Raw genomic sequence first — 52,115 nt, 5'->3', positions numbered from 1 at the left:
GGAGGCGTTAGGTTATTAGGAATACCTACCATTGGAAAATTTATTGGACAAATCACATCTTCAATTCGACCTAGCTATCCGCTCTATTAACAGAGTCTCTACGCTCTTCCTGCCCAACGTGTGTGTAAATCATAGTTGTGTTCATGTCAGCATGGCCGAGTTGGTCTTTCAATGAAGCAAGATTTTTATTTTCCTTATGATACTTGGTCGCAAATGTGTGTCTTAGCTTATGGATAGTGAGAGCGGGCTTCCCAAAAGAATCCACATAACGTTCAAACATTTTCTGTGAAGCCCTGACTGTTAAACGGCTTACTTTTCCATTAGGTCCAGTAGGTAGAGAAAGGAAGACAGCCGGTTGTTTGTCATCAACGCTATATCGTGTTTTTCGAATAGCCAAATAAGACTGAAGATCCTCCAGAGCAATGTTGCTAATAGGAACGGTATCCTTCTTGTTGCCTTTCCTCGTAACATCTACTTTTCCCTTTATCCAATCAATGTCAACAAGATCAATTGATAAGGCTTCAGAGATACGGAGGCCTGAACCGAGTATGAGACTGACTAAAGCCAAGTCACGATCCTTGTTTTTTATATGAGAGTTCAATATACGTTTATTGTCTGCATATACTACTTGGAATCCTTCAGCAATAAACATGCGAAAGTCAAAGATTTCTTCATCACGCAGAATTTTATTTTCAATCCGAGATGCTTTTGCCTCAACGGTGAGTTTTTCTTTCTCTGTCTCAATTTTAACCATCACATTCCGTTTTAGATAAGGATAACCGTAATCATCCTCCGAAATTAATGATAGGAAATGAAAAAGTGATTTGAGAGATGCAATTTTTCTAGCGATAGTATCTATTGAATTGCGTTGTTCGATTGACAAGAAATCCTTAAACCGTTCAACATCAGTAGCACGTAAAGATTCTAAAATATCGAGGGGAAACTCCCCCCGAGAACCACTAAAGAATCCTTCTGCTATCAACCAATCAAAAAACGTTATAAAATCAAAGCAGTAATTCAAGAGAGTATTAGGTGATTTTTTTCTCTTATTACGTTCAATGTATTCCTTAGCATACCAAGGAAGCTCAATTAATTTATTTTCAGTTTTCTCATAAAGACGTTTGCGTTCATCAATGTGCATAATAACCCTCCGGTAGTGGAACCAATTTAATTACGTATAATGAGATGACTGTGTAATTATTTAACGAGGTTAAATATATGATAACACTATCAACATTATACCAAACATAAGTTCTCTTTACTATGATTTCGTCTAACTAGAGTTATACGTAATTAAGATGAATACTTCTTCCTGCTTAATATTTATTTCTATATGTACGTTGAAGCAAATCCGGTTGCATTGTTACAGCTGTGTGAAGCTAATGTGGTTGCATTCCTATATATGACTTTCAAACACCGGCTGCTTTCGAACCCGGTACTATTATTGCATTTTGCCTCATGATTCCTTCATGAAGAATAGTTAATGTCGGTGCTTTGAGTTTCTACGGCATACAGGACGCGCTGCGCCTGATTCCTCTCTGGTGCTGCTTTATTTTGTCCCACATCTGAAGCACGCAGCTGGCTGCATGATCGGCAAAGTAGATGACCTATATGCTGCAGGTCTGATTAGCGTCAAAGCAGTAATAGATCATAGCTAGTAGCATGTCATGCTGAAATCCTTAACGAACGCATCATCATCGAACTACCACCTAAATACAAAGACACCCACTACATCTATATCCATCACCTAGTTCCTCACACCCCGCCTGCATGTTGGCAGGGGGATTTTGCCGAACATTATGTCACTTTATATAAAATTCTTAACAAATACGGCTCTTAAAAGAGATCTCGTATACTTCATATGTAAGCGTCAAACAGCCCACACCTTGACACCAAGATGAGGGCTCGATTTTAGAATGAGGTTAGGATTTCAATACCCGACAGATCGGTGGCAAAGCGGCTGACCAAGGCAAGAACGGGTCCAGCGCTTCTGGATCTTTCAGATCAGGGAGTTGTGGAAGCTGTTCAAATAGAAACTTCAAGTACTGGAACGGATTCAGTCCGTTTTCTTTTGCCGTTTCCATCACGCTATAGATGACTGCACTAGCCTTGGCTCCGCGTGGGGTGTTGGCAAAAAGCCAGTTTTTGCGTCCAATCACAAACGGTTTAATCGCCCGTTCGCTGCGGTTATTGTCGATCTCCAGGCGTCCGTCCTTCAGGAAAGCGGACAACTTCTCCCATTGATTCAGGCAATAAGTGATCGCTTGGCCCAGGGCACTCTTGGGCAGGACGCGAGACTTTTGCTGACGCAGCCATACTGAAAAAGCATCCAGAATCGGGCGGCTGCGCTCCATTCGGACGTTCTCTCGTTCTTCCGGCGTCGCATCCTTCAGTTCTCGCTCCACCGCGAACAACTGATTGCAGAAGGTGAGTCCCTGCTGCGCAGCCGTTCCAATCCTGGCTTCGGAGGCGGGCAAGGCCTTCAGCGCTTCGTCAAACTTGCGGCGCGCATGGGCCCAGCACCCGACCAGAGTCACCCCGGCTACCTTATGGTAGCCAGGGTATCCATCCACGTGCAGGTATCCCCTGAATCCGGCCAGGAAATTTCGGGGATGCTCCCCGCCACGCGCCTTGCAGTATTCGTACAACACGATGGGCGGTCCACTGCGTCCGGTCCGATACAACCACAGGTACGACTGCGACTCGGCGGACTTTCCAGGCTCCCGCAGCACCTGCAGCGTCGTTTCGTCCGCATGCAAAATCTCCTGCCCTAGCAAATGTTCTTTCATTCGCTCAAACAGCGGCGTCAGCCATTGATCTGCCCCATACATCATCCAATTTGCCAGGGTCTGCCGCGAGAGCGTCAGCCCGAGCCGGGCAAACTGTTGCTCCTGGCGGTAGAGAGGCTGACTCTCCACATATTTCTGGTTCATGACATGCGCCAGAATGGACGGTGAAGCCAGACTGCCGGGATAGACCGATTTCGGCATAGGAGCTGTGACAATTGGAGTCTGAATCGCTTCGCGTTCACACCGGCGGCAGGCATACACCTGCCGAATGTGACGCAAGACTCTGACTTCTGCTGGAATCACGGTGATTTCGTTGCGGGTCTCCGTGCTCATAGGATGAAGGTCTCCGCCACAGCACGCACAAACCTGCTCCTCTTCAGGCAGTTCATAGTGAAGGGTATCGATAGGTAATTTCTCCAGTTTGGCCTCGCGAGTGTCCGTCCATTTCTTGCGGCTGTAGGTAAGGGTCTCGGTTTGCGGCTCTTCGGAAGCCGGGGTCGCTAACACCTCGGCTTCATTGAACAGGTTCATCTCGAGCTGATCCGGATGGGTCTTCTCGCTGGAGGTGCCGAAGCGCTTATGCTGGGCCAGACGGAACTGTTCCTCGTACCACTGAAGTTTAGCGGTCAATTCGGCATTTTGCTGTTCCAGCTTGGCCTTTTGTTGTTGGAGTTCTTCTATTGTAGATGAGGGGTTCGCTTGATTTTCCATACCCTAAAATTTCGACAACACGGATGATTTCCCTGCTACCAGGCCTGCAAAAATGAAAAATCCGTTAAACGACGGTCTGAGCCTTGACCTGTTTATGGGCCTGCCGCTGGTGAAGGGAAAGCCCATCCAAGAGCCAGCGAAGTTCGCGAAAGGAAAGGGCAACCGGCGAGTCGCCAGGGCCCGGCCACTGGAAGGTTCCTCGTTCCAGGCGGCGGTACAGCAGCCAGAAGCCATTATGTTCCCAGTAGAGCATTTTGAGTTTGTCGCGCTGACGGTTACAAAAGACAAACAGACAAGGCGCGAACGGATCGAGCTGAAATCGCTCCTGAACCAGGGCGGCCAAGCCGTCGATGGACTTGCGTAAATCTGTGCTGCCGCCGGCTAAATAGACCTTTTCCGGCAGCGTCAGCATAAGGCCTCCAGCGCTTGAACCACTTGACGAAGCAGTTCAGGAGAAAAACCTGTCTGTACGTCAAGAGAGGCCGGACCGATACGAAGCGTCAAGGAGGAAGACGAGGAACGCGGAGAAACGGTCACCGGAATAAAGGAAGGGGAGGAAGAGCAAGGCTGGCTGGAATCGATTTTGCGGAGCCAATATTTCAATTGATGTAAGGTCAAGCCCTGTGCTTCGCACCAGGCAGACATGGAAAGGCCACTGGTCCGATAGTCCCTGATGCGTTCTGTCCACTCATACTGGCGTTGTTCGGCATTGGTCATCTGGCAGATCTCCTTGATTTAAGATATGCCTATGATCTCATGGCTGGCGTTGGGTTTACAGGTGGGCTAGGTTTGACGCTTACCTTCATATTACAATGTATTTTGTGCACGTGTCTAAGTCAAACATATTAGTATGACCCTCTCATACAAATTTTATACTCCCTCAGAGCTGATTCGTACGGATCTCCCTCTTAATGTGACCTACAAACATATATAAAAAGTCCTCACTTATGTGAGAACTTTTAGCTAAAAATATAGTTATTCAGGTAACGGAACTCTAGTGATAAGCTCTTCTAATATATCCCTATAGTAGAAGATAGCTTCGTGAAATTCTTTAAAGGCAGCTAGATCTCGATTATTGAACGCATGGATTCCATTACGGCGTTGCTGTATTGTCTGGATGGCATTATTCCGTTCTTTTTTGTTATTGTCATCCCATATCTTCTTATAATAGAAAATCCGAAGAGCTTCGAAACTTGCGTCTCCCGGCTTTAAAATCTTTTGACGCAGCTTAATAGCATCTTGATCTGTCATATAATCATCAAAATAAACGCTCAAGAAAAATTTCAGTGTGTTTTCCGTTAGTGCTCCAAGGTTTGCCCAGGCTAAGATGAGGGCACCATCGTATTCAGGATCATCCGCATCAGGCACCTCTAGCCATCGTTTTAATGTGTATGATAAGGATACCTGCCAGTCTAAACGAGCTTCATTTAACACGTCTGCTGCAGCCGTAGAAGCCCATTCATGTGAACTTGACCAGAAGGCTTGTATACCCTTATTCCGATGAATAATTATATCAATTACTTCTGGTAAAGTCAGCTCACGTTTCGCACTACCTATGAGTAGCTCAAATATCATAATTAATTCCACCTTCCATTTTATTCGTAATTCAAGCTATGAGAAGTTCTGTAGCGCTTACTAATACTGTCTGTAAGAAAATAAGACGTTTTTCTAAACTACAATAGTTCTATTGTGCGGCCGAACCATCCTCAATGTAAAGCAGAAAAGTATATATAAAGATACAAAAGTCATTTATCATGTTTTAGACAAAAAGAAGCCGAGATTTCTCTCGGCTTTTTTGAAGCAGCAGCTTTTATCTAAAACTATAATAGTAGTATAAGCATGTATTTTTAATAATATTCCTATTTTATCCAACAAGTTAGAGCACAGCACTATATTTTAGGATCTCGACTATCTTAACTGGCTACCCAGTCACAAGTCTGCTAAATGTGTAAACACCAAAAACGGTGGTGCGCTTGCTCTACGACTTCGTCACTCTACTATCACGCAACTTTTGATTTAGGCGCTCTAATACACCTGCAACCCTTATCACTAAGCATCAGGATTAACCGTTATTTCATAAAAAAACCTTATATATCACTGGATTTCTTTCTTATCCCTCATTAGTGAAGAGAAAGAAATGAAATGATATAATATAATTCGTATATAGATTTTTTTGATTTACACGTTATCGTATATAAATTCGATTGAAATGTTTCTTACACTACAGCTTTCTTAACTAAGCGGAGACAAGTCGCCTCTATTTACTACAAAACACAGTATTCCACTCAATATTTCGAGTGGATTTTCCTTTTCATCGCCTAAAAGTATCTTTTTGTTTGTGTATTAAGTAGAAATTCAGCGGTTATTTTGAAGAAATTTATTACTATGAATAAATTACAACATAATGTTATCTTACTGGAGAAAATCGTGCTTAATTCTTCAAAACCCCTTATATATCAAGCTATTTCTTTCTTCCTCTCAATGAGTAATGAAAGAGAAACGAATAAAGATATTTTAATTCGTGTATGATTATTTCTAATTTACACGAATTGGAGTATAATTATTCTAGTGAAAAATACGGTTTACGCATATTTGTGTTTTCATGGATAATAGAAACACGATTTCGAGTTTCGAAAGGAGATAATCATCATAATGGATCTCATTGGTGACTATAAAACTAAAATCGAAGAATATAAAAGGCTAAGAGAAATTGCAGAAACAATTCCAACAGAAATGCCCTACCGGTTAGAAATCATTATTGACTTGAATTCAAAAATTAAAGATACTGAAGCTCGCCTTTACAAGATGCAATCCTTTCGAACAACTATACGGTGTAATCAATGTAAAAAATATCTAGACGGAGATCAAACTTACCGTCAGGTCGGTCCATCTTATATCATATGTGAAGCCTGCATTCAAACCATTTATCAGAATCAGTTATCCAGTGAATGGGAACGTATCTACCAGTTACCTAAAGGGTGTATCAAACAGGATATTTTGGACCATAAGTTGGATGAGTACAAAGCTGCCGGCCTCATATATAGATCTGGACGTTATCATATGGTTTCCCAATATGTCGTAATAGATTATTACGGGAAAAAACGTAAGTTGCCTGATGTTCCTTACCCTTTTATCGAGACTATATCATAAAAAAAGCTCCATTAGGAACGACCTTTCATATTAAGCAGGTCAACGCTTGAAGCAGCTACTCAATCTTAACAAGCTTGATGTGCCTATCCGGCTTTAAATGTTGTGTCATCCGATGTAGATTGGGATTAAAAAAATATACATGATCTGCAGGATAACCTTGAATACCCAAGATAATATGGCCAAGCTGGTCGAATATGATGCTTTTTAAGTTTAGCCCCATACTTCCTCCAGGAGGTCTACCTCTTCCCCTCGTCCTTTTGTGTCTCTATTCCTATCGACAAGTCAGCTAAGAAAGATAGCTTTTCACAGGTCATTATTCGTCCTCCAATACGAAAAAAGAGAAGAACCCATTGGAATAGGTTCTTCTCTTCATTACAGATGTGTATTTCATTCTATCGAATTTTTAAAAACTCTGAATGCCTATAAACTAAAGGCCATTTGATTATCTTCGCAATAAACTTCATCCGGATTATCACTTGTAGTCAAACATTTCTTCAGTTCCAGAGAACTACAGCAGTTAGGCAATATCAAGCCGGTAAAACGTTCAAATAATAGCTTGAAATATGGAAATTCTTCTGCTCGCTTCATCCAAGCAAAACGATTATCGTTCAATAAGCGTTCAACTTGACCATTAAGAAAAAAGTACAAAGGATTGAAGTGATAATCAGACCAGTTGTTAAACCACTCTATTTGGCTTTTTGCTTCCGGGAATGGGTATAGCATTAAATAGATTCCTAGGTCTTTATGTGAGACTTCTTTTGGTTCCGGAATATCTGCTGATACGAGTTCTAAATCTGTAGATTTATGATCTGTTATAGAGAGGTCATCCTCGTTTCGAACGAATACATTATCAAGATAAATATTAATAACTCTGGCATGCATTATGACGTTACTCAATTTACAAAGATAGCTTACGCGTTTTCCAATAGTTATTAATCGTTTTACCTCACTCAAACCAAGAAGATCAGGAATAAGTTTCGGTCAATTCTACTTTATAGGTCATTTGCTCATTCACTATTATCATCCTTTCAAATTTAAAGTCCATCCTAGGCTTATAGCTACATAGAGGACTTGATTTTAGAATTCAAATGTCAGTTGATTTATTTCGTTACTGATCAATTGATATTGAAATTGTTGCCGTTCGATCGTTCTTTCAGTGATAATGAGTAACTCGTGAATGTAAGCCAGCGGTATTTCATAGCTGTCTTCATTAACTTTCCACTCACTAAGGTTGATATCTTTTCGATAGGCAAACCTCCGGATCGATAAACAATGGAGACGTTGATGAACATCTCTCAATAAGCCATCAAACTCTCCCTCAATTGTATAGCCATTTAAACGAATAAATACCAATTGACCTTTTACTAGTGATCTTACCTCGTCGCATACTCGGTTATGCCTGGCAATCCAGTCCCGATCTTCTTGTGTATAACGGTCGATACCTACTGTATCCTGAAAGACCTTGCCCCCCTTTGCATCAAGCAAATATGCAGGTTCCCAGAGAGGATCAAACATCGCACCGGAATACGGACCAGGGTGTACCGGAAGGAGCGCGTAGAGAGCTTTCCAGAAGCGTTCTGATATGGGATTACCTTCAGAGACTTCCCTCTCTTTAACCATTCTGGAGATTGCCAAAATTTCTTCTTCCAGCATAGGCAGATCAAGCCTTTTCCAATGTTCTAATAGGAGTGCACGGTGATCCACCGTAAGATCTCCAAATCCAGGTTCAAAAGTTGCAAAACGTCGCTTGCGTTGGTAACCTGTAAATCCGCCATAGCGAAGATCTTGAGTAGCTTTTAAGTATCCTCTCATTTGATAAAATCCTCCCAACTCATCCGGGTAGACATTTACCAAGTTTTTAAGAGAATTATCCTCTTTTACCACAGAGCAAAATACACAACCGAACCTTGCAGAGCTACCTCCACAGCCTTTGATAGCATCATTTTCGTTCGTTATCATTGCGCCGATAGGACATTCCATAGCACCTGAAGCGAAACCATAAATATCAATTAATCGGCGGTTAGAATATTCCTCACTCCAGGGAGATGAATAACGCACCAGATAGGTAGCAATATCAGTAGCTGACCATGCTCTGATCGGAGCGGCAGTCCGTATATTTTGAACTACATGCTCACCGTAAAAATCTACTCCAAAATGAGATTCTACTGATCGCGATCGAGCAGAGGATTCCATACTCCGTACACCAAGTAACTGGCATATGATTTTTTCTTTCGAAAAACGAAGTAAGTCCTTCCTAGCCGGCATGATCTTTAACCGGGAAATGCACCATTTGTAAAAAACGGAAGGGGGTTGATAGGATTTCCCAAAGATACAGACTAGAAAACGCTCATCAATATCTGGTTCCACTATCACAAAGCGATCTTCTGAAAATCCATTTACAAATCGCTTATTAAGAGTCTTGATTATTGCATTGCGAACGCTACGCAAATGGGTCTCAATGATGGGATTTTCAATACCTGTCGATGCACTTACAATAAACAGTTTATCCTGGTATTCCGGATTTTTAAGTACGAATTCAACACTCAACTGTAGCAGCACTGATGAGTCTTTCCCCCCGCTAAATGCAATGACAACGATAGGATTGTCTTCAAATACTTGTTTAATTGAGGATATAGTATCCTGCAGAAGACTTTCGGGTACATCTTCTTCTATCCCCATGAATTCACCTTTACTGTCGCTTTTAATTGCACTCTCATTGATAAATGGTTCGATTTCAAACAAGTTAAGCTTCTCGTATTTAGTAACCGGGTTAAGATTAGGCCACTCCATCGGTTTATAGATGCCATAAGGCGGATATGGTTGCTTTCCAAAATAGATTTCAACAAGAAGGCTGAAATCATCATTTTGAAACCACAGTTTTAATTTGTGCTTCGGAGATATTAGTCGTTCACTGATCCTGCCAATGCATGCTTCCTGCTTATATGCATCAGTGAATGATTGGACTGGAATCATGCAATTCATCTTAAAGACTTCTTCAAGTCCGTATGCTAAAGCTGCCACTGGTAGTTGTTCCTCATAGAGAAGTAAATCTTGCCACCTAAGTGATAACTCCGGACTCCCCATTAGGTCATTAATCGGCTTATCTGTTATAAAATGATGAATTACAAGGTAATGGGTTTGGCAGCCAAATACTGCTGTCCAATCACGTACACTACCAAAATAATCCCAGCCCTTATTTTTTAAATAGCTCCATATTTTTCTGGTCTGATTGTTATGCCTAGAGATGTTACCTTCTGGGGTGATTTTGTTTTTTGCTATACGAAAGACGTATTTTTGAGTATGTGCGCCTTTAATTACGTGAGCTGATTCTTGTTGAACCATCGACTCTCCATTGGACATTTGAACCTCTCCTTTCGATGGAACAAATAAAAGAGAACCGCACATGAGCGATTCTCTTTATTTGTTGATGTCGTAATCTATTAAAATAGGGCGATTTGTTCTTTTTGGGGAGGGGAATAATTCATAAATACGTACTCTACATCGTCCCTTCGCGTCTGACCATATTCTGCTTTGGCCACTCTCCCAACTTTGGATTCAAAGGTTACGCAATTCCAATCTTTGTATAATTCTAAAATTGTCGGGTCTCCATAATATGAAACCATGCATTTCCCCTGGATATTATTCAACATTTCAGCTAGTACAACATGCTGACTTTTCTGAGTTTCTTTATTTTCGAGGTCTTGCTCCATTTTTCCTTTATAAAAGTGTTCCTTTCCGAAATATGGAGGATCGATATAATAAAAAGTTTCTTTTCCATCATAGCGTCTGATTATATCTTTATAGTCTAGGCATTCAATCATAACAGTACGAAACCGCTCTTCGAAAGATTCTAACTTAGATACTGCACTTTGATAATCCAGTGCTGTGTTTTTAACCTTACCTGAGCGCCAACCACTTTTGATCCCACTTGCTGGAATAATTGAATTTCTCAAGATGTAAAACCACCTGATTGCTCTTTCAATGGGATCCTGTGGGAGCTCATCGTGCTGCCATTGCTCGAAAATGAAACGGCTCGTTGGTAGAGATCGGAGTGCTTCTATCAATGCGCCTCTGTTCTCTCGCAGTGTTAATAAAAAATGAATCAAGTCCTGATCAATGTCATTAAAGACTTCTACACGGCTCCGTTTTTTAGAGAGCGTCATATGTCCGCCACCACCGAAAACTTCTACCCAGCAATGATGCTCTGGAACAAGCGGTAGAAGGTGTGGAGCCAGTATACTCTTGCCGCCAAACCAACGTAGGCAATTCTTTGGATGATTCACTTCATAATAGTTAATAGCCATATCAATCTCTCCCGTTTTCCATATGAATTAATATCCGATATGGAAAAGGCAGGACTCTGTTTGTCCTCTTATACAGCCTCGACTTCGCTGTAATAAGTGCTACTTATCCCCAGTAGGGGGCTTCGCCTGAAGGGGGCTACAATGAACCTCTAAACAGACGCCTCATAAAGACGAACTGTTCCTTCTTGCACCTTATGTTAGAGAGTGTGATGATAGGCTTTTAGGGAACCTTCTTTCATACAATTCCTCCAGATTTTCACTATCAACAACGACAGTTTTTATTAAAATTGCTTCCTTCTCACTTCAATAAGGCTATCTGGGTTCTTAACATGGACGCGCTGATTTTACTTTCCGCGATCATCACATAGGATTTTTTGAGTAAGAATACTGTGAATTTTGCAATTGTTCGACCAAATGCATTTTTGAAATGTTCAAGTTTCTCATCTCTATAAAGGTCGGCAAGAGATTGCTTTGTTTGCAGAAATGCACGCAATGTTCCTTCGAGATCTTCTTGCTGCAGCGTGCTTTCGAAGTCCCTCTCAGCCTTATTCTCATCTTTCTGTTTTTGACGATAAGAACTCAACAACAGTTTTAATTCCTCTATGTTACTTTCAATCCCGAGCTGCTGTGCCTGCTTTCCATATGCAGAAACCAGGAAGCTGGCTTCCATGGGATTCAAGTAATCAATACAAGAGATTAAGTTCCGTTTATCACGCTGAATGTCCTTTTGTTTCTGCATTCTTCTTTCCTGTTCAATTAAATCAAGATAAGCGTTAGGCTTACTTCCTAAAGGTACTCCATCTGCATAAATGCGATAGGAAATACCGTTTTCTTCAAATAGTTTTTTTAGCGGATCAGCCAATGTCCTGCCTGTATGAATTTCTACCATAGGTAGATCATTCATTGAGAGAACAAGATCTACGACTTTTCTGGCTAGACATTCTGCTTCGCTTTTCCTTGCATGATAACGCTGCAACGGATAAGGCTCTACAATTTCTTCAAAACCAATGATCCTTTGCCCATAAAAGCTCACAAAGAAAATATTTTCTCTTGGAAAACTACGTTCGAGCATATACTGAATAACCGTGTTGACCCATCGACTTTGTTTTCCTTGGAAAAATTGAAAGGCCGGCATTGGTTCTTCTGGGCGAGCAGTGGACTCGGTTATAATTGCAATTCTATTCACAACTCCACCTCATTAGATTGAAGTACAGGAGTTTTGCTCACCGTGTCCCCATTACGAACCCACCGTACAGCGGTCTTATTATATACGAGTTTTCCAGCCTCTTTTCGAAGCCATTCCTCAGCAGCATCGATTGCCTGATCTTTCAAAAAAAGCTTATCGTTGAATAGTCCTTCTTCAGTTGAAAAATCATTTAACATATAGAGCCGAAATAAAGGACCTTCGTCGTAACCAAGAGCGTAAATATCTGTTCCTTCAGGATATAACTCTGGCTCTTCTGCAAATTCAGCGAAAATTGATAGTTTATGCAGATCTAAACCAAGCCAGCTGATTTTCATATCGATGGAATCCATAGGTCCAAATTCAAGCTCAGCTACGATACCATCTCCACCTTCTAAAAGCCTCTTACTGATTTCATATGGTGAATTTGTCCAAGAATTCATAGTAAGACGCGTAGAATGTTCTTCGTTAGTTATCTTGTAATTTCTTTTCCAATGATCCATACAACGGTTACAGTACTGGCCTAAACCCTTCCATACTATATCAGCTGGCTCGCGGCAAAAATCACAAATCATCTGAACGGAATCTTGAACCCCTATTCCAAGTATTTCTGAACTACTTTCCGTTTTAATACAGTTTGACATTGTGGTCACTAGTCTTCCTCCTTGTTTGATCGCTGAACGCGAAAAAAAGCCCTATCCAATTGGATAAGGCTGTTGTAATCGTTAGCGATATTTTTGTTTTTAAATTAGTGATAAGACCTTACTTCCGGCGAATCTTATCAAATTGAGGTCAATTATTACGAATGACTACAATTCGGTGTCGCCTGTGTCATCATCATGAAATCTAATAGGTTTAGCTCATGTCCATGACTGTACTTCATTCTCCTTCCGATTTGAAACAAGGAAGTCCTTTGTTTGGCTTGTTATTCTATCGTCGCAAAGGCGTACATAGATTAACCAAACTAAAAGAAGTACAAAAGTTTGTATCTGTTTATATTGTATCTTTTTTCTTAGTAAAAGGAAATAGTCTTATTGTACACTTCGACGAACATCATCGATTCGTCACCTTGTTCTTCAAGGAGAGATAGTACACTAAGTGAATCTGGTAAGGCTCCGTGATCTGTGAGGGTGCCTGCAGCTTCTGAGAGCTTCAGGCACCGATCTCAGCCAACTATCAGACTATTCTTACCCACCTTCTCACCGCATTTGCTGCAACTGCGCTGCTGTAAAAAAAGCCACTTACAGACATTGTGTGTCTGCAAGTGGCTTTAATGTGAATTTTAGATAATTATTCATCTGCCGATCCTCTAAAATCCATTTAAAATTGCAACTGAAGTTGAATTCTTGTTTACTAGGGCTATTAATTTTCTAAAGCAATTCTAATCGTCTCTAGTCTAATGGCTTTTCGTAAACTAATTTGTTCCTCAACCCTTTCAGCTGCTTTTACTACTTCGCTGTAAAAGGCAGGCCGTTGCTTAACTTGCTCGTGATTAACGGGGATTGTCAGCAATAGTTCGATTATTTCTATATTCTCGATATCTTCTTGCTGGTTTAAGATAAACTCCTGAATCCCGTCATAATCCAATGTATCAAGCATATTTTGTAAGTACTCGGTTATCGATAAGTTCACTGTAGGTGCTCCCTTCACTACGTCCTTAAGTATACTCCATAGTTTTTCACGCGGGTGAGTTTCAAGACCGTAAAACCAGTTGACTGCTCCCCAAACAACTACTGAGCGTATTTCATGAAAGTCATCCATATTTAGTATATTCTGATTGACAAGAATGCCAACTTTTTCAGCAATTATTAGTTTATCGTTCGGAGTTAAACTTTTCAGTAGAGATTGCACGTCATGCCGCTGATGCTTACACACCATCTCATTCATATTAGATCGCTCCTTTAATCTTAATTAAAGACTGTGGCTACAGCTGTAGACAAAAAAGAAGTTTACGCAACATAAACTGTTTCAGCTGTATTTTCTATCCAGTTGATGACTTTTGACAATAGGGTTTCATCAAATGTTTTTACCTCTATTACCTGACCAGAGTCCATGATTAGCGTAAGGTAATATCCTTCGATGCTTCCTTCAATAAATTTAATTTCCCCAAGGGTACCTTGAGTTTCAGTCGATAACTGTAAAATATCCTTTTTAGAATAACTAAGATTTCCAAACTGAATGAGTTCGACTGTAGTTGATTTGAATTGCTGCATCATACACGAGAAATTAATGTTTTCTTTTAAAAAGGGCATATTTACCCATTCGATATTATTTTGTTGTAAAAAGGAGCAAGCATCTTGATAAACAATGGTTTGTGAAAAAAGCGTCATTATAAAACCATCCTTCTAATTAAATGTTTGTATTAAGTACACGTTTTTAGGAATTTAAATGTATTTGAACAAAAAAGAGAACACTTCCTTGTTATGAGGAATGTTCTCTTTTCTCACGTTTTAAATGTGCTTTCTTTTATTTTCTCCCTCATTTGTCATAAAACATAGGTTAATTACCACCTAAAAATGGCAGCAGCATAAGTTAGTGCCATTTCATGAATAACAGAAATTCCTATTCCACAGGCTTATTTAACCTGTTTCTTTTTTACTAAAAGTCTTTAAAATGAAAAAGCAAGTTGACCTTCAGAGATATTTCGCCCTGGTTCCGCTAAGACTAGCTGGATGGATTGACTAATAAGATCATACCCCTCAACATTTCCCGGTCGAGCGTACCAAGGGGCATAAAAGTAAAACTGAATGGTACATAGTTTCACGGCAATCCCCGATATATCCTGACCGTAGCCCCGTAAAAAATAATTAGAAGCCGGTAGCAATGTTGCCCCGCAGCCTACACATGAATCTAGTACTGACTGTCTTTTCATATGCTCTGGGTCCCCATCGCCGTGACTTATCTCAACCATCATCCGAGTTATATTAAACGGTGTTGGATAATATCCAAGGCCTGATTTATATCCTTTGCCCGTCTCATCACAGAGAACATGGGATAAATAATCAGTGGGATTATCGAGAACCAGGAATAAATCAAATTCCTTGTAATAATGCTCGTTTAAGCTTTCTGAGATCCGCGGTGCTTCTATGCTTCCTGCCATCCCCCACAGTAGCCAATCTGCAAAAGTATCGATATTAGAGTCAAAATGCTGAAGACACTTAGCAAACATTTTTTTAGTTGCCTCTGCTTGATGGGAGGACGTATCTTTCCACTCTATTTGAGGGATCGGACCACTACCTTCAATCGTTCCTTTTTGTAAAATGTCTGTCCAGTATCTCCATCTGCCCCAAAGAAGGTCATCGTAGGCGAATAAAAATGGCAATAGCCATCCTCTCTTCTCAAACACTTCGGAATGATGCTGTGGTAGCCCTCCAATCGCTTGTGCATATCCAGCTATTTCATGGGGTAAACGAGCGAGCTGCTCAACTGAAAAGCGATCGATACGATATAAATGGTTTTTATCTTGTGGTTTAGACATGGTATCTTTTCTCCTTAAAATCCTCCCCTTCTGCACAGGAGGAAGTGTTGATCCCTGTGCAGAGGGTAGAACATATAAGGTTGAAAATAAATCAACCCACGTTTCTAAGCTGGACCCCATTTTTCGCTAAGATATCCTTGCTAGTTGAGTATGGCAGACTATTTTTCATCAATCCAATGAGCTTTTCAATGACTGCTTGCATAACAAATCTCTCCTTTTAGATAAGCAAAACGGACAGACTATGGCTGCCCGTAGCAACTTTATTTAGTTACACGCTTTTTGCATGTTCATCCAATGTGGTGCCGTATACATGTTGAATGCATACCGGATTACGAGTAGCTAAAAAAGGTCTCATTAGATTTTTTCTGACCCGCTTTCTCTCCTCTTCCAGGCGTTTCTCTCTAGCTTCATTCTCCAATTTTTCTTTTGTTCTTTTATCTGCTCGCTCAGCACTTCGTCTCAAAATTTCTTTTAAAAAGATTCGTGTTATACCGCTTGCCTGCTGCTTCTCATTTCTTTTGAATTGATCAATGGGATGAATGGAGGAACGATCAATTTCTCCCACCACTTGAACCCATGCACGATCTATATCCTCTAAAGTCCAGTTCAATTTACTGTACCAAATTGAATCACTTTCATATTTAAAGACATATATATTCTCGTTACTGTCCGGGTGAACTGGATAGCCAAGATTATGTAGACCATGGAGTTCAATTACAGATTGGTCACAGAAATACAAATCGAATTGTAGGTTAGACATACTAAGCCTCGCTTTCTATCAGATGGTTGAACCATATGACCGTGTATTTGATTACAGCAGCTACACAATTAAATTGGAATGAGCTGTCTGATTAGTAGAAGAAATAAAATCACCAAACTCTTTCTCCTTCAACCATTGAAATTTCCGAAAAAATGCATGGTTCGTCACTTTGTATACTTCTACTCTTTGAATATACTCAGAATTCAGCACTAGATCCTTTACCAATTCCATAACTCGGTTACCTAGCCCAATCCCTTTTTCTTTCACCTTAATTTGAGAAATGTATAAACACTTATTTTCAACTTCAGCGTCCATGTACACACGATTCCCATCTGGAAGGAGCAAGTCAAAACCGCGTCCTCCAAATAAAGAGTTGTCCTCATTAAACCAAGTTGATTCAGTAAATTCACTGATACGGCGATAGCCTATAGATCCAATTCGAATGGCTAGATCAGATTCAAATTGGCGCATTCCAATTGCATGATTATCTTGTATGGAGTGGTAGTAAGCAAATGGACCTAATTCCTTGTATTGAGAATAAGCTTCATTCCAAAGAGCCAGATTCTTATTAGTGGAACCCAATTGCGATAACATTCTGCTCTCTTTGAACAGCTGCTGATTCCGTCTCAACTCTTCGAGATTTCCCGCCACTTGATTTGCGAAATCATGAGCTGTAGCATTTAAGATAAGACGTTCCTTCGTGCTCATACAGCATTCACCAGGATTGTTTTTTGAAATCTCGGCTAATTTACCACAAAGGCAATTAGCGTTAATACAGGCACAGTTTTTCGTCATTTTCATCCCATCTTTCTCGACTTTTTTGTATATAAAAAAAGAAACGCTCATTTGCTGGACTCAGCAAAAAAAGCGTTTCTTGTATTCTAAAGTAGAATTTTTTTATTTTTCTTGAATAATCCCAGTCGTAACAGTTTGAACAGAACATAGTAAAGTGAAGTAATAAAAAATACTGGCACCTGACTGCATTCATTTTCCGTGTCTTCTTGAAACCTAATCAAGGTCAAGTTCACACGTGCTCTTTCCCTTCCATCAATCGTCCGCCAAATAAGTCCTTATGGTCCACATCATGAGTTCATGTACTAGACACTGACTTATTCCAAGGAAAGAAGCAAATAAAGAATATACTTATATATTAGCCTATATTATTGAAACGCTCAACATATAAAAAAAACCCGGAAGGTCCGGGCTCTTATATGAGGATTTTCTAGGCTTTTTATCATGCTAATGCCAATTGCTCTCGACTTTCTGTATCTAAATCGTCTTCTAATTCTGTTTCCTCATGCTGCTCTCGTTGTAGCCGGTAGCTCTTTTCAACCTTAAACCATTCATCTTCCTTTAGTGCGAATAATTGCAGATTACCAGGAACCCAGCGATAAAAATACACATCATATTCACTGTTTTTCTCCTGATCAGTACGTACTAAAGAAACATACGAATTCTCCTCGACTTGAAAACGATCAAGCAGACGATAAGGATTTTGGTTCCCATCTTCATCTTGCAGAATGATTACGTCTCCCAATTCCAACTTTTCTTTGAGTTCTTCACCACTGATCTCAGCTGGCTGAGGAAGGGTAATTGCTTCCAATGTCAGATACTCATTAATAGCCAAGATGAGTTCTATCGGTTTCTTCTCTAAAATATCTACATTATACTTTTCAGCATATATTAGTGCCTCTTCATAGCTATCCACTAAACCTACCATTTTCATTATTTATTCCTCCAATTGTTTTTTTATTTTATTCAACATTTATCGTTGTCTTCCGCAAGGATACCGAAATTATGAATACTTTTGAAATTTAACTCTTCGGATCTGGTTAGCACGCTTACTATTAAAGAACCGTCGTTACTCCACAAATCGTCTTCAATGTTATAGCATCTGCGTAATGCCGATAGTAGATCTGGAACGTCAATTATTTTCTTGGCTCCGAAATCCTCTATATTGTGCATTTCATTCGTTTAATCTCTCTCCTATTTGGGTCTCGTTGATTTCTGGTAAGGGAAGGGTCGACTCTACAAACTCCGCTACTGTTAATTCTCCATCGAATGAATACGACCAGAATTTTTCTATACGATTATCTTTTATAATCCAAGCTACTACATAGCCGTCTTCAGTAAACCGTTCTTTAACTCCGTCATTCCAGAGGCCATTTTCGGCAAGATAACTATCGATGATTGAAACAACCGAGTTACGGAAGAATTGATAGTTCTCGAAGTACGAAGCTTCATCGCAAATCATACCGTCATTTACGAATTGCAAAAGAAATTGTTCATTGTCATGTTCTTTGGTAGTCATAGTTTTACTCCCCTTTATAGATTTAGTTAGAAGACAAGTTCGAGTTGTCCATGCTGATTTAAAGAAATGGGAATAGAGTATCTCATCTTTTGATAATCTTTTTCTTTATAAGATGAATTTTCAATCTTATTTCTTCGCACCTTGTAGAACATTGCGGCTAACCGGTTAGCTATCGAAGCTATGACTCTACAATCAACGGATTGGCCTAACATCTCATACTGGCGTATCTTCCCGATATAGTCAGGAATCTCAAACCATGCTGGTACGGATAGGATGCGTAGAATCTCATTTATAGAGAAAAATCGAAAGTAATTTCTATCTTCTGATAGCAGGTAGCTAGAGGAAGCAGATTGAGCTGTATACCGTTTTGGAATACACTGAATTTCCGTTGCCATTTCATCTACAAACGTCTTAGCTAAACCTCTTTCACTCCAACTGTTTCCTTTTTCTGCTTTGCTGGTGAAGCTCTGCATCCACTTTTCAAGAGGCTTCCATTCATGTGGGGTTCCTTTACGATCGAGGTATTCACGTACTTTTTTTCTAATAGTACGTTTTGGGGGACTAGGGAATTGAAAATGAAGAAAATCTTCTTCACTCTTTACAGCTAAAGCATAAACTCGTTTACGCCGAGCAAGGGAACCAAAATCAGCTGCTTCAATTCGCTGCTCCTGCCAGAATGGATAATCGTTCATAAGAAGATTTTTAATATCTTGATATTCCTCCGATTCATAAAACTGAGGAACATTTTCGAAGAAAACTGCCCTACATTCTGTTGCTCTTATAAGCTCCGATGTCGCAAAGGCCAAATTTCTAAAAACTGCACCTTCACCATCACCTATAAGACTATGCTTGTCACATGGCAGCGTTACAATTGCTACATCTGCCTTTGCGACTGTCGAACAGTCCCTTAAGTCACCGTTAAAAACAAAACTGGACTTAAAGTTATGCCTATATACAGATGAGCTGTCTTCTTCAAGCTCAATTGCCCCAACGGATGTGAAATAGCCCGTCTCCTGAAAGGCAGCTGTTACAACTCCCATTCCGCTACAGATCGTAAAAGTGGTAATCCGTTCATCATCCGGTTTTACTAATACTTCTTTATCAAAAGAGTTATATCTTAGAGGTCGAATAATGACTTTGCTCATCTCACCTTCACGGTAAACACAAATTTCTGCTTTTTGGCTTACATCAATAATCGAACGATAACTATCTTTAGCAGTGTCTACGATCGGACGTAACTTACCTGACGTTTCGTTCTTTTTTCCGGTCACATGAACTACATGATCATCGTCAGAAATAGGAGCATTCTGAATAATGATTTGTTGTTGTTCGACGTCCAAACTGATGTAAAGTGGTTGGCCAATCTGAAAGCCGGCTGCCTCCGATACGGTTTCATATAGCCATATTCGCGGCCGGTTCCTTCCCTTTTTTGAAACAGTGTATACTTTTTTGAATGTTAGTGACATATTGTCCCAACTCCCTTCGACAAATAAAAAGCCCATAAGCACTCCGTAGAGTTACTTATGGGCTCTATATAAAAAAAGGCAAACCATTGGTTTGCGTTTTTTCTATAACGTATTTAATTTTATGTTCTCTCTTGAAAATAGACTGTAATTCAGATCAATAGTCTGGGGCCAGATAGATTACTTCCTTGCCATTGACTTACTGAAATACACTAGCAATTTCGACTACTGTAAATAATATCTTTACGGTCGTATAAGCTCTTCCTTAACCATACCCGTTTTCACGGTCCGCTGTCTGATTAATTGCCTGCCATCATCATATTTAAATGTACATGGCTTTTTATCTGACTAGGTTAGGATAAATAATGGATATAGTATTATTGTACTCGATTATATACAAAACTTCAAAAGTTTTTCAGAATATTGAAGTACCTTACCAAGCTTAAAGTCGTCTTGTTATTCTGACTGAGAGTGTTTATTTATAGCTTTTAAACGGAGTGAATTTTCTCTCGCTCTATTCGTTTTACTGCTCTGTCCTACACCGATATAACTTACTTCATTTTCAGAAAGTATAAATTGGTCTGAATCACCTAACCGGATCTCTTTTTCGGTTTCGACAATCAAATTCTTTTTTTCTGCATCCAATTCAACATCAGCTATTAAATTTGTAGTACTCATAATCCTTCTCAGATTAGAAAATGTGATTTCTTTCTTCTCCACAATAATGATCTTGTTTTCGTGAGGATGCAGATAAACATCAACTAGGGCATTATTTGACCCCACCTCCTTCAAAAGATCTGCAGCTGGGATAGTTACTTTTTTTCTCACTATTTAGCCTCCAATTTGTATGCCAATAAAAACCTACTTTATGTATCGACATAGCCTGTTCTAATCTTTAGATAGATGTTTATATAGAATATCGCCGGGCGAGCTTAAAGATCTCCGGATACTGGTAAAGTTCCGTGATGAGAGGATCATCATCATATGTCAGTACAATATCAGCTCCAGGCATTCCGTGATAAAGAGATTCTAATAACACATTTAACCGGATATGGTCTCTTTTATCGTAGTAATGCAAATACAGATCTTTACCTGCCTTTACATAGGGCGGATCAATATAAAGTGTCGTTCGATTTTCCCAATAGGCTTCTTCAATGACTTCACAGGCATCGTCATTAGTAATCGTGATGTTTTTGCTCATTTGGTGAATAAACTTAATTCTTTCGATTAAGTTAAGTGGATTCCAGCGAGATAACAAAGAATTCTGATCCCCGTTACGCCCACCAAGTGGATTAGCCTTATATATACCTGAAAAGGCAAGCCGGTTCACTACCAATAAAGAAAGAGCAGCTCCGAACAAATCTTGGTCTTTGTATTTATCCTTAATTATTTTTCGGGCTTCAAAAAATTTATCATGAGTGGGTGTGAAATTTGCTATCCAATGAATTAATGGATGAGGATTGTTTTTAATCAGATAAAACAAAGAATATACACCGAAATCATAGTCATTCAGGTGTAATTCTTTCACCATTCCGGCAGCTAGCAAAGCTAATTCTACACTTCCTCCACCTGTATAAGGGGATACTAAACGCTTCGTATGCTTTTGTACAATTAATTCTGAAAGTGATGCTATTACCTTTCCTTTAGAACCGGGGTACCGAAGCAAGCTTAGTTGAGATCTGAATTTATGTTTAAGTGGTGGCGGCCGATGAGTTTGCGTCTTTTTTTCCTCCATTACTAATATAAAACGATGAACATTATCTGTATTATTTAGGTAAGTATATCCGTCGCAATAAACGCACCAATAACCCTTATGTTGAGCATCCATCTCCAACTCAGATTCGTCTTGTTCAGCGGAGCAAAACCTACAAAGATACATTAGAGTCACCTACTTGATTTATTTTCTTATACGTGAAATCTTAACACGCGATTTATAAAAGAAAACGAGCACAGTTAATGTTTAGTTAACTGTGCCCTTAGTTATTTTTAGTTTGCAAAAGCCCTGCCGTAATTATTTGTTATCATATGTGCCGGTTTTTAATTGTTCATAGCAAGGGATACAAACTTGTCCATCAAAATCTTCTCCATTTACGATTCCTTCAAATTCTTCAGTTTCATTTATATGAAACCGATGCCCGCAGGCATCACATTTACAAGTAACATGTATTACTACTGATCCTAAACCTAATTTATCAGTCATTGTATTGAAGATGGAACGAGCTGTTTCCTCCGGATAATAGTTTGAATACACCCGAAAAAAACCACTCCATAGAAGCTGAAGATTATTTTTTATATTTTTCGTACCAATCGCTCTTATGATATGTTTTAAGGTTCTTTCATCAGTACTAACCATCAGTACTCCTAGTCCCTCAAATAAAAAATCCTTATGATTTACATCAAAGATTCCAGATTCATCGATACTGATTTCATTCATAAGATCATATGACTCTGAACCAGGTTCCCCCTCACTTACTAAACTCGTGCCTGCACAGAGATCACATTGTTCTCCGTCTACTTGGCCGTCTACACAGCCCTCTGCCTGACAAGTAACCAAAGAAGGCACAATATTAGAATCACTATCGCAGTCAACAAATATCTGAAGACCAGAAATTGTAGTATAGACCCTGTCTTCTCTTTCCTTAGAACAATCTTCACAGATATCTTCTAATAAAGTTCTAATCTCCAGCTCGCCTTGTTCGCCAGCTGCACAAGTGATAAAACCAACAACTAAAGATTGATTTCGATCAACTTGAAATGATATCAACTCTTCATCTTCAGGTAGCCACTCTAATGTTTTGAGTATTTGAGCTTTAGTAACACCACATTTGCTGCTAACCTTCCAACCAGCTGCATCAAAATTTTCATTTTTATATTCCATAAACCTCTCTCCTTTAACCTTCAGTCGGATTTGTTAAAAAAGCATAAATCGAATGAAGCAATAGTGCCTCAATAACTTAAATATCGATGAAATTTCGGCTACGAGCTTCCTTTAATAAATTTCGAATTCCTGTTTTTCGTGTCTCTTTTTCTAAACAATACCTAAGATCATCATCACTTAGTCGTTTAATAGCACTTCTAGCATTTTCGTCGTTACAGCTACAATGAAGGACCCATTTTATATTTTCGGACTCAGGAGCGGGTTCTGTCTGGCTTAAATTAGGTTTTGGCTGCACGCCTTGCTTTATTAATGGTTCTTGGGGAATAAGCAAGCATCTATCACCTACCCAATAGGGTATATCAGCCAAAATTGAGTAAAAGGCAGGTAATGATGATAGTTTTCTTGAAACCTTCTGGAGAAGAAGAACTCCTATTTCTGATGTTGGCACTACAATCACAGTGTATTTATCTCCGAACACATTAGTATGACAATCCAGTATATGAACTAACGAGTTTTTCCACATGAATGCATCAAAAAGAGTTCCATCGTTTCCTACTCGTATTTCATGATCGTAAGCAAGTTCATCTTGTAACAGGAAAGGAGTCAAAATTTGATGATTGAACCATTCCTGAAAGAAGTCATCATGACTCTCATTTCCTTTTTTATTTTTCTTAACAAACCAGCCTTGATCGATGATAAATGTTTGAGTATTACGATGAAAATACATATCCCAAAAGACCTTTTTCATCACGTTTCCAGATTCCTTAGTTCTAGGCAGCTGTGAAAGAAGACCATATAAATGAGTCTTTTGATCATAATGATTAGAGCGGTCTATCTCTTCACAAATAAGAGTAATTTGCTCGTCATTATAGCTTCTTGCAACTTCCGTTAAGTAGTTAATCATTCATTATCGACTCCTTAGATAAAATTCTTAGAATCATGAGAATCGTTTACGTATATAAGCGCCAATAAAAACAGCGGACTGATTTATTACTCAGTCCGCTGTTTGATGAAAATTTATTGATTCATAAATTTTGACTATCAGATTTGCGTAAATTGTTGATAATTTAAAATCTCATCACAAATTCCGATTAAAAATATTTAATTAAATTGGAAGTGTCACATCAGCACTAGCCTGAATGGTTCGTACTTTCACTTTGCTCTGAAGTGTAATATAGGACATATGATTGCTGATCCTATTTTCACTGAAGATTTCATTAAAAAAGGACACAACTTCAAGCGCTGCGAATTTGTTAGTAAGAAGGCGCTGAGGCTCGCTCACAACAATCTCTGAACATGCAGTTGCTGATGGCGCAATAGGATCATCGTCTTCCAGTACATCAGGAAAGACTTCAGCAACTGGAGGTAGTAAGGTCTCACCTTTCCATCTTACTCCACAGACAACCTGTCCTACCCATCCGGATTTCCGATAATTCTCTTCTTCTTGAGCAGTCCAATTCTCGCGACTACGTCCGTCTTGTGGCACTTTAGCTCCCTCGATTCCAACATCTAGATAGATGAGGTTATCTTCTGATTCGAAATAACGGTGCATCATTTGACGTGTGAAATTATTATCTACCGCGGAAATCAAGATCGGAATAAAGCTTCTTCGTCCGAGAGCAAGATAATCCCGATAAGAAAAGAGTTGACGTAACATCGTTTCATCTTGTACAAATTCTCTCGTATATGAACGAATAGGAATTTGATAGTGCCCAGAATAACGCTTAGCCAGCACTTCTGCCTTTTTGAACCCCACGTCTTTGGGAATAAATAATTGGTTGCCAAGATTCTTGGATTCTACCGTATCTGGATCAGCTATCGTGTAACATCCGGCCACATTAAAAATATTCATCATCTGGACGACCTGCTGCAGGATGTACGAACCATTTCCTCCAGACCCAAGCTGAACGATGTAGAAAAATGGGGGATACTCTGTAGGAAGTGAGATCACAGGACCTCCTCCTTTTGCGGAGTGTCCTGGATCGTTACTTTATTAAGAAGCCAAGAAAAGTCCTCGGAATATTTATTATCATAAGGCGATTCGAAAATCTCAGCTGGATTTACTCCAAAAAATTTCCCATCTACATGTATTCTACATGTGATATCTGGCATCAGGTTATTTACCGTCCCAACGATGACGTATAGGCAGCTGGCTGTCTCACTCTCATCGTCTTGTTTGGAGGGGTTAGCTTCCCAGTAATGATGTGAATGAATCTCCACTACTTTAACCCATTCCTCAATAGCTGGGATGATACTATCATCTTCAAGCGGAGTTACATTCTCTAAAGATGCTACTTGTTGTGGAAACACTAACAAGTATTCACGAGAATTATAATTCCAATAAATCTCCCCATATAGCTCGACGTGATATGTTTCAGCAAAGAATTTTGATGCGCTGATAAATCGGCAAAGGAAAGACCAGTCAATTTTTCTGGGAAGGGTGATTTTCACACCTTCTACAATTTGCCTTGTGTCAGGTACAATTTTTGCTTTTTGGCTAACAGAGAAAAACTCACTTTGACGAATATGATATACACATCCATCAGCGGACGGAATGTACATATTACGGCGGCCGTCCTTACTGGCCTCCTCCAAAGAAGCATAGATACCAGTGAATCTGGTTAATACAGCTCCCCGCTTTTTGGCATGGATAGTAGGTACCACAAGGTTGGGCCCTTTAAATAAGACCATCGTACAGTATTCCTCTTCGCTCATTTCACCACATTCATCCATCATTCGAAGTCGTAAATCATTGCCAGTAATTTTGCGCAACTTTCCCTCTTCTCCATCTTTGTCAACAATCCCCTCAGAAATTTCAGTAGCGCTAAAATATTCTGTAATGGGGGTCAGTGTGCCGTCATATTTAATGCGGGTTTCAGCATTAACTTCAAACGATTCTGATTTGTCCTGCTGTACAGCTTTTGCTGTCTTGATTGGTTTAGTAGTAGTTTTTGCTGGAACTTGTGGTTTTTCCAATCCTACTGGTTTTATTTCAGGAGCAAAGTCGAAAATATCCATCTGTGTTCTTTGATCTTGTGTCATTGTATTGTCCTCCTTGAATTTTTAAATCTATCATTTCGTAGTGTTCAGCATTTTTTTAGAAGCGCTTTAGAAATTTTTCGAATGTCATCCCTTCAGAGATAAGCCAGTCTTCAGGGAATTCTGAATGTTGCATTTTCGTGTACAACTCTCTCAGTTCCGTAATTCCGGAATCATTTCTTCCATCTCCAAAATAGCAATCCGAACTCGGTGAGCCGAAAAACATATTATGCAGCGTAGAACATTGACTGAGATTCTTGATATTAGGAAGGTTATTGTTACCCATACAAACACTTCCTCCGATCGTGACATTGGCATAGGGATACTTATAGAGCATTGTATCGCCTTTGATTTGCCGAGTGCCTTTAATCGAGAAAATGTTAATTTTATCAATATATCCTCCATTAGAGATTCTATAGGCGAAAATCATCCGTGGATGCCCTACTGCCTCCAAGAAGGTTTGATGATAGTACATATCCCAATTTTTCTTGGAGAGCTCACATACCACTAAGTGTTCGTCTTTGTCTTTTTTGTAAATATGCTTTATCCAGTTATTGTTCATAATCGGTGTCTCCACCCGAAGCTGGCTGTTTCTCTCTCGTCTAAATCCGACGATCTTCTTCGTTTCTTTTCTCATACCTATGACGGTTTGATCTCTTGCTTCATAAACTTCGGCATCCATCATAGTTTCAAAGAAATGACCAAAAGTCATTTCACTATTGAGTAATTCAGTCCCTTCGTTTGAAGAGACAAGGACATGTACATGAGTATCAGCTTTTTGGGCCTCATCCGACCAGGAGATTTGATAGTTGCTCATCTTCGATTTGCTCCTTTTTTTCTTTCTTTTTGGATATAGAAATCAGTTTTTCCGTCAATTCGGAAGCTGGCACCAATAATTCCAGGTAAAAGCTCATGTAATCCGGCCAGTCATCAAATCGAATGACCAGCACCTCTTCTTCTCTCCATAGAACAGAACATGCAGCTGCTGAATAATCATCGCCCATTTCTATGAAGCGGGAATATCTCTTTTCCACTTGTTCAAAGTTGAGTTGTTGTTTTATCCGGCAAAAATCTGGATTTTCAATAACAAAGTCAAAATTGTACATTCCACTTTCGTTTTGATTCTCAGAGTATTCAATCTCACTTCCTGGGAATAACAGATGAAGACACTCCTCAAAAATTGAAAAGGTCATTGTTTCCTCATGTTCATTGAATATTCCCCATTGTCCTAATTGACTGCCTGAGTACCCAAGATCATCCATGAGTTTCATCATTCGAAGATTATCAAAGGATGTTTTCAGGAGACGAATTCCCGAATCGTAGAACGTAGGCATAAGACACTTCCTTCCTTACTAATTGGTTAAATAAAATCATCAGTGGGACTGAATATTTTATTTTCTAACTTGAGAAGAACACCGCTTTTTTCAATTACATCTAAGAATTGATAAATGGGGTTGACCCAGTTCCTTTTAAATTTTCCAAGCTTATCTTGAATAAAATCATTTTCAGTCCCGTATGAATAATAATCATCATCTTCTTCTGAGAATAATGAATCAGCGATTTCAAAACAGTTTTGAACGTCTTGTAATGTAAAACTTTCAAAATTGATTTCAGCGGCGTCAGTATCACCATTAAAAAAAGCCTCAATAATGTAATAAACCCCTGCAGTCTGCAACATTGGAGGAGGTTGCTGTGCTTTTTCCATTAAGTTTTTTAGAAACCGTTGATGATTAAACTTTGGTCTATTGTCCATTAGAAAAATAGCCTCCTAACACTTTTTATTAAATGAAAAAGAGAAGGCTATGCCTTCTCCTTTACTTGAATCTTCATCACACCGTACGTCGGTACGGTAAAATTAATTGAAGATCTAATTTGTTGTTCTCAGGGTAAATGACAAATGGACTCATTTCCCCTGTTAAATGAATCTCAATCATTGTAGTATTGATCGCTTTTAGAGCTTTGAGAACGTAATCGGTGTTTAGTGACATCTTTAGTGCTTCACCTTCCTGATCCGCAATAAATATTTCTTCATGGACCTTTCCAATACCACTACTATCAGTTTCCAGAACAAGACTTCCACTTTCCTGAAGAGAAAGTAGCATGGTTGGGGTTTTTTCTTTCATGATGTTTACACGTTCCAGTGCATTTATCAATTCAACACGATGCGCTTTAAAGGTGGCCTTAGAATTTTCAATTGGCGGAACAATCCGTGATAAATCGGGATATACACCCTCAATCAAAGTTGCCTTATATTTCAACTGCTTACTCGTAACCATAAAAAAGTTATCCTGAAGGAACAACGAGTACTCTTCATCTTCATGAATAATCTTCGATAAAGCGTCGAATGCCTTGGCTGGAACATTACGGCCGTTGCCCAACTCTTCCTTGGTATCAACAGCTATAGCAGATCGTGCAAGTCGATGGCGATCCGTTGCATTAAACGTTAGGACTCCTTCAACGATATTCATATTAATGCCGTTCAAAACAGGAGTAGCTTCCGCTGTAGAGGCTGCAAATTTCGTATTGTTGATTAAAGCTACGAGTTCATTTCCCTTGATTGTAAGAATAGGCTTTCCCTTAAGCTTTGGCGTCTGGGGATACTCATCAGTTTCCATACCCATTAATTCGAATACTGATTTGATTTTTGTATCAACCGATGTAATTTTAATTTGGTTTCCGTTGTTTACACTAATTTTTACACCGGTACCAAGTTTCTTCACCATTTCTATTAAAATTGCTGGAATAAGCACAGAACCATTCTTCTCGATAGTAAGGACGCTTCCGCTTTCGTCGCTAATACTGTACTCCGTCATGAATTCACCGTTACAGGTGGTCAAAACGACGCTACTATCGGTTGTACAGACTTTGATCAAGTCAAGGACTGGTCTGGAGCTGTTGGACGGTAAGGTTTTTGATACTTTACTCAAAGCTTCGTTCAATTCTTTTGTTGCAATTGTAATTTGCATGGTTCATCGACCCCTTTGGATTTTTGTTTTTTTGAAAACTTAAAGGCATGCCAGCGATCACTCGCGTAATGCCTCTTTCGTTGTAACTTTGTTTTTACAGCTTCAATGTACTTCTTAAAGGTGTGCTGGATGCCAAGGAATTGAATGATTTCGGAGAAAGTAATGAAATAATACGTACGCCTTCTCCAATTCAAATCCAATCGAATCTGGGTCACATAGACCAATCTGCCACGATCCATGGACACTCCTTCATAACTAAGTTTATTCTTTGGGATGTCGTATTTGGCCGCACAAACGCTCATCATACAGTCGATTAAATACCAGTCGGTTCCAACCAGTTTATAAATCGCTTGAGCTTTCCGCTGAATGATCCAACTGGTTATTGTCTTCCACCAGATAACTAGGATTTCAAATCTTTTTTGTAACATAAGTGAGGACCATCCTTTCGACGGCTTTTGACTTTTTTGTTATATAAAAAAACCCCGTGCATCGCTTTTTTGCGAATGAACGGGGTTGAATTTTTCCCTAAAGGAATCTTTTGAAATTAAAAAAAGCACCTGAAGGATCGCTAAATGCGATTATCAGATGCTTTAGACTTCCATATGGAATTTATCATTTTTTTCAATATAAGGTCGACAATACGATACAGGTGAGCATTTCAATGTTCGTAATGAAACGATCCATTTTAAATCCTAACCTAGATCAATACGTTGTCCTCACTGTGCCACTGGCAAGTGTTCACAACTAAATCTCTTCATCCTGTGTATCACAGTCCGTCGTCAAGTATTATTTCAGTTATCGTCACAGTGGTGTACATAACGAAATACAAGACTTGAAGAAAAATCATTTATTAATTCATACTTTTATTTTATCGGTTTTAGAGATAAAAAGAAAGTATCAAATTAATTTTTTTCCTCTGTAGCATCCTTCCTTTTAGCAAGCTTCGCTTTTTCAATAATTTCATGAATTTCTTGTTGCATTCTATTCATGTCGTTTATGCTCGTGCTATTAAGAATGTCTGTTTGCAGCTGAAGAATCTGGTGCCGTTCTTGTGGGCTCAATACCATGAGCACAGGCTTTACAGTCGGAGCCTGATGATAGCGTTTAATAATTAGTAATACCTCCTGCAACAGATATTCCATTGTATTCGGATCTTCAGCTTCTAATATCTGTTCCTGCAGCCAGTGTATCCGTTCCTTGTCCTCTTTGCTAATTGCACGGGATACCATAATATCACTCCTTATTCATTGACTATATCCTTTAACCATCACGTTATACCAGGTTAGGAAAATGTCAAGTGAATAAGCGGAGAAAAACGCCGCGGATAAATCCGCAGCGTTTTCCTGATAAGCCGGTTTAAGGGTACCGATCCCTCATAAAATAGTTGTCTGGTATTCAATCAAAGATATACGTTCCATACCCACTTGATTGATGTTCATAGGTGCCTCTACTTTCGACGGCTTTAAATGTGAAACAAAAGTAACTGTTCGTTGGATAATATTTTGAATTTGTTCACTATATCCCTTTACTTGATGTGTGTCCCCTGATTCGATGATCTGTGTTTGTAAATTCAGAATAAGCTCTCGTTCAGATTTGGATAGTAAATCCAACACTGTTCTTCCTTTTTCTCCTGGCATTTTTCTCACCTCCAGAGGTTATGTAATATATAGAACTTGTCCCCCGAATTGAGGAACAAGGCTACATATTTTTTTAGACACATCCTTAGGATATGCAAGTTTACTAACCGTCTTGAGACTGCTCGGTTTCCTTTGTAGGTTCTTCAATAGGTTGTAGTAGAGCAGCATTGAGTTCACTGACAATTTTTGCTTTTGCTTCGCTTTTGGCTGCTGAATCCTTGTGTTTCATCATGGCATTCTGCACCAAAAAGCTAATACCGCTAATACCCGTAAGTGCACTCGTGATCAGTACCTTAGAAAAGGTAAAGGCCTCGATGGGAAGTATCAAGTGAACCCCGATTACTCCAACAAAACCTCCAGTAATTAGGGCCTTCCAGTAGCCTAATGAGTAGTATGTTTTTCCATCACGCTTAACTCTGGAAAAGCCCGTAAAACAGTCATCTTTTAGCACATGCAGGTATTGTAACCAACACGCAATAGCGCCCGATACAAAAGGGAGTATAAGTTGCATAAAGCATTTTGTGATAATCGCCATCGAAATCATGGTTTTTCACCTCCTTTTAAAGTTTTTTTATATCAAAAAAAACATGACTTTAGATAAAGTCATGCTTTTTGATAATTGATTTCCCTCACTTAGAGGTAATCTTTTTATTTATTTTGTATACTGCTTACGCTCTTTTTAGAGTAGCAAGCGCGGTGTAATGGGATTTATGGGCAACAAAAAAACACATTCCGCCATAGGCATTAAATGTGTTTGGTCTCGGTCTTATACCGTATTTTAAATTTTAAACTTACGAAATAACGAAAAATCAAACCAATACTTCAATGATATCTCGGGGCTTAGCCTGCTCGAGGACCAAATGAATAATCATGCTGTCTTCACCTAATCAAATAAAAATTGGTGTACACAGCATTCTCCTTTTTTCCAATTGATTTACAATTGTCCACTGCTTACCCTTACCCTATCATCACAAATGTGTACATAGATTAGGTGAGCTTAAAAGAAGAAATGAATTAATATATGTGATTATTATACCTTCATAGGAAGAAGAAATAAAGAATAAATAATTTGATTGATTAGGATGATTGTGCTGTTCAGTTTTTTAACGAAATTCTATTTTCTTTTATGAGCTTTTCATTTTTAATAGCCGTGTTACGATAGTGCTGATTCAAAAACATATTATCCTGGGGGATTTATATAGTGAAATGGTTAAATTGGAGAATGAGAATAATAATATGTAACTCGAATTGCCGATATTAATGGAACTATCACTCAGTCTCAGGTATTATTTATGAATAGATTATAGAACATTCGAAAGGATGATCAACAAATGTTAAGTGATGAAATCATCTTGGACGCTGGATATATAGAATCAAAAGCAACAAATTTTAGCGAGATTTTTGACAGAGCTTGGTACAAAGTATTTTCTGAAGGAGAATATAGATATCAGATTATTATAACAAAATATGATCAAAGCTTAGGTGCTCATTGGAATAAGATGAAAAAATCTTTTGCCTCTGTGGAAACTGAAGAAAAAGTGCGAATTTCGTATACGCCAGATGCGCAGCTCATTTTACCGAGCGGGGATAGATTTAATGTAGAATACTTACCAACAGATACTACTACAATAGAGGATATTGAAACTTTTTTCAAAAAATTGTTCACCTCGATGTGTTGTATTTCTTGAATAAATAGTGAGTCAAATTCTTATTAATAGAATAGAAAAATAAAAAAACAGTCCCGATGTAGATACATGGGACTGTTTTTGATGTTGAACTTCATAATAATTTGCGGTTCACGGTCATTCTTCTCTGGTTCGTGAACGCCTATGTTTTACCTCACCGCTTATCCTACTGCCCGAAAGAAAATTTGTTCCATTTCTTTAAGTGAACGTGTCTTTTCAGCTGCTTGCATAATTCGGTCCTGCAGCATACCAAGAAATCGATCTTCAGCGCTTTTTTCTAGCATCATGAATTTCAAATCCACACCTACTACTTTACGGAAATGACTGATCTCTTTAGGTGAGATGAAACCTTTAGGCACAAATTTCTCATACAATGTTCCTATATTTACGGAGGCAAATTCGAACAAAAAATCCATACCTAATTCTCGATAAATAGCGGGAACATCATAGGTATAATCCTTTTCATACAAACTGACAGATCCATAATTACAGCTCAGTTTCTTCTCTCTTGCTATTATAGGACAGCAGAGTTGTTTTTCTTTAGCTTTATCCATTACTTTGGAAGTACGGTCCAGCTTGTTTTTTTCACACATCCATTGTTGAATTAGAGCTTCTTCATAAAGCCCTGAGTATCCCATATCTGGAGTATTTACTCTTCCGTTTACATTAGGACTCATTTTGACGTAGCAATCAACTGGATTTGCAAAGGGTTCTAACTGTTTAATGATGTCTGGACGATCTTTTTTAAGTTTATTGCAATTTATTTTGGCTGACGGTACAAATATCGATAAATCACATAAGTACTCTTTCAATCGTAATTCGTCAACCTCATATCTAGGTGATGGAATATACTTAGCCACTACACCAAATTGACTCCAGTCCCGGCGTTTTTCATCCTCATAAAAAAGACTTTTTACCGCACCCTTGATTTGCTCAATTTTCTCGTTGGTTCGCTTATGATTCTGATATACTCCTGATAGATAGAGTTGCTCCATAATCATCGCAGCTCCTTCGGGAACTAGGGAAGATAAGGCTTGTTTTTCCATCAATTATTCTCCTCCATCACTAATATTTTTCAAGAACAAAAGATCAGGTAAATTATAGTACGCACTCTTACCTCATCAACAACGTACAGTCATTTCTGAAATGCGTGTATATTACCTCAACTAGGTGCTTTCTAAGATGGTGAAAATCCCCCTTGGCTATAAGCGGAGGAGGATTTTTGTCTAGATTAGAAATTAAACGCAATTTGTTCTTTACTAATAATTTCATTACTACCGCGTTTTTTGGTTTTGACGACTTCTATTTCATAATTAAAAGAGAACAAATCTAATTCTCCATATAAGTGTTTGGTTTGCGGCGAAGTTAAAGGTCTTGGATGTGATTTTGTAGATTGAGTCTCCTCAGCTGTGAAAGATATTACCTGATCAATTTCATCTTTCTCTACATAACCACATAATCTCTTAGTTTCAGCTGTCAGTCGTTCGAAAGCTTCGCTAATTGATTGTTTGTATTCAGTTTCGCTTACGATCGTTAAATTCATGTCCATATCTCTTTCGGCAGCTGACTTCCAAGTTTCCGTTAATTCTGCAGCAGAAAGGCTGCTTGCAAGTTCTCTGGTTAAGCCTGAAGCTGATTCTTGTGCGTACTGAGCAATACGGTCTGAGCGCTCAATCCGACCTTCGACCAGAAGTGCACTAATTCTACGCGACATCAATCTTTGGAACTGTTTCATTTGCTGAGTATCTGCACTCACGTAATAGCGAACCTTGCATTCACGAGGTTGGCCTATACGCCATGCGCGCCTGCTGGCTTGTCTCACAACGTTAATATCATCATTCAGTTGCCAGAAATTCAGAGAAGGATACTCAAGTAAATCCAATCCAACCTGAACTAACGTCTGATTCATAATCAAAACTTTCGTTCCTATTTCCCGCTGTTTCTCTAACCATTCAAAACGTCCAAGACTGCTAGTTGTTTTGACATCGAGAATTTCAGCTTGAACTCCTTCATTAGCCAGGATTCTCTGAATTCTTTGGTTTGTTCCGTAAATACCGGTATAGTGAGTGAAAATAATGCTCCCTCTATTTTCGCTTAGATCAGCTTTTACGTCCTCAATAAGTCTTCTTTCTGTTGCAGTTAGATATTCTGCCGGAAATTTAGGTGCTTTCACTGAATGCAATAGATCTCCTTCATCATCATAGAAGTTTACTTCTACTTCACGTTGAGGCTGAGAAGCATAATTTAAAGTTGCTGGATTGAACTGCGACCATGCTTTAGATTTTAAAATTGGTTGCAGATCTTTACAGACAGCTTCCAATTCGTCATGAAACTTACGATATGCATCTTGATGCTCTGGATCAAGCGGAACAATGACCGGTTCCTCCTTAAGCTGTACAAGAGGAATATTCAGGTCAGCAAGTTCAAGAAAGATGGATTTATGAAGAAGATGTCGTGCGACCAGCTGAGGAGCGATACCCGCTTTTTCTTTTATAATAACTCTTTCAGTTACTCTATTACTTGAACGTCCTAAGACACCTGCGGCCTTATCATCCATATAAGTGATACTTTCCAGTACACCATATTTCTTAGCCCATTGTTCTTTGCTCGTTTTGTGGTTAAAACCTTCATCAATCAATGGTTGAGGATCGGATCGCCAAAGCGTCGACTGAATTGAAGAAGAGGTTCCGTTTGTAAGCGTTCCTGTTAAAAACAGAGATTTCCTACAGGACCACATGATTTTGTGGAAAGACATACCGCGGCCGCTATCTGATGCCTTCATTTGCTGAATTTCATCAAATATACCCACTTGAAAATGATTTCGCAGATGTCGCTGAAAGATTTCCGCGATCATCCACCGAGGCTTGTTACGGTCTTCTCCACGTGATTTGAGTGCTGGTCTTACCAGTGTGGCATGACGCTTACGTTCTACCTTTTCATCTTTTGACTTTTCTTTCAAATAATTTTTTTTCGTTTTTTTAAGGTGGCAAGAACATTCAAACGAGCGGATATGATCAGTGTACCTTTTGACAAAGTTTCGGGGTAAATTATTGACATCTATTAGCTTACTTTTGCGAGCTGTTTTCATTTGTTCTTTAGAAGGAGGATAAATCGGAGACTCGACACCATCACTCCAGGTCGCTAAAAGGTCTGATTCATTCGCTTTGGCTTTTGGACATCTTAATGGCTGATGACAGTCTGGGCAACGCCAAACCTGTTTAATATGATCCCAATGTGCAGCAAGAATGAATTTATTAGCTGCTAGTTTCATTCGGTCAGTTGAAACTAATACAAAATGAATGTAACCCTTGGGAACTTTGTACGGTGTACGTTCACTTGTATTCGGGTTATACCCTTTCACTTTCGCCACATATCTAAGAGCATCTTCTGTTGAATTAATGATAGTGGTAATAATTTTTTGACTACCTAAAATTTTTGGGATTTCAGAGGTAGCCCATTTGGGGATAGTAATGGCTGGGGCTGTGATGAGAACAGATATTCCATCTGGAGCACCGCTCTCCATTCGTCTTCTTAAAATCGCGAAAATTGCCGATAGTGACATCTGAGTTTTTCCTGAACCCATATCCCCCACAAGGAAACAGGAGTTCAAGAACTTCAATACGGTTAATACTCCCATCACTGATCTTGCTTGGGCAGGTAGGCAAACCCGATTTGTCATCCCAAGAAATTGTGCATAGGTATGGCCATCATATAGTGGTTTGAGATAGGTATCAATTTTCTTTGTGATGATTTCCGCATTAACGCGGAGATAGTCCTCGGTGGTCATCCCCTCAGTTAATACAGCTGCTTCACCAATTTCCGAAAACACGTTCAAATCACCTTTGATTATGGCAGCATTGATAACCTCTAATACTTCACTTTCTTGCATCGATCTGATTATAATCGCACGAAGATTTCCTGATTCGCCAACCATATCGGTTTTGATTAGTTCCAACTCACACCATTTATCTGCCGGCAGAAGGGAGAGGTATAGGTTTGCCCAATCCGATGTGCGAGGCAAGCTATATTTTTGTGCTAAGAATTGTCCAGCTACTTCAGTGATATCGTCACCACGGCTGATCAGTATACGATCAGGGTGTGCTCTATTGCTTACGTCTGCATTCATGCATTCATAATTGTATTCCTGTACAATCGCATTCCGTGGAAGCAGAAAGGTATGGCAAACTTTCCCTTGTACTTCCTCAATCCGACGGTAATGAAAATTGGACCGATATTCTTTTACGGTTCCATTTAACAAATCCGTGACATAAACCTCTCGATTGTTATATATGGAAGCATGTATAGCACGGCATGACGTCAAATTTCCACCCAAGGAAAGACCGCGAATGGTAATTCCATCTGGATCTAGCATAATCAGCTTTACATAAGCTTCAAATGTCCGACCTTCAGATTCGACCGATATGATTTGTATGTTACTAAGGCTAAATTGAAGTATATCTTTAAATGTTTCTGTATCCGGCATTTCAGCCGTACCATTTTTCAGTTCAAGCAGCTCCTCAATTGTATATCGCCCAATTTTGAGAACTTTTATTCTATTCCATCTATCCATGGTTTGATCAGTAAGAAATGTTCGTATTTCATCAATCCCCAACTCTGCTACAGTGGCATTAAGTCGTGAGAAGGCGGTAGAAGGTCTTTCAAGACGAGATTTTATCAGATTTAGTATTTGTTCCATTTTTTCGCCCGAAGCAAAAAGGGGGGAACCCCTAGTTGTATCGGGCTTCCCTCCTTTAAGATTATGTTTGTTCTGCCGATTGAAGTATTACTTCAAATCGAGATGACCTTCAGGTCCAAAGGTACGAATTACGGACTTTCGTACGTAAGTCTCAACTAAACGCTGCTTACCGTTGTCCGGATCAGTTTCTAAGCGCTCGGTATGGACGGACTCGTCTTTAGCTACAAGCAGGTGACCCCCCATGTGTTCAGGGAGGGCGCCAGACTGAATAGCCTGAACCTGATGAGTGATTTTTAGCGGCATAGCCGGCTGTCGCATAGCTCCGTTTTGGAGTCGGACATCTTCGACCTGAGCAAATACTTTATCCAAGAACCCTATTTCAACTTCGGATTTGATAATATCTTCCGGTTCAACAATCGTTGAAGTAAAGATCTCTACTGGTTTCTCTTGTGCCGGAATCATATAGCTGACTTCGTCCCAGTCCGGATAATCCAAGGCATTCAATGATGCCTGGCTTCGCTTTGATAGGTTTTCAAGATACTCCTGCAATTGTTCATCTCGGCCTTGCCCAGAAGCTCTCCTGTACCCATATACGATCACTTGATGATAATCATCATAATTCTTGTTCGTAAACCTGTATACTCGGACCTGTTCAAGGCGAGTGGCTATTAGCCTTGCTACATCAGCTAAAACATACTGCGGAATATTTAAAACTACCAAAGAGCCTACTGAAAGATAACCATCGGGCTCTGTGAGATCACGGAAGAAACGCTTCTCTGCTCTCTCTCCGTGTATTTCCATAAACGGTGGATTGAGGTATAGGAAGCTGAAGGCGTTATGAGAAATACGTGCATCCTCATAGCCACAAGCCAACATATGATCTACTTGGTTAACCGCTTCCCGTGCTCTGGTTTTTTCAATTTCAATACCATAAGTAATCGGTAGACAATCTTTCTTTTCTAGATGTTGTTTGATCTGTTTCACTACATTTCCTTTACCGGCACAGGGGTCAAATATTGATAATGTCGCCCCATCTTCCCCAATAATCCGCTTTAAAATAAACTCCATTTCATCAGGGGGAGTGGGATAAAACCCGCCTTTCGCTTCGCTCTCCAGTCTTGCCATTGGTTTTTCCTCCTTGAAATCAAAAAAGAAGGTGTTGGAAACACCCTCCTTCTTTTTTAATTTAATAAGTTTTTAATCAGCTTGTTTTTGTTGTTCTCCTGCGCTAACTGTTTGATTGGAGATCACAACTTCATATGGAATCCGGAGGATTTCACCAGCGTAAATAACACTTCTTTCCATATTGTTCACTTTTCGAATCCAGCTAACACCTTTACGCAGGTCACCAGTGTAATAATCTTTAGCAATAGAGAATAAAGAGTCTCCTCTTTCTACTACATAGTTGTCATACTTTATGACGGTTTGTTCTTTGTTCAAGATATCCTGTAGAAACGGAAATCCCCCTCCAAACAAAAAAAGTGAAAGGAACGAAAATGCAGCCACTTGTGCCTTGAGCTTAGGATGCCCCTTGGCGCGTTTAAAGAAGTGAATGGCATTTTCCAGAATTCCAATTAAAAACAGGGCAGCATGAGCAATACAGAACATTATGAGATTTTTTTTCATAAGATTTTATCCTCCTTAGATTTTTTAAAATAAGAAAAGAGCAAAGACAATTATTCGTCTTTGCTCCTTTAAATATCCGCTGTATTCACGGTTTTATTTCCCCATCCATCAAGAAGTAAATCTATTATCCTCCTTCTTGATCCCTTCTTTTGAAAACAGTCGGTTCCGATGTTAATTTCACCTCTTGGAGAAGGTCTCCATGTTTCCGGATCCATTCCAGGAATACCCTCAAATCGTACCTTTCCAGATGGGATAATAAAAACATCATGATTAGTATCACTATCAACGAATTTTTTAATAAGGACATTTTCTCCTGCTTCACGGTGCATTTTGTGTAGGGTGAACTTTTGTCCTTGATACATATCTACTACCTGTGATGCCGTAAGGTCTTTTGTCAGTGTCGCTTGAAATTCATCTACTAGTTTTAACATTTGAGTACCCTCCTATTGGTTTTTGATTCTTATAGACAAAAAAAAGAGACTAAAATGTCTGAATAAAATCAGCTCAAATTAGTCTCTTTTGTATCCCTAATGGGTTATCTTAAATTTTTTTCTTCCATTTCAGAAAAACCAAAATATTTCTTTTATAAAAGCAAAAGCATCAGTTTATGACACATCGCCAAAAAAGAAATACTTATAACTCACGTCATCACCAGTAATAGCTTTTCAGCCATAGATGTCCACGAATCTCCACATGCATCTAAACTCTAATATTAGAGATTATCCGCTTTGCGATCTACTAAGGTTATCTTCGTAATATACGTGCATAACTCAGATCGTAATTGCATGAGAGGAAATTTAGATTATGGTATTATTTTAACTGATACAATGCTTCTATACAACAATAATGTATTGCTAGAGTAAGCGGTCAATCAATTCCTCATTATTAATATCTTTGTTATGATCAATGTGTAACCGATCAGTATTAATAGGTTCGTCCTCAAAGAAACCATTATTCATTTCATAGGAGTATTTATCATTTATATGCTGTCGAATTTTTTTCTCATTTTTTTCCAATATTCCATCGGACATTTCGATGTCAAACATCGCGCGCAACAAAATCCAATCGTGTAATTTAAGCATGCTGTACCTCGCTCTTCTGATTATTATAATCCGCTGAGAATGAAGTTATTATTTTACAACGCTTTATTTAGATAGAATAGTATGTTTTAACACGCAGATACTAGCCTCCAAAAGAGATTACTTTTAGCCTTGGTATCGATTAACATTCTTCTGTTTTCATTTGATAAATTTGATTTCTTCAACGGAAATGTTGTCAATCTTTCACTGTTACCGAATTTTACAAATAAAACATCTCTGTCATCAGACTGCTCAGAAACATAGAATCCAGCAACTTGTCTATTAAGGGAGAGGTAACTGCTTCTAGTTGCTAGCAGTGAATTAGTAGAATATTTAATTATGTCTCCTAGAGTTCGATTTACATAACTCTCTTTCAGTTCCTCCAGGAGAGTATTATACTTATTGACTTGTTCACTACCAAGATAGTTAATCATTTCTTTTTGGAATTTTGTTCCCAAAGAATTTTCGTAAGTAGAAAGACACCACCATTGGTCATTGCTGATTTTAAAAATGATTAAGTTCTCCATGAGAGATTCCCCGGTTCTATCACCTTTATAAATTTTTTCTGGAACTAGACCTTGGATCATTTGATATTCAGAACTTATTTGAGGCAATCCCAATTGTCGATAGTCAGAAAAATATTCTTGTATGGTTTGTCCGTTATGATCGACCAAAACTTCAAATTTAGCATCCATACCAAAAGGGAATTGAACAGGTTTCCAGTTTTTACCCCAGCAGGAACTTTCAATAGCAGTTTTTTCCCCATAATTTATCATTTTCATCTATCCTCTCATATCGTGATTTGATTTTTAATCAGCATTAAACCTGCAGACCCCAAAGCGGATGTACACGCTGTCCTATCTGTCCTAGCCTAAGAAGCCTTAAGGAACTATTTTATAATAAACTGCTTCAATACTCCCTTTAATTGGACGTGCACAGACTCCAGTTCTTTTTAGGTCAGATATAATCATTTGCGCTTTATCTTTGTCATAAGATTCTTCTAGAAGTTCTTCGAAAGTTGTATATCTTTCGAAACGATTTCCGTAGTAAATTGCAATTCTCAATTCCTTATTTTTCTGATTTTCATAGTAAGCCGTTATTGCTTTATTGAAAGTTAACCTCGGGTTTTTAGTGTTACTTTCTTTGACTACCCATTCTGTTGTCCGAGCGTGATACTCCTCTTCGTATGTGAGTAGAAAATAATTTTTACTCCCTACATCTTCATCTGTGGCCACAAAGTGAAAAACATGTATATCATTATCCACTGCAAACCAGCATTTTAGATATACTTCTACTCCAGTTTCGCTACACACATTAAGAGGAACTGAGGTATTGAATGCGAATGAAGAATCACCGTCGCTAAACCATTCATAATTAAAACATGCTCCAGGTCCACGCGCTTTGGTAACTCTCCCAAGTTCGATGTTATAATCGTTATTTGGCAATATTATTTTAATTCCCTTTTCAAAGTCAGCGATTAGTTCTTCTACAGCATGCTGCCAGTCTTTAATGCTTTTCTGCTTTGCTGCCAGTAATGAATTAAAGTCCGATTCCGGTATGTAGAAACATTTACTTTTTTCATATAAGAGGGTTTGTGTAGGGTTTTCTTGATCTATACAAACCAAATAATCTCTATCCTCACTTATGACTTTAAGAGTCTTTCCTCTGTCATCACCTTTATCAATCATAATGAATTTATTCATTTTCTACTCCCCTATCATTAAGAGTTATTTTTGTTAGAAACGAGTGCGCTAAGAAGATCATCATTCGGAAATCCAGTGATGGAAACTTTTCCTGTTTCATCGAAAATAAACTCGATGTCCCGTATATGAAAATCTTCAATTGCGTATCGATTTGAGAGCAAATGCACCGTTTGATTATCGCTGCCATGTAAGCCGGTGTGAGAAATACTATTTTCTTCAAAACGACCATCAATCAAAGCATCAATTTTGGAAAGTATCTCATGACCATACTTCAGCTTTTCAATCTCTTTGCGGTAATATCCGCTGAAGATAATGATTGGTATATTTTGCTTAAATAATAGATCTACTAGCTCGAACAAATCCTTTTGCTGAAGAAAAGGTTCACCGCCACTGATAGTAACTCCATCGATATTAAATGGAATGGTATCGATGATCTCCTCTAACGTCATTTCTGTTCCACTCTCGAGTGAATGGGTTTCCGGGTTAAAGCATCCAGGACACTGGAACCGACAGCCTTGAAAATGGATGACAGTGCGCTCTCCGGGTCCGTTGACCGATGAGAACGGTGTGATGGAATGGATTTTCATACCTTATACCTCCTTAATAATAAAGGCACAGCCTGCAAAGGCTGCGCCAGTTTGATTTTTTAACGACCATTTTTTTGGATAGTTTTGTTTTTTAACTGCATTTGATACTCTGTTTTTTTTTCTCGCTTGACCATCATTCCCAGAGCTTCTTCATAACCTTTTGTAGCAGCTTCACAACCAATCCCTTGAAAGCCAATTGCCTCGATTTGAATAGATCCGTCTACTGGGAATGTAAATTCAATTGTTTTTTTCAGATTCATGTGGTTATTCTCCCTTCGATTGAGTTTTATATGTGAATCGCTATAAAGAGCGATAAACAACAAAAAAAGACTATTCCAGATTTGGAATAGTCTTTGGATTCCCTAATAGGGGCATTGATAACATTTAATTAGTTTAGCAAGTTCAACTGAGAAAAAGTCAATCTAATAGGTACAGCAGTGTTGTCTGCGCCATTGAACTTTTTCACTTGAGCTGTCCTCACGGATTTGACCTGTACACAGCATTAATCTTTCTCCTCAACCTAGTCCTTCAGGTAATGAGTCCGTCGAGCTGTTATTATCCCTGTCTTCACAATTTGAGTCCACAGGTGTTACAGCACTGAAAGATATTAAAAGTAAAGAATATACCTCATTCTATCATGCTTGAATTAAGGAATAAAGCCCAAATTTAGTCGGGGCGGAAATGAATTGGTTAAAACGATAATAGCTATCCCTAGAAAAAAAGACCGCCATTAGGACGGTCATTCTAGTTAGCAACCTTTATATTCGGCACCACTAAGTATATAAGGCGCTACGAAAGCAAATGCCTCTTCTAGGGTATGCACATCCCAATTCTCTTTTCTTCGTTTGCGATCACCAGGAATATGATGATGGTGATGAGGTTCAGTTACTATTTTAAATTCTTCAGGTGTATCTGGTGAATCGTGGGGATCGTTACCCCACGCGGATATATGGTGCAAACTCACGCCCATCTTTGGAATGATAATTTTCCAACTATAAGTGTACCTTCTAACATAACCAGCGTCATCATAAGACTCTAATGCATGTAACCCCGTAATACCGTGAACCGGATGTTCTTTTAATGGGAAAAGCACATCTAACTTATTTGTATTTCTTTTGTAAATACCATATATGCCTTCGTTTCCTGGTACATTAGAATAGGTCTCCAGTAAATGACCGAATCGATCTGTAATATCCATGAGCTCTGCTGGTAAGAGTTTTTTTTGTGCTAATTGCTCTAGCCTACTTAGCGTCATTTATACCTCCGCTGAGTTTCATGATCTCAGCTAATTCTTCGTCTAGGTCTAACCATCGATGGTAGTCGGTAGGATCGTCCATTTCATCACCATCATAATCTGCAAAAGCTTCCTTAATCGTTTTAGCTTTATATTTCAATTGAAGTTCCATGAGTTCTAGCGCAATTTCTTTTGCTCGTTCCTCTTTTGACTTAGTACCTTTCTTCTTTTCCTGTGCAAGAATCTGCATGCGTAAACCATAAATAGGATCTTTCAGAAGTTCTATAGCATACTTTGGGATTTTCCGATGCTTTTCTGTATTAACACAGTCTAGGCCTTGCTTTATATATTTTTGTACTGTGACTTGTGAAATATTTAATGCTTTTGCTGCTTGAGACGTTGTCAAAAGATAGTTACTAGAGAAGACAAATTCGATGTTTTGTCCGCCAAGTTGCGTATACCAAATTTCAAAATCTATTTTGAGTTTTCCAAAATCTAAATCTGACGCGGGATGCTCCATTTGAGAGAAACGATTAAGCCACTTCATTAAATTTCCTTTATGTTCCTCTGAGAAGAGATAGTTTTGCGATAGACTTAGCACTTGCATATCCATTTTGATCCCAATTACTTTATCTGAAAAGGCAACCAAGAACGTCTTGTAGATCATATTGAAGAGAAATTCTGTTTCTTTTTCAATAATTCCTTCATTCCGTTCTTCATATCCCATATTGATTTGTTGCTGGGTAAGATCGAAAAGAGCTTTACTCATAAGATTCATCTCCTTTTATTCCTCCATTCTAAAGTATTGTTTGAGATATTGCAATATCGCTAAGTTATAGATAATGAAATATCCCTAATTATATATTTACTTTTATCCCTACCGATTTATGTAGAAAATACAAAATATAATTCAAATTGGGTAATTAGTGAACATAGTACTCTAAGACTTCACCATTAACATTATGAGTATAGGTAATAATATATAAACAGTTGCGATCAGATATTTGTTTAATACTTTTAGGTTTTGTTCAGCTAGAGCTATGTAATTTTAATAGATCTGCAAGTTCCGGACGTAAACTTGAAATCCAGCAATATTAGACCCGAAACGGGCAGTATGAGATTACGGCAGTGACCCTAAATGCGGATACTGGTTGTTTCATTGGTTGTAAGAGTCGGCATTGTTTGAGTTACCAGGAGCGGGAGATGTTACTTAGTCTTCTGGATCCGCACGAATGCGCAGACTGTACGAACCGGAAATAGCTGATTAGCAGAAATTCCTTGATGTTTATAATAACTATTGGATTCTAACAAAATATATATCATTGACATCTCCCTTACTTTCCCTTACATTTAATTATATAGAAAAGTAAGGGAAAGTAAGGGAGGAATCAATGTGGCGAAGGTCAGCAAAAAAGGACAGATTTTTTTCCCGGTTGATTGGATAAAAAAATTAGGTGGGCTAAAAGAGGGAGAACTTTTATTTCTACATGTCGACGAAAACAATCACAAAATCTGGATTTCAAAAACAAAGCTTCATGACAAGGTGATCACCGCACCACTACTGAGTGAAAACCAACTTACAATCCCTGTGAAAATTCGAGATTTATTCGAAATTGAGGCCGGAGACACCATCGAATTTGGTTATTCTGATGATCAGAAATATGTCTATTTCAAAAAAAAACTCGATACTTACAAGTGCCCGATTTGTTCCGGCGCAGGAAATATCGAAAATCATAAATGTGCTGTCTGCAGAGAGACTGGAGTTATTGAAGTGGAAAAGTTTCAGGACCAGTTTTTACGGCTCATTGGGCAATCTCGTGTGTACGGAATCGCGGTGAATTATTCATGGGATGATTTCGAACCGACTACTGGGGAAATTACGCCGCGTCTTTATCCTCAGGTCAGAATGTTTAGCAAGGAATACCCGCAGCATCTATTAGACCGCATGCAGGACTATTATCAATTGAGAGTTATCGAAGAATTTTCACCAAATTCAATCTCCGATATCAAATTATTTCAGACACCAAGCGATGTCTTATTAAACGAGATCCTAACCCTTGTGAAGACAGAAGATGCTAAAAAAGAGATACGAAGTTGGTTTCGCGGCAAAAGATCAGTTTTTGCATCAGCCCTTGAAGAGATGAATTGAAATTGGAAAAAGGGAGACCGGTATCACCGAGTCTCCCTCCTTCTTCTGCACGTGTTCCCAGCAGTTGTACATTGGCAGTATCCAAGTGCTACCACATGTACATACTCTTTTACGAGTTTATAAATTTATTCACTCAAAAAAACATCAATACACGATGTGTATTTTTCCGGAATTATAGATTTCAATTCTTGTTGCGCCATTCGATAGTTCTGCTATGCGATCGTTTTCTTCAATCCAAAAAACTTGATCGGATTTCATCTTACTCTGAGCCATTAATTCTTTCTGAAGTTCATTCCATTGTTCATTATTATTGATGAAGTTAAAAGAAGTGCCCTTGTATTCTCCCTCTCCAAATTCATCAGCTTCCAGAAGTTGATACCCTTTCCGTCTAAACCAGTTCAGTACATCTACTTTACGCTTATATCCCTTTTCTTCAAGGATACGTTCAACGACATGTCGATCAGTAGCAAGATGTCCAATACGAAAGTCCATCATACAAAGCTTACATATCCCTACATTACCCACAGGGAAGAAACTATGTGCCATTTCGTCGTCTTCTCTTTTTTTACCACAATAAAAGCAACTAGCATCTGGATTATTAGACATCCATTCATAAATACTTTCATAGCTTGTTTTTTGGTATTTAAACAAACGATCTCCTCCAATTTATCTTACGTATATCATACATTCCCAAATTCAATGTATTGGAAGCCATCCACACCCTTTTTATATCTTGGTCGAATCTTATGCAGCGAAGGTGGTTAAGAAGAACGATTTCGTACTCGGCCCAACATTGTGAAGAGTAGTAAAAAGCTCAATCTTGTTATTAAAAATAACTGATTATTCAATACCTGTCTTAACCCACTGGAAAAAGGATTAGTAAGGTGAATGTTCCCATAACAATTTGAGCTTTTTCGTGAATACCTTGCAGTAAAATCTTTATTCGGTAAATAATGATATTTAATAGGTGAATATTACTTCAAACTACAGAAGATAGCAACTTGTCTATAAGCTCTTGCTTAATCTTATTTTGTTTAATCCGACCAAACATACAATCCCAAATCAGGTCGTATTCTGTATCTCCTTCATTTGGCCAATTCACTGAGATCAGTCTGATAATTTCGAATATTTTATTAATGATCTCGTCAGCCAACGTATCAGAATAGTTATCCTCCCCTTTTCTATAAGCTCTCAAAACCTTCAATACCTTTTCTTGACTTCGATGGATTTGAACTGAAATGTCAAAACAAAGTTCTATTACATTTGCTATGTCCTGTTTATTCACGCCTTATAACCTCCTTCGTATTCTGTATAAATATTTTACGCGGAAATATAGAGACGTTAAAAATTCCTTAGTTCAACTAAATTTTTTTGAGACTGTTCATGCATTAATATATACTAATATATTGAAGTCAGAAGGTCATATTATATGGCTGTTGTATCATTGTAGAGTCCTCGTTCAAAAAGAGAACTTAATCTTTCCTACTTGCATACCCCTACACACTTCCACCGCTAATCTTGGACTACCAGCTATAATGGCAACTTCTTGTCCAGGTTGTGACTTTGACATCGCCGCTAGCCGGCTACGTCTAATAGCAACAGATGGTTGAGTGGCTGCCGTTCAACAACAGATCCTTCCACGCAGTTCTGCTGCCGTAGCGATCAAACCCTGGAGCACTAAGAGTATGAGTAGCCCCTGCTTAATCTGGTGTACCATTCCAACGCATTATTTTCAGTCAAATACTTTGTTTTCTTCTGACACAATATAGCGGGTTTGCAACATATGGTGAGGAATTAGAAGTGATTTTTCATTTGATAATACATGGATATATTGAAAAAGATTCACGCAGTGGCTCAAACGTATAGTCTAAATAGAAAAGAGCTGCAGTTTTCATCATTGATGATAACTGCAGCTCTTTTTTGCATATAGATAAATTGCTCCCAGCGCTTTCCTGGAACCGGCAATTAAACGGTTTTAATCCTCAGAGGCCGACAGCTACGTTTAGCATACCGAAGTGCATTATCCTTGAGTTTGTAGATATTTCCGCGTCCTGCCGAGTAAAAAGGAAAGTCTGCAGAAAACAGAAAGCAAAGGGGAACATCAACATAAACTACTTCTTTCCCTTGAGCTTTATCAATTAGTCCATCTTTCTTCGAACTCCATGATGGAAGAACTCTTTTTTGATTTAGAGACAGGCAACTACTCTGTATTGAATAGAGCCGGACTTTATCACAGCTTAGAGATGCTAAAATAGCAACAATCATCTGTAACATAACATACTGTTGAATAATAGCCATTAAAATCTCTCCCCTCATTATTAAAGTCCGCTCACTGTAACCTGCAATTTCACCGTACCATCGGCCGCGACTTTGCGGTGTACGGTATGACCTTGTTTGCGGGCTTTTTGAATGGTTACCGCGATTCCGTATTCCTGAAGGAGGCGTCCACCGTTCTTACCAATTTCTTTCTCCACATGGCCAGCCCACCAGTCGGTTTCCATGGAATATGCGCCGTTCTGGCCTTTGATGACGGCTACATCATATGGACCTTTGAGTTGAATTACATAATCTGCTTTTATATCTTGGGAGCGGGTATAACCACGGCAGATGCCATTCTCGATCAGAAGCAACTCCAATGCTTCTGCAGCGGTTTTCAGTGCTGGTATATTAGTGATTATCATTTGGATTGTTGAGTAATGAGACATGATAAATTCCTCCTTTTATTTAACCCATTTGAATGCTAGTCAGTTCCCATGTTATTTAGGACCTGCAGAATTTTATTAGAATCAATCAGTACTAAGTTCTCTTCGACTGCCTGGAAATGAAACCACAGATGGATTTTTCTGTGAATGTGGTGTAGATGCCATGCGCGCGTTTTCAAGCGCCCACTTTCTCATATCCTCGATTTCAGTCGATTTGGATTTAGATAGCGGTACAGTCGATTCGGCTGCCTCCAGAAGGTGTTGTGTATTTAAATCGTTATCCTCTGAAAAAGCTATATTTAGTCCATCTACAACCACCTGTTCAAGTTCTGCACCAACAAAATCCTTCGTTTTTTTCACCACTAAATCCAAAGAAAATTTTTCAGGTTCGCGACCACGCTTACGTAGGTGTATTGAGAGAATTTCTTTGCGATCTTCTGGTTCTGGTAAATCAAACCAAAAAATTTCATCGAATCGTCCTTTACGTGTTAATTCAGGTGGAAGCGTTCTGATATTGTTAGCTGTTGCCAGTACAAATACGTTCTCCTTCTTTTCTTGCAACCAAGTAAGAAAGTATCCATGAACACGAGAGGTTGTACCGCCATCAGACGAGCCAGAACTACTTAAACCCGAAAATGCTTTCTCAATTTCATCAATCCACACAATACAGGGAGCTATTGTTTCTGCCATCTTGAGCGCCCGGCTCATATTATCCTCTGATTGACCAACTAATGAACCAAAAACACTTCCAACATCGAATCTTAGAATTGGAAGCTGCCAGAAATTACCCAAACCTTTAGCCATAGCAGATTTTCCGTTTCCTGCTATACCGGTTAAGACAACACCTTTGGGAGGTTGTATGCCAAACTTTCTGGCTTCCTCTGTAAAGGCTTTAAGCCGTTTTTGCGCCCATTCTTTAAAATTCGAAGCCCCACCAATATCGTTTATGGTATTGGTTGGAGGGATAAACTCCATCATTCCGGATTTTTTAACAATGTTTGCTTTTTCTTGTTGGATGGTCTTAACGGATTCCTCATTAAGTGCCTTATGGACGACAATAGCTAACGAAAAAGCATTTTCTGCTTCTGCTGCAGTAAGTCCAAGAGCACTCTCAAGGATACGTTTACGATTACTTACCTCAATGGCATTACCTGATGGAGTTAAGATATCATCCAATATCTGTCCCAGTTCCTCCAGATTTGGAAGATCGAAGTCCAATACAGCAACTTCTTTTTCGATCTCTACTGGAAGAACTATCCGACAGGACAAGAAAACAATTGATTTAGCATGACTTTTGCAGTGATTAATCAAATCTTTTAATAATTGCAGAATCATAGGATTATCCTCCAAAAAGAAATGAAAGCTTTGAAGGACATAGATGCTGTGTGTTTCTGTATCGTTTTTGATAAACTCAAGTGCAGTTATCGGATCTGTACATTCATGACCAGAATCATCTGAAGGATCTACCCGATTCATAAACCCTTGAGTGATACTCCATACCTTCAGCTGCTTAGCTCGTTCTTTTGCGATTTTTCCAATTTCTTTCAGGCAACGTTCCTCTTCAAAGGATTTGACCCAAATTACCGGATATGCAGCCTTGATATAATTGACAATTGTATTAACACTCATGAAAATTCTCCTTTGAATGAATATTTTTTTATGAAAAAAGCCGCATTTCCAATTGGAATAGCGGCTTGAGTATTAAGTGAATCGGCCGGGTGCTTTCTGAATTAATCTAATTCAAGAAAGCGGAGCTGACGGCTATCATCCTTAGCAGTATGATTTTTTTTGCGTGATGACAAATCCCGTAACATACGTTGCATGCTTCCTAGGGATTGTTCCACAGTGGACAAGTCTCCTTGTAAGAGTTCCTTGTAATCTTCAATAACTTTAAAAGACAAATTACAGCTTTCAACCGCAATGGTAATATCCGCTGCCGATGCCTGCTCGTTGTCATAAGTATTTTTCAGCTTTTGAAAAGATTCATTAAGCTGCTTTACAGTTGACTTTCGAATTAAATCCATATTACTGGACGTCTTGATCATTGGAACCATGTGTGCCTCTTCTGGACTGATTTGGTTTGCGAGGTCACAGAAAGCCATGAGTTCTTCTTCATACTTTATAGGGATAAAATATACTCCACCAGATATTTTCACCATAACGGGGCTCATACTGTTGATGATATTTTTAAGCATCGCCCGAATCGCAGCATCATCATGTGTGGTTTTGAATGTCTCGAAGAGTTCTATTGCTTTTTCGACTAGTGGCTCCACCTCTGTGTTATAAATGCTAGTGTGGATAGTATTATTATTTTCCTTATCAAGAGTAATAATCGCCTCTTCGGTGTCATAGCGCAGTTTATTAGTTTTCCGAGAGTTAATTACTTCACGGACTACGTTACGCTGTACCATCTCTCGGGTAGAAACAACTTCTTTCACTAAATAACTTACTGTGTCATTCCCCATTTTGATTTGCTTTTTCCCTGCAATGGCGCTGGTGGCACGGCGAAATGCATCCGGAATCCTAATATCATTTGGCATAAAGCGATCGGAGACGCCAGAGAGTCCAATGTAATCTCTCAGCAAGCTTCTCGCAATCAGCTTAGCTGTACAGGAATACCAGCAAAGATGCCCAACAATACTCACGTTATTCCGATCTTCCATACCGACAGCTGCATAGTTGTTCATTAACCCTGTTCTCATGAGTTTTCCTCCAAATTTATACGGCAAAACAAAAAGCCACTGATTACAGTGACCTTTTCTTTACACCGGTTTTTAGTTTTTTTCGATATTCAACAATTGCTCTAGACGATAGGCACCCTGCAGCTGATGTTCTTCCTGTAGGTCCTCCACGGCTATCATGATCGATGCATTATGGATATGTTCGCCACAAGATGCGCACATCGGTGTTGGCATATTCGGCACGGTAATTCCATGCAGGATAAGCTGAGTAGGTTTGATGTCAACTACTGGTTCAGTACATGAACAGAACTTAGTAATCGGACCTCTTTGCTGGATGTCCAGCGCTTCAGATAATGACATCTTTCGAATCCCCTTTCGACGCTTCATACGCACAGCCCCTTATTAATTAGATAAGGCTATGGTAGCACGGCTTTAGATATTTTCAAGTTTATCATCTATACCCAAGCATCTAACTCATGGGGCTGACACCAACAAACCCGAAAATCGAGTGAGTCGTTATACAAATGAGATGATGCTTTTGGGTCAAAGACTGTTACGACTTTTGCTTCGATATAAGGACCATTCGTATCCAATTGCAATACCACGTGTAAATGACGGTACTTTCCTTTTTCGATTTTTTCGCATCCATGTACGACAATGGATTCATTATCCGTATTACAATCTACGGCAAATCCATCTGCAACTACTATTTCCAGCAACCTGCGTGTATTAATTGCACGTTCAACACATCGCTTAGTAGCGTGACTGGTGAAATTAAAATGAGTAGATACGTCGTCTTGGTCCAAAAATCTTTCCAGAAGGCTCTGACCTCGTTCTAAGTATTTATCTCGTCTTATTTTATTTAACTGACGGTATTTGACACAGCTCGAGTTCATGCAGAGCTCCCCTCTTATCGGGGAGTAGGAATGACTAGTCATTTGCAGGTCACCTCTCTCCCGATAAGCGGGTTATTGTATTGTTGTAAATTCCAGTTGCATTTGATCCGAACCAATGTCGGATCTTTTATTTTTCGATAAATCCTCTACTACGATATTCGTAGACGGAGCATGTACCTCAATTTGAAATTGTTTCTTTTTTTCAAGAAATGACGACTCATTAAAATCAAAAAAAGACATTTCTTTAATACTCGTGGTGTTTCCTTCTTCATCAATCCGGAAGTACTTTACCTTTTTCGTACGCAAACTAAGGCGCCATTCAATCCCACATTCAGGACAGTAGAAGACACGCCCTCCCATTTGCACCGGTTGACCATAGACTACATGTTTATCGGATTCCGGACAGCA

Annotated in this window: 56 protein-coding genes (1 of these 56 cut by a window edge); 3 read left to right on the top strand and 53 right to left on the bottom strand. The window is 39.0% G+C overall.

What is annotated here, in order from left to right:
* Positions 1–70: 70 nt before the first annotated feature.
* The 5 genes from xerS to CA598_RS06515 all read right to left on the bottom strand — a co-directional run bounded on the left by xerS (position 71) and on the right by CA598_RS06515 (position 5,075).
* Positions 71–1,141, bottom strand: a complete 1,071-nt coding sequence (gene xerS, locus CA598_RS06535) for a tyrosine recombinase XerS (protein ID WP_094875994.1) — start codon at positions 1,139–1,141, stop codon at positions 71–73.
* 781 nt (positions 1,142–1,922) lie between these two features.
* Positions 1,923–3,500, bottom strand: a complete 1,578-nt coding sequence (tnpC, locus tag CA598_RS06530) for an IS66 family transposase (protein WP_076147732.1) — start codon at positions 3,498–3,500, stop codon at positions 1,923–1,925.
* Between the two features lie 64 nt (positions 3,501–3,564).
* Entirely contained in the window at positions 3,565–3,912 is a 348-nt protein-coding gene (gene tnpB / locus CA598_RS06525) for an IS66 family insertion sequence element accessory protein TnpB (RefSeq protein ID WP_076147734.1), read from the bottom strand.
* Positions 3,906–4,217, bottom strand: coding sequence for an IS66 family insertion sequence element accessory protein TnpA (gene tnpA, locus CA598_RS06520; protein WP_076147737.1), 312 nt, complete (start codon positions 4,215–4,217; stop codon positions 3,906–3,908). The genes tnpB and tnpA overlap by 7 nt, the downstream gene beginning before the upstream one ends.
* A gap of 258 nt (positions 4,218–4,475) precedes the next feature.
* Positions 4,476–5,075 carry a hypothetical protein gene (locus CA598_RS06515; RefSeq protein WP_094875993.1) on the bottom strand — a complete coding sequence of 200 codons (600 nt, stop codon included), beginning with the start codon at positions 5,073–5,075 and terminating at the stop codon, positions 4,476–4,478.
* A 1,077-nt stretch (positions 5,076–6,152) separates the two neighbouring features.
* On the opposite strand from CA598_RS06515, the gene CA598_RS06510 reads away from it, so the two are divergent.
* Positions 6,153–6,650, top strand: a complete 498-nt coding sequence (locus tag CA598_RS06510; protein ID WP_094875992.1) for a hypothetical protein — start codon at positions 6,153–6,155, stop codon at positions 6,648–6,650.
* 420 nt (positions 6,651–7,070) lie between these two features.
* On the opposite strand, the gene CA598_RS06505 is transcribed toward CA598_RS06510, so the two are convergent.
* The 27 genes from CA598_RS06505 to CA598_RS06370 form a co-directional block, all read right to left on the bottom strand.
* Complete coding sequence (locus CA598_RS06505) at positions 7,071–7,532, bottom strand: hypothetical protein (protein ID WP_094875991.1); 462 nt, start codon at positions 7,530–7,532, stop codon at positions 7,071–7,073.
* Positions 7,533–7,727: 195 nt separating this feature from the next.
* Positions 7,728–10,010, bottom strand: coding sequence for an adenine nucleotide alpha hydrolase family protein (locus CA598_RS06500; protein ID WP_094875990.1), 2,283 nt, complete (start codon positions 10,008–10,010; stop codon positions 7,728–7,730).
* Positions 10,011–10,090: 80 nt separating this feature from the next.
* A complete protein-coding gene (locus tag CA598_RS06495) occupies positions 10,091–10,954 on the bottom strand; it encodes a DNA adenine methylase (protein ID WP_094875989.1) in 864 nt (287 codons plus the stop codon).
* 298 nt (positions 10,955–11,252) lie between these two features.
* Positions 11,253–12,140: a hypothetical protein gene (locus CA598_RS06490; RefSeq protein ID WP_094875988.1), complete on the bottom strand. Its 888-nt coding sequence runs from the start codon at positions 12,138–12,140 to the stop codon at positions 11,253–11,255.
* Positions 12,137–12,790: a hypothetical protein gene (locus CA598_RS06485; protein WP_094875987.1), complete on the bottom strand. Its 654-nt coding sequence runs from the start codon at positions 12,788–12,790 to the stop codon at positions 12,137–12,139. The genes CA598_RS06490 and CA598_RS06485 overlap by 4 nt, the downstream gene beginning before the upstream one ends.
* A 709-nt stretch (positions 12,791–13,499) precedes the next feature.
* Complete coding sequence (locus tag CA598_RS06480) at positions 13,500–14,024, bottom strand: hypothetical protein (protein ID WP_094875986.1); 525 nt, start codon at positions 14,022–14,024, stop codon at positions 13,500–13,502.
* Between the two features lie 62 nt (positions 14,025–14,086).
* A complete protein-coding gene (locus tag CA598_RS06475) occupies positions 14,087–14,467 on the bottom strand; it encodes a hypothetical protein (RefSeq protein WP_094875985.1) in 381 nt (126 codons plus the stop codon).
* Between the two features lie 278 nt (positions 14,468–14,745).
* Positions 14,746–15,615, bottom strand: coding sequence for a DNA methyltransferase family protein (locus CA598_RS06470; RefSeq protein WP_094875984.1), 870 nt, complete (start codon positions 15,613–15,615; stop codon positions 14,746–14,748).
* A gap of 268 nt (positions 15,616–15,883) precedes the next feature.
* The gene (locus CA598_RS06465; RefSeq protein WP_094875983.1) at positions 15,884–16,375 is read right to left on the bottom strand and encodes a hypothetical protein; all 492 of its coding nucleotides are present in this window, start codon (positions 16,373–16,375) and stop codon (positions 15,884–15,886) included.
* 60 nt (positions 16,376–16,435) lie between these two features.
* Complete coding sequence (locus tag CA598_RS06460; protein ID WP_094875982.1) at positions 16,436–17,083, bottom strand: hypothetical protein; 648 nt, start codon at positions 17,081–17,083, stop codon at positions 16,436–16,438.
* Between the two features lie 526 nt (positions 17,084–17,609).
* On the bottom strand, positions 17,610–18,101 hold the full coding sequence (locus CA598_RS06455; protein ID WP_094875981.1) for a DUF1292 domain-containing protein: 492 nt from the start codon (positions 18,099–18,101) through the stop codon (positions 17,610–17,612).
* Between the two features lie 240 nt (positions 18,102–18,341).
* Positions 18,342–18,686 carry a hypothetical protein gene (locus tag CA598_RS06445; protein ID WP_094875979.1) on the bottom strand — a complete coding sequence of 115 codons (345 nt, stop codon included), beginning with the start codon at positions 18,684–18,686 and terminating at the stop codon, positions 18,342–18,344.
* 26 nt (positions 18,687–18,712) lie between these two features.
* Entirely contained in the window at positions 18,713–20,152 is a 1,440-nt protein-coding gene (locus tag CA598_RS06440) for a DNA cytosine methyltransferase (protein ID WP_179283604.1), read from the bottom strand.
* Positions 20,153–20,605: 453 nt separating this feature from the next.
* The gene (locus CA598_RS06435; RefSeq protein ID WP_094875977.1) at positions 20,606–20,977 is read right to left on the bottom strand and encodes a hypothetical protein; all 372 of its coding nucleotides are present in this window, start codon (positions 20,975–20,977) and stop codon (positions 20,606–20,608) included.
* 79 nt (positions 20,978–21,056) lie between these two features.
* Complete coding sequence (locus CA598_RS06430; RefSeq protein WP_256990376.1) at positions 21,057–21,977, bottom strand: DNA adenine methylase; 921 nt, start codon at positions 21,975–21,977, stop codon at positions 21,057–21,059.
* 183 nt (positions 21,978–22,160) lie between these two features.
* The gene (locus tag CA598_RS06425; protein WP_094875975.1) at positions 22,161–23,027 is read right to left on the bottom strand and encodes a hypothetical protein; all 867 of its coding nucleotides are present in this window, start codon (positions 23,025–23,027) and stop codon (positions 22,161–22,163) included.
* 76 nt (positions 23,028–23,103) lie between these two features.
* Positions 23,104–23,931 (bottom strand): hypothetical protein, encoded by an 828-nt coding sequence (locus CA598_RS06420; RefSeq protein ID WP_094875974.1) that lies wholly within the window; start codon positions 23,929–23,931, stop codon positions 23,104–23,106.
* Positions 23,932–24,132: 201 nt separating this feature from the next.
* Complete coding sequence (locus tag CA598_RS06415; RefSeq protein ID WP_094875973.1) at positions 24,133–24,978, bottom strand: ThiF family adenylyltransferase; 846 nt, start codon at positions 24,976–24,978, stop codon at positions 24,133–24,135.
* Positions 24,975–26,069 carry a hypothetical protein gene (locus tag CA598_RS06410; RefSeq protein ID WP_094875972.1) on the bottom strand — a complete coding sequence of 365 codons (1,095 nt, stop codon included), beginning with the start codon at positions 26,067–26,069 and terminating at the stop codon, positions 24,975–24,977. Before CA598_RS06410 ends, CA598_RS06415 begins: the two co-directional genes overlap by 4 nt.
* Before the next feature lie 55 nt (positions 26,070–26,124).
* Positions 26,125–26,883, bottom strand: coding sequence for a hypothetical protein (locus tag CA598_RS06405; RefSeq protein WP_094875971.1), 759 nt, complete (start codon positions 26,881–26,883; stop codon positions 26,125–26,127).
* A complete protein-coding gene (locus CA598_RS06400; RefSeq protein WP_143812398.1) occupies positions 26,852–27,328 on the bottom strand; it encodes a hypothetical protein in 477 nt (158 codons plus the stop codon). Before CA598_RS06400 ends, CA598_RS06405 begins: the two co-directional genes overlap by 32 nt.
* A 98-nt stretch (positions 27,329–27,426) precedes the next feature.
* Positions 27,427–27,819 carry a hypothetical protein gene (locus tag CA598_RS06395; protein ID WP_094875969.1) on the bottom strand — a complete coding sequence of 131 codons (393 nt, stop codon included), beginning with the start codon at positions 27,817–27,819 and terminating at the stop codon, positions 27,427–27,429.
* 76 nt (positions 27,820–27,895) lie between these two features.
* Positions 27,896–29,032 (bottom strand): DNA polymerase III subunit beta, encoded by a 1,137-nt coding sequence (dnaN, locus tag CA598_RS06390; RefSeq protein WP_094875968.1) that lies wholly within the window; start codon positions 29,030–29,032, stop codon positions 27,896–27,898.
* The gene (locus CA598_RS06385) at positions 29,002–29,460 is read right to left on the bottom strand and encodes a hypothetical protein (RefSeq protein WP_094875967.1); all 459 of its coding nucleotides are present in this window, start codon (positions 29,458–29,460) and stop codon (positions 29,002–29,004) included. Before CA598_RS06385 ends, dnaN begins: the two co-directional genes overlap by 31 nt.
* A gap of 474 nt (positions 29,461–29,934) precedes the next feature.
* Positions 29,935–30,261, bottom strand: a complete 327-nt coding sequence (locus CA598_RS06380; protein ID WP_094875966.1) for a hypothetical protein — start codon at positions 30,259–30,261, stop codon at positions 29,935–29,937.
* 144 nt (positions 30,262–30,405) lie between these two features.
* Entirely contained in the window at positions 30,406–30,669 is a 264-nt protein-coding gene (locus CA598_RS06375; protein ID WP_094875965.1) for a hypothetical protein, read from the bottom strand.
* A gap of 103 nt (positions 30,670–30,772) precedes the next feature.
* On the bottom strand, positions 30,773–31,213 hold the full coding sequence (locus tag CA598_RS06370; protein WP_094875964.1) for a hypothetical protein: 441 nt from the start codon (positions 31,211–31,213) through the stop codon (positions 30,773–30,775).
* 787 nt (positions 31,214–32,000) lie between these two features.
* On the opposite strand from CA598_RS06370, the gene CA598_RS06365 reads away from it, so the two are divergent.
* A complete protein-coding gene (locus CA598_RS06365) occupies positions 32,001–32,357 on the top strand; it encodes a hypothetical protein (RefSeq protein WP_094875963.1) in 357 nt (118 codons plus the stop codon).
* Between the two features lie 158 nt (positions 32,358–32,515).
* Here the strand turns inward: CA598_RS06365 and CA598_RS06360 are convergent, their stop codons facing one another.
* From CA598_RS06360 to CA598_RS06305, 12 genes are all read right to left on the bottom strand, one after another.
* A complete protein-coding gene (locus CA598_RS06360) occupies positions 32,516–33,400 on the bottom strand; it encodes a hypothetical protein (RefSeq protein WP_094875962.1) in 885 nt (294 codons plus the stop codon).
* Positions 33,401–33,585: 185 nt separating this feature from the next.
* Complete coding sequence (locus CA598_RS06355) at positions 33,586–37,050, bottom strand: hypothetical protein (protein WP_094875961.1); 3,465 nt, start codon at positions 37,048–37,050, stop codon at positions 33,586–33,588.
* A gap of 87 nt (positions 37,051–37,137) precedes the next feature.
* Entirely contained in the window at positions 37,138–38,175 is a 1,038-nt protein-coding gene (locus CA598_RS06350; protein ID WP_094875960.1) for a DUF6094 domain-containing protein, read from the bottom strand.
* Positions 38,176–38,247: 72 nt separating this feature from the next.
* Positions 38,248–38,676 (bottom strand): LysM peptidoglycan-binding domain-containing protein, encoded by a 429-nt coding sequence (locus CA598_RS06345; RefSeq protein WP_094875959.1) that lies wholly within the window; start codon positions 38,674–38,676, stop codon positions 38,248–38,250.
* A 68-nt stretch (positions 38,677–38,744) separates the two neighbouring features.
* Positions 38,745–39,107, bottom strand: a complete 363-nt coding sequence (locus CA598_RS06340) for a hypothetical protein (RefSeq protein WP_094875958.1) — start codon at positions 39,105–39,107, stop codon at positions 38,745–38,747.
* 423 nt (positions 39,108–39,530) lie between these two features.
* Complete coding sequence (locus tag CA598_RS06335; protein WP_094875957.1) at positions 39,531–39,758, bottom strand: hypothetical protein; 228 nt, start codon at positions 39,756–39,758, stop codon at positions 39,531–39,533.
* An 86-nt stretch (positions 39,759–39,844) separates the two neighbouring features.
* Positions 39,845–40,537 (bottom strand): hypothetical protein, encoded by a 693-nt coding sequence (locus CA598_RS06330; RefSeq protein WP_143812397.1) that lies wholly within the window; start codon positions 40,535–40,537, stop codon positions 39,845–39,847.
* A gap of 99 nt (positions 40,538–40,636) precedes the next feature.
* The gene (locus CA598_RS06325) at positions 40,637–41,458 is read right to left on the bottom strand and encodes a hypothetical protein (RefSeq protein ID WP_094875955.1); all 822 of its coding nucleotides are present in this window, start codon (positions 41,456–41,458) and stop codon (positions 40,637–40,639) included.
* Between the two features lie 17 nt (positions 41,459–41,475).
* Positions 41,476–42,045 (bottom strand): 4Fe-4S single cluster domain-containing protein, encoded by a 570-nt coding sequence (locus tag CA598_RS06320; RefSeq protein ID WP_094875954.1) that lies wholly within the window; start codon positions 42,043–42,045, stop codon positions 41,476–41,478.
* A gap of 59 nt (positions 42,046–42,104) precedes the next feature.
* Positions 42,105–42,305, bottom strand: coding sequence for a DUF2997 domain-containing protein (locus CA598_RS06315; RefSeq protein WP_094875953.1), 201 nt, complete (start codon positions 42,303–42,305; stop codon positions 42,105–42,107).
* A 488-nt stretch (positions 42,306–42,793) separates the two neighbouring features.
* A complete protein-coding gene (locus CA598_RS06310; RefSeq protein ID WP_094875952.1) occupies positions 42,794–43,300 on the bottom strand; it encodes a DUF6516 family protein in 507 nt (168 codons plus the stop codon).
* Positions 43,287–44,048, bottom strand: a complete 762-nt coding sequence (locus CA598_RS06305) for a MerR family transcriptional regulator (protein WP_094875951.1) — start codon at positions 44,046–44,048, stop codon at positions 43,287–43,289. The genes CA598_RS06310 and CA598_RS06305 overlap by 14 nt, the downstream gene beginning before the upstream one ends.
* A gap of 624 nt (positions 44,049–44,672) precedes the next feature.
* On the opposite strand from CA598_RS06305, the gene CA598_RS06300 reads away from it, so the two are divergent.
* Positions 44,673–45,428 carry an AbrB/MazE/SpoVT family DNA-binding domain-containing protein gene (locus CA598_RS06300; RefSeq protein ID WP_094875950.1) on the top strand — a complete coding sequence of 252 codons (756 nt, stop codon included), beginning with the start codon at positions 44,673–44,675 and terminating at the stop codon, positions 45,426–45,428.
* Positions 45,429–45,572: 144 nt separating this feature from the next.
* Here the strand turns inward: CA598_RS06300 and CA598_RS06295 are convergent, their stop codons facing one another.
* The 9 genes from CA598_RS06295 to CA598_RS06255 form a co-directional block, all read right to left on the bottom strand.
* Positions 45,573–46,079, bottom strand: a complete 507-nt coding sequence (locus tag CA598_RS06295) for a small ribosomal subunit protein cS23 (protein WP_094875949.1) — start codon at positions 46,077–46,079, stop codon at positions 45,573–45,575.
* A 328-nt stretch (positions 46,080–46,407) separates the two neighbouring features.
* Positions 46,408–46,713, bottom strand: a complete 306-nt coding sequence (locus CA598_RS06290) for a hypothetical protein (protein ID WP_094875948.1) — start codon at positions 46,711–46,713, stop codon at positions 46,408–46,410.
* Positions 46,714–47,393: 680 nt separating this feature from the next.
* Positions 47,394–47,726, bottom strand: coding sequence for a hypothetical protein (locus CA598_RS06285; protein WP_094875947.1), 333 nt, complete (start codon positions 47,724–47,726; stop codon positions 47,394–47,396).
* A gap of 20 nt (positions 47,727–47,746) precedes the next feature.
* Positions 47,747–48,133: a DUF1257 domain-containing protein gene (locus tag CA598_RS06280; RefSeq protein ID WP_094875946.1), complete on the bottom strand. Its 387-nt coding sequence runs from the start codon at positions 48,131–48,133 to the stop codon at positions 47,747–47,749.
* Positions 48,134–48,214: 81 nt separating this feature from the next.
* Positions 48,215–49,759 (bottom strand): AAA family ATPase, encoded by a 1,545-nt coding sequence (locus CA598_RS06275; protein WP_094875945.1) that lies wholly within the window; start codon positions 49,757–49,759, stop codon positions 48,215–48,217.
* A 101-nt stretch (positions 49,760–49,860) separates the two neighbouring features.
* Positions 49,861–50,832 carry a DUF6744 family protein gene (locus CA598_RS06270; protein ID WP_094875944.1) on the bottom strand — a complete coding sequence of 324 codons (972 nt, stop codon included), beginning with the start codon at positions 50,830–50,832 and terminating at the stop codon, positions 49,861–49,863.
* Between the two features lie 72 nt (positions 50,833–50,904).
* Positions 50,905–51,198, bottom strand: coding sequence for a hypothetical protein (locus CA598_RS06265; RefSeq protein ID WP_143812395.1), 294 nt, complete (start codon positions 51,196–51,198; stop codon positions 50,905–50,907).
* Between the two features lie 68 nt (positions 51,199–51,266).
* Complete coding sequence (locus CA598_RS06260; RefSeq protein WP_094875942.1) at positions 51,267–51,707, bottom strand: hypothetical protein; 441 nt, start codon at positions 51,705–51,707, stop codon at positions 51,267–51,269.
* Between the two features lie 72 nt (positions 51,708–51,779).
* On the bottom strand, positions 51,780–52,115 hold the 3' portion of the coding sequence (locus CA598_RS06255) for a hypothetical protein (RefSeq protein ID WP_094875941.1). Its footprint extends 90 nt past the window's final position; 336 of the gene's 426 nt are visible here — the last part of the coding sequence; its start codon lies beyond the right edge, outside the window; its stop codon occupies positions 51,780–51,782.

It is taken from the genome of Paenibacillus sp. VTT E-133291, from assembly GCF_002264395.1.
Lineage (GTDB): Bacteria > Bacillota > Bacilli > Paenibacillales > Paenibacillaceae > Paenibacillus_AQ > Paenibacillus_AQ nitricinens.
This window is presented reverse-complemented; position numbering and strand designations above follow the sequence as displayed.

Coding starts and splice junctions, on each gene's coding strand:
- CA598_RS06260 (WP_094875942.1), bottom strand. CDS start 51,707: ATGAACTCGAGCTGTGTCAAATACCGTCAGTTAAATAAAATAAGACGA.
- xerS (WP_094875994.1), bottom strand. CDS start 1,141: ATGCACATTGATGAACGCAAACGTCTTTATGAGAAAACTGAAAATAAA.
- CA598_RS06500 (WP_094875990.1), bottom strand. CDS start 10,010: ATGTCCAATGGAGAGTCGATGGTTCAACAAGAATCAGCTCACGTAATT.
- tnpC (WP_076147732.1), bottom strand. CDS start 3,500: ATGGAAAATCAAGCGAACCCCTCATCTACAATAGAAGAACTCCAACAA.
- CA598_RS06345 (WP_094875959.1), bottom strand. CDS start 38,676: ATGAAAAAAAATCTCATAATGTTCTGTATTGCTCATGCTGCCCTGTTT.
- CA598_RS06440 (WP_179283604.1), bottom strand. CDS start 20,152: ATGTCACTAACATTCAAAAAAGTATACACTGTTTCAAAAAAGGGAAGG.
- CA598_RS06325 (WP_094875955.1), bottom strand. CDS start 41,458: ATGAATAAATTCATTATGATTGATAAAGGTGATGACAGAGGAAAGACT.
- CA598_RS06280 (WP_094875946.1), bottom strand. CDS start 48,133: ATGTCTCATTACTCAACAATCCAAATGATAATCACTAATATACCAGCA.
- CA598_RS06375 (WP_094875965.1), bottom strand. CDS start 30,669: ATGCCAGGAGAAAAAGGAAGAACAGTGTTGGATTTACTATCCAAATCT.
- CA598_RS06360 (WP_094875962.1), bottom strand. CDS start 33,400: ATGGAAAAACAAGCCTTATCTTCCCTAGTTCCCGAAGGAGCTGCGATG.
- CA598_RS06465 (WP_094875983.1), bottom strand. CDS start 16,375: ATGTCTAACCTACAATTCGATTTGTATTTCTGTGACCAATCTGTAATT.
- CA598_RS06445 (WP_094875979.1), bottom strand. CDS start 18,686: ATGACTACCAAAGAACATGACAATGAACAATTTCTTTTGCAATTCGTA.
- CA598_RS06385 (WP_094875967.1), bottom strand. CDS start 29,460: ATGTTACAAAAAAGATTTGAAATCCTAGTTATCTGGTGGAAGACAATA.
- CA598_RS06510 (WP_094875992.1), top strand. CDS start 6,153: ATGGATCTCATTGGTGACTATAAAACTAAAATCGAAGAATATAAAAGG.
- CA598_RS06305 (WP_094875951.1), bottom strand. CDS start 44,048: ATGAGTAAAGCTCTTTTCGATCTTACCCAGCAACAAATCAATATGGGA.
- CA598_RS06275 (WP_094875945.1), bottom strand. CDS start 49,759: ATGAGTGTTAATACAATTGTCAATTATATCAAGGCTGCATATCCGGTA.
- CA598_RS06355 (WP_094875961.1), bottom strand. CDS start 37,050: ATGGAACAAATACTAAATCTGATAAAATCTCGTCTTGAAAGACCTTCT.
- CA598_RS06455 (WP_094875981.1), bottom strand. CDS start 18,101: ATGAAAATGGTAGGTTTAGTGGATAGCTATGAAGAGGCACTAATATAT.
- CA598_RS06380 (WP_094875966.1), bottom strand. CDS start 30,261: ATGGTATCCCGTGCAATTAGCAAAGAGGACAAGGAACGGATACACTGG.
- CA598_RS06430 (WP_256990376.1), bottom strand. CDS start 21,977: ATGGATGCTCAACATAAGGGTTATTGGTGCGTTTATTGCGACGGATAT.
- CA598_RS06265 (WP_143812395.1), bottom strand. CDS start 51,198: ATGAAGCGTCGAAAGGGGATTCGAAAGATGTCATTATCTGAAGCGCTG.
- CA598_RS06270 (WP_094875944.1), bottom strand. CDS start 50,832: ATGAGAACAGGGTTAATGAACAACTATGCAGCTGTCGGTATGGAAGAT.
- CA598_RS06315 (WP_094875953.1), bottom strand. CDS start 42,305: ATGAATCTGAAAAAAACAATTGAATTTACATTCCCAGTAGACGGATCT.
- dnaN (WP_094875968.1), bottom strand. CDS start 29,032: ATGCAAATTACAATTGCAACAAAAGAATTGAACGAAGCTTTGAGTAAA.
- CA598_RS06340 (WP_094875958.1), bottom strand. CDS start 39,107: ATGTTAAAACTAGTAGATGAATTTCAAGCGACACTGACAAAAGACCTT.
- CA598_RS06395 (WP_094875969.1), bottom strand. CDS start 27,819: ATGGACAATAGACCAAAGTTTAATCATCAACGGTTTCTAAAAAACTTA.
- CA598_RS06365 (WP_094875963.1), top strand. CDS start 32,001: ATGTTAAGTGATGAAATCATCTTGGACGCTGGATATATAGAATCAAAA.
- tnpB (WP_076147734.1), bottom strand. CDS start 3,912: ATGCTGACGCTGCCGGAAAAGGTCTATTTAGCCGGCGGCAGCACAGAT.
- CA598_RS06285 (WP_094875947.1), bottom strand. CDS start 47,726: ATGGCTATTATTCAACAGTATGTTATGTTACAGATGATTGTTGCTATT.
- CA598_RS06505 (WP_094875991.1), bottom strand. CDS start 7,532: ATGCATGCCAGAGTTATTAATATTTATCTTGATAATGTATTCGTTCGA.
- CA598_RS06420 (WP_094875974.1), bottom strand. CDS start 23,931: ATGATTAACTACTTAACGGAAGTTGCAAGAAGCTATAATGACGAGCAA.
- CA598_RS06335 (WP_094875957.1), bottom strand. CDS start 39,758: ATGCTTAAATTACACGATTGGATTTTGTTGCGCGCGATGTTTGACATC.
- CA598_RS06405 (WP_094875971.1), bottom strand. CDS start 26,883: ATGAGCAACTATCAAATCTCCTGGTCGGATGAGGCCCAAAAAGCTGAT.
- CA598_RS06410 (WP_094875972.1), bottom strand. CDS start 26,069: ATGACACAAGATCAAAGAACACAGATGGATATTTTCGACTTTGCTCCT.
- CA598_RS06425 (WP_094875975.1), bottom strand. CDS start 23,027: ATGGAATATAAAAATGAAAATTTTGATGCAGCTGGTTGGAAGGTTAGC.
- CA598_RS06400 (WP_143812398.1), bottom strand. CDS start 27,328: ATGGATGATCTTGGGTACTCAGGCAGTCAATTAGGACAATGGGGAATA.
- CA598_RS06495 (WP_094875989.1), bottom strand. CDS start 10,954: ATGGCTATTAACTATTATGAAGTGAATCATCCAAAGAATTGCCTACGT.
- CA598_RS06515 (WP_094875993.1), bottom strand. CDS start 5,075: ATGATATTTGAGCTACTCATAGGTAGTGCGAAACGTGAGCTGACTTTA.
- CA598_RS06480 (WP_094875986.1), bottom strand. CDS start 14,024: ATGAATGAGATGGTGTGTAAGCATCAGCGGCATGACGTGCAATCTCTA.
- CA598_RS06310 (WP_094875952.1), bottom strand. CDS start 43,300: ATGACGCTAAGTAGGCTAGAGCAATTAGCACAAAAAAAACTCTTACCA.
- CA598_RS06320 (WP_094875954.1), bottom strand. CDS start 42,045: ATGAAAATCCATTCCATCACACCGTTCTCATCGGTCAACGGACCCGGA.
- CA598_RS06330 (WP_143812397.1), bottom strand. CDS start 40,537: ATGAAAATGATAAATTATGGGGAAAAAACTGCTATTGAAAGTTCCTGC.
- CA598_RS06350 (WP_094875960.1), bottom strand. CDS start 38,175: ATGGCAAGACTGGAGAGCGAAGCGAAAGGCGGGTTTTATCCCACTCCC.
- tnpA (WP_076147737.1), bottom strand. CDS start 4,217: ATGACCAATGCCGAACAACGCCAGTATGAGTGGACAGAACGCATCAGG.
- CA598_RS06460 (WP_094875982.1), bottom strand. CDS start 17,083: ATGAGCACGAAGGAACGTCTTATCTTAAATGCTACAGCTCATGATTTC.
- CA598_RS06475 (WP_094875985.1), bottom strand. CDS start 14,467: ATGACGCTTTTTTCACAAACCATTGTTTATCAAGATGCTTGCTCCTTT.
- CA598_RS06470 (WP_094875984.1), bottom strand. CDS start 15,615: ATGTCTAAACCACAAGATAAAAACCATTTATATCGTATCGATCGCTTT.
- CA598_RS06370 (WP_094875964.1), bottom strand. CDS start 31,213: ATGATTTCGATGGCGATTATCACAAAATGCTTTATGCAACTTATACTC.